This is a genomic window from Tractidigestivibacter sp. (assembly GCF_050946515.1).
Classification (GTDB): Bacteria; Actinomycetota; Coriobacteriia; order Coriobacteriales; family Atopobiaceae; genus Tractidigestivibacter.
In genome coordinates, this window is sequence record NZ_JBMNUX010000001.1 from 230177 (window position 1) to 287847 (window position 57671).

Sequence of the window (57671 nt, forward strand, 5' to 3'; positions counted from 1 at the left end):
GTGGTGTGGTAAGTTCGTCTTCAGTCTTTGCCATTATGCCTACTCCTGATGGACGCAACCGTTCGCTGCTGTTGATTTTAGCAGCCGTCAGGATGACAGTAGCCGCATGGTGGAATATGGTTCATGTACGTTTTGGTTCCTTACAGATTTCTTACGTTGCGGAGGTTTTCATGGACCGCGGTCTTAACGTGCGCTCCGAGATTGGGGAGCTTCGTGTTGTCATGCTCCATCGGCCTGGCGACGAGCTTCTGAATCTTTCTCCTGACACGCTTGGCCCTTTGCTCTTTGATGACATCCCGTACCTCTCCGTTGCCCAGCAGGAGCATGACAGCTTTGCCGGAATGCTCCGCTCGGAGGGCGTTGAGGTGGTCTACCTCGATAAGCTTGTTGCCGAGGCGCTTGACGCGGAGCCAACGGCTCGCGAGAAGTTCACTGACGACTACCTTGCGCAGTGTGGGGTGGACGGCCTCGGCGTGAAGGCGGCGATCCGCGAGCGTCTCGACTCGATTCCCGACACGCTTGAGTTTGTCCGCAAGACGATCACCGGCGTCCGCGCCGACGAGCTGGACGTCGGGCGTCACGGCGCCATGTCCCTTGCCGACGTCCTCGAGAAGAACGGAGAGGACAACAGCGGCATCGTCGTCGACCCCATCCCCAACATCTACTTCACGCGCGACACGTTCTCGGTTATCGGGAGCGGCGTGAGCATGAACCGCATGAGGTCGGCCACGCGGCGCCGCGAGTCTCTCTACGGCACCTATCTCTTCCGCTACCACCCTGCCTTTAAGGGCGCCCCGCTCTGGTACAGCCCCAAATACCCCTATCACATCGAGGGCGGCGACATCCTGGTCTTGCAGGACGACCTCATTGCGGTCGGCATATCCGAGCGCACGCAGCCTGCGGCCATCGACCTTCTTGCGAAGAACCTCTTGTGGGGCAAGGTGGATTCTGGCATCCGTCGCGTCTATGCATTCTCGATCCCCCACAAGCGTTCGTTCATGCATCTGGATACCGTCTTCACGCAGGTGGACGTTGACAAGTTCACCGTACACCCAGGAATCCTGGGCCGCCTCTCGGTCTTCGAGCTCACGCGCGGCTCACGCGAAGGCGAGACGCGCATCCGCCAGATGGAAGGCTCGCTCGACAAGATTCTCGCGCACGCGCTTGGCCTTCCTGCCGTTCGGCTCATCAAGTGCGGTGGCGACGACCCAATCGCGTCAGCGCGAGAGCAGTGGAACGACGGGTCGAACACGCTCGCCGTGCGTCCGGGCACGGTCTTCGTCTACCAGCGCAATGCCGTGACCAACGACATCCTCTATAAGGAGGGCCTCACGCTGCTCGAGGTTCCCTCGGCCGAGCTCTCGCGCGGCCGTGGCGGCCCCCACTGCATGAGCATGGCGTTCTTGAGAGATGCCGTGGAATGAGCAGCTGCAGGGCGGTCGCGCTTCTCGCTCGGCTAAACTAGCTTTTTGCGACTCTTTCCTCGAGCCGCTCGCTAGACATGCCAAGTGAGAGGATGACCTATGGCCGTTGACCTTTCTGGACGCAACTTCCTGAAGCTTCTCGACTTTACGCCCGACGAGATTCGCTACCTGCTTGACCTCGCCGCCGACCTCAAGGCGAAGAAGCACGCAGGCGAGCCGCATCGCTACCTTGAGGGCAAGAACATCGTGCTTCTCTTTGAGAAGACCTCCACGCGCACGCGCTGCTCGTTTGAGGTTGCCGGCCATGACTTGGGCATGAACGTCACCTACCTTGACCCCAAGAGCTCGCAGATGGGCAAGAAGGAGTCCATCGAGGACACCGCTCGCGTGCTTGGGCGCATGTTCGACGGCATCGAGTATCGCGGATATGGCCAGGACATCGTCCAGACGCTCGCCGACTATGCCGGCGTGCCCGTCTGGAACGGCCTTACCAACGAGTTCCACCCCACGCAGATGCTTGCTGACATCCTGACCATGCGCGAGGAGTTTGGCTCCGACCTCAAGGGTCGCAAGCTCACGTTCTTTGGCGACGCGGGAAACAATGTAGGCAACTCCCTCATGGTCGTGTGCGCCAAGCTCGGCATCGACTTCGCCGCCTGCGGTCCGGCCGAGCAGATGCCCTCCGCAGAGCTCGTCGAGACCTGCCGCAAGATTGCCGACGAGAACGGCTCGACGATCACGCTCACCGAGGACGTCGAGGAGGGGGCCAAGGGCGCGTCGGTCATCTACACCGACATCTGGCTCTCCATGGGCGAGCCCGACGAGCTGTGGGCTAAGCGCATCAAGCTGCTCTCGCCTTATCAGGTGAACGCCGACGTGATGGCCAATGCCGCTCCTGATGCCATCTTCATGCACTGCCTGCCGAGCTTCCACGACCGCCACACCACCATTGGCGAGGACATCTACCAGAAGTTTGGCCTGCCCGAGATGGAGGTCACCAACGAGGTCTTCGAGGGACCGCGCTCGCGCGTCTTCGACGAGGCAGAGAACCGCATGCACACGATCAAGGCTGTCATGTACGCAACCCTGAAGTAGCGCTTGCGCTAGCTGGCTTGGTGCAAAAGCGGCGCCCGCCTTCCCGAGCAAAGTGTGGGAGGGTGGGCGCCGAAGCTTAGGTCAAGAAATTGCGCGAACCATTCCGAATCAGTAGTTGTCTTGCGCCTCGAACGCCTCGTCGAACGACTCGTAGAACACGGGGTAATCGGTCTCCGAGGAAGGGACGAGCTCGCGATTGCCTTCCTCGCCGTCGACCTCAAACTCGAGGACATCGCTCCCGATGACGCCGTCCTCGCCCTGGGCATCCGTTATGTAGATGACGCCGTCCTGCTCGCTCCAGACGACATTCATGGAGCTTTCTACGGCAGCGAGGTCGCTTTCTGTAAGCGGCGTGCCATCGCTATAGGCAAGCCCCATCGTTCCGGTTCCGTCGCTTTCCAAGACAAAGACGTAGCCAAAGTAATCGTCGTAGCGCTCATCCTCGGGAACGTCGGAGCCCGTGTTATCAAAGTGGGCGAGCCCGTAATAGGTGCCCATTGCCGTGCGCTCGCCGCTTTCTGGAAGGGTCGTTGTGCCTTGCGGATAGCCCTCGTTGTCAAAATACTGCTGCTCTTGATTGGTTATCAAGTCGAAGCTGTCATAGCCTCCGAGGCTGCCTGACATCGCCTGTCCGACAATTGTTACGAGAATCGAGTAGATCGAGTAGGCCAAAATGGCCGAAAGAACAATCGCGACGATGCCAAAGATAAGGCCGACGTGCGTGGTATTGGCTCGCGCCAGGGCCTCGGGGACCTTTTTGTAGTCGGGACCCATGTTATGAGGAAACGGCGGAAGCTCCGAGACGTTCTTGAGGGGCTCCTGAGGGCCATGGCTTGCCTGCTCCTCTGCATCTTGCCGATACTCATAGACGACGGGGGCGGGAGCGGTGGCGCTTGGGCTCGCGGAACTTTGGGGACTGCTCGAGCCGTCCTGCGCGCTGAGGTAATGCCCACAGACCGGGCAGCGTGTGCTTCCGTCGGGTAGGGTGGCTCCGCAATTAGGGCACAGCATGGGTCCTCCTTACAATATCTGGACCTTTATGGAGCGAGGCCCCTTCTTGGAGCCTCGCCACGCTCTTCGACGTTACGTGAAAGTTTAATAGACCATGCCCATCGCTTCGCGCACTTCTCCCAAAGTTTGCTGAGCGATGACATTCGCGCGCTCGTTTCCTTGATGAAGGACGTCCCAGATGTAGTCAGGGTCCTGCAAGAGCTCCTCGCGCCGGGCGCGGATTGGGGCAAAGTAGCTGTTCACGGATTCGGTCACATAGCGCTTGAGCTGTCCGGCCCCGCCCATGCCAATCTCGTCTGCAATCTCCTTTGGGTCGCGGCCGGTGCAGATGCCCGCGGTCGTGAGAAGCGCGGACACGCCGGGGCGGTTCTCGGGGTCGAACGTGATGTTGCGCTCGGAGTCGGTCTTTGACTTCTTGATGAGCTTGGCGGTCTCTTCGGCAGTCATCGAAAGCGAGATGGCATTGCCGTAGGACTTGCTCATCTTGCGCCCGTCAAGGCCGGGAAGCAGCGGCGTCGAGGTCAGAAGCCCCGTGACCTCGGGGAACACCGGCGCATAGCGCTCGTTGAAGCGGCGGGCGATCTTCGAGGTTATCTCGATGTGAGGAAGCTGGTCACGGCCTACGGGCACGATGTTGCCCTTGCAGAAGAGGATGTCACATGCCTGATGCACCGGATAGGTCAGAAGAAGCCCGGTCAGCGCATGGCCAGAGGCTTCCTGCTCGGCCTTGACGGTGGGATTGCGCTCCATCTCGGCCTCGGTCACAAGCGAGAGGAAAGGCAGCATGAGCTGGTTCTCTGCAGGGACGGCAGAGTGGGTGAAGATCATGGTCTTCTCGGGGTCAATGCCGCAGGCCATGTAGTCGACGACCATGTTGAAGACGTTGTCGCGGATGTGCTCGGTGGTGTCTCGGTCGGTGATGACCTGGTAGTCTGCAATAACGATGTTCGTCCTTATTCCCATGTCCTGAAGGCGAACGCGCTCGCGCAGCGTGCCAAAGTAGTGGCCAAGATGGAGTCGGCCGGTGGGCCTATCGCCAGTAAGCATGGTGTATTTTTCAGGATGGACGGTAAGGTCCGCCTGGACTGAGTCACTCTTCTTCAGTGCTGCCTCGTAGCTTCCCTCGTTTGGCATATAAAATCTCCTGACTAGCTCATCTTGCAAAGACAACGCTCAATATCTTACGGCAAAAGCTGCCAACATCTGGCGTCTTTGAAGGTTACTTGGTGTCATCTTGGCTGCTCTGTGAATTTTTGGTCCAGTATGGCCTACAGTATCAATAGTTGACACAGAGGGGAGGACGTATGGCCAGCTCTACAGGAACTGACGCTGGGAAGACCGCCCTCCGTGCCGAGTATGCGCAGCTCCGTCAGGCAATCGCAAACGCTCGTAAACTCTCTGCCTATGCCAACGACTCACGGGGGAAGACTGCGAAAGCGCAGGTCAGCGCTGACGCTCAGATCTTGGCAAACCTTTGCTCGATGGATGTGTGGAAGCGCGCCCAGCTCGTTCTCACCTATGTGTCTCACAACGGTGAAGTCGACACGCACGCCATAATGAGAAGGGCGTGGGGAGAGGGAAAGCGCGTGGCCGTCCCTTGGTACAGCCCCAAGCTGCGGACTATCCAGTTCTTTTGCGTGAAGTCATTCGACGAGCTTGGCCCCGGCTTCCATGGGCATCTTGAGCCCCTGTATCACGGCACGGCACCTCTTGGCCCAGTGCAGCTCGTAGGGTCAATTTGCCTCGTTCCGGGCCTTGTCTTTGATGGCTATGGAAACAGGATTGGGGACGGTGGGGGAGTGTACGACGGCTTCCTCGCCTTCTACCCCGGCCATAAGGTGGGGCTTGCCCATTCGATGCAGATCTCGTGCAACGTGCTCCCGCATGACAGTCAAGACATTCCCGTTGACTTCTTGGTCAGCGATGCCGGCGTCTGGACCTGCGGCCTGGACCATTGACCGCAAGACCTCAGCTATTGAGACAACGATGAAGGCGGGATGCCCCGGAAGTCGTCGCTGCCCGCGGGGCAACTGTCTTGCCAAGCCATTGAAGGCGTCCGTGACGGGGCCTTCTTAGTCAGCGGCGCCCTTCTCGGCGTTTGACGAGTGCTCCTCCAGATAGTCCCAGAGGTCGCGAATTGCGCAGCGATAGCCGTCAAGGCCCTTCCCGATCTCGGTTTTGAAGCAGGCTGCGCGGATGTAGGAGACCTGCCTGAACTCCTCTCGCTCGTCCACCTTTGAGATGTGGACCTCTACGCAAGGAAGCGCCACGGCCTTCACGGCGTCGAGGATGGCGACAGAGGTGTGCGTGTAGGCAGCCGGGTTTATCACGATCCCGTCGAAGTCCTCGTAGGCAGACTGTATCGCGTCGACAAGATCGCCCTCATGATTCGACTGAAAGCAGCGGCAGTCGGCGAAGCCAACCTCGCGTGCGGTCTCTTTGCAAATCTGGACGAGGTCGTCATAGGTTTTGCGCCCGTAGATGGCGGGCTCGCGGACGCCAAGCATGTTGATGTTGGGTCCATTGATGACCAGAACGCGGCGGCCCCCGTCTCCTTCAACCCTAAAGTCGTCGTCAAAGTCGGGGTCTTCCTCTTCCTCGCTCCTCTCAAGCAGGGAAACGAGGTCGTCGACATCCGACGAATCGCCTTCCGTCGCCTTCTTTGCAGCCCGCTCGTCCGCCTCTTCCGCGCGGCGCTCCATCGCATGCCGCCTGAGCACTGATGGGGTAGGAGCGTGCCCAGAAATCTGCACGCGAATGGGAGAAGAGCTCTCGGAGCTTACGCCCAGGAAGGGGGAGATGTTGGCCTCTATGCCTGTCAGGCTTTCCAGAGACTCATAGACGCTCTTTACAGACCCCGGCCCAAAGACGATTTCGATGCCATTGGTTCCACGGCGGGCATACCCAAGCACCCCTGGAATGCAGTCGATTCGCTCGGTGTCAATCAAACTGGGATGCGCCGTCATGATGCGCAGGCGAGTCATGCAGAGGTCGTTTGCCGTTACGTTGTCCTTTCCGCCGACTGCTTCTAGCACTAGGCGAGCAACTTCTGTATCAGTCATATGCGCGATCCCTTTCCCAGCCGTCGAGAATCGCGAGAAGAAGCCCCGACTTCATTCGTTTTCGGCAGATGCTCAACGATATGGTCTCTTTGCTGTGCAAGTATACGGGCAGCCCGCGCCGCTGCGCCCGATGCCCACCAATGGTTCCGCAGGCGTTTCGAAAAAGAGGTTCTGCGGGTGAATTGCGCTGGTCAACGGTAGCCAGCTAGCCATTGATCAGCGACAGGATGGCCTTCGCGTCGCCCATCGATGAGCCAGTGGTTGGCAAGACGAAATCGGCCCAGCTACGGTAGGCTCCCATGCGTTCCTTTGCAAGCGTCTCGATGCCACGCTTTGCAGAGAGTGGGCGGCCGGCGGGGCTTAGCTCGTCGAGTGGCCTGTCAAGCATGACGATCGTCCCGTTTTGGTGCAAAAGCGGGTAGTTCTCGGGTCGTGTGACGACGCCCCCGCCGCACGCAATCACAAGTCCGGATTGGGCTGCGTAGCTTCCCGTGATGTCCGTTTCTATTGCGCGGAAGGCGTCTTCGCCTTGGGCCATGATGATGTCCGCCGCGCTTGAGCCCATCTTTGCGGCAATGGCGTCGTCGATATCAACGAACGGCCTTCCCATGAGGCGCGCGAGCCGCTTGCCCGTAGAGGTCTTCCCGCTACCGGGCATGCCTATCAGGATGACGTTAGCCGATTCGGCTGCGATGGCGCTCTCAATGGTCTCGACCAAAGACTGGTCGAGCTCCTTGTCTTGGAAAAGCTCGCTCGAGAAGAACGCTTGCGCGACGAGCATTGACAGACCGCTCGCAAAGGGGAGCCCTTGGCGCTCTGCGGCAAGGCAGAGCCCGGTCCTCGTTGGGTTGTAGACGACGTCAAGCACTCCCTTTAGAGAGCGTTGGGCGAGCTTTCCAAGCGTCGAGTCGTCTAGCGGCGAGGCGGGGCAGTTGGGAAACATTCCGACAGGGGTCGCGTTTACCACGAGGACCGCTTCGGCATGGCGTTCGAGCAGATTCTCGTAGGTGTCTGGCCCCTTCCTCGAGATGACCGCCGGGCGGGCGCCGGCGTCCTTGAGGGCGGCGACGACCGCCTTGGACGCGCCCCCGCTTCCTAGCACGAGCGCCTCCTTGCCGGAAAGCAGCGTCGAGGCAGCTTGGCCAAGCTCACGCTGGCAGAAGCGCCCCAGCATCCACGAGAAGCCCAAGACATCGGTGTTGTCAGCCAATATGGTTCCGTCGGCTCGCCTAACCAGAGTGTTTGCTGCCCCCATCCGCTCCACGCGAGAAGTGCGCGCATCAGCCAGGCGTGCTGCATCAAGCTTGTAGGGAATCGTCACGTTGATGCCCTGCCACGAGCCATGGCGGATGAAATTCTCCACGTCTTCGGGCTCTCGCTCGAAAAGCTCGTAGGGGACGCTTCCCAGCATTGTATGGATCTTGGGCGACCAGCTATGCCCAAGAGTCCTGCCGAGCAGCCCATATGGCGCGCACTTCTTGGTCATGCTAGACGGCCTCCGTGTAGCTTCCCAGGTAGCGGTACTCCTCGCATGCGTCGCCTATGCTGGCCATGAGCGTTCGGAACTCAGGTGCCGCCACGGGGCAGTCGATGTCGAAGTAGAACATGAACTCAAAGTCGCGCCCAGGGATGGGGCGGCTTTCCAGCTTGATGATGTTGATGTCGAGCACGTAGAACTTTGAGAGCACGCGATAAAGTGCCCCGGGCTCGTGGTTCACGACGATCATGAGCGACGTGCGGTTGGCGCCAGGGTAGATCTCGAGGTCCTTTGAGATGCATGCGAAGCGCGTGTAGTTGTCATCGCGATCTTGGACGTCGCGCATCAGGACGCTCAAACCGTAGAGCTGAGCGCAGGCGCGGCTGGAAAGGGCGCCGATGTCGGTACGGTCGCTCTGCGCCACGAGCTTTGCGGCCATGGCTGTGTTCTCGCAGACGTGGGTTTTGATCCCCCGCCTTTCCAAGAACTCGGCGCACTGGTTGATTGCCTGCTCGTGGCTGTAGACCTCGCGGATGTCCTCCGCCTTGGCGCCGGGCTTCCCCAGCAGGTTGTGGTCAATCTTGACGCGGGTGGTGCGAACGACGTGAAAGTTATGCTCCATCATGAGGTCGTAGACCTTGTTGACCGAGCCAGCCGTCGAGTTCTCTATAGGCAGCACGCCATAGCGCGAGAAGCCCGTCTCCACGGCGCGGAACACCGCCTCGAACGATTCGAAATAGCTGATGTTGGGATGCTTGAAGATGCGCTCGGCGGCAAACTGCGAGTAGGCGCCCTCGACGCCCTGGCAGGCAACGTAGGCGTCGCGCGGAAAGAGCTCGGGCGTGCTCGCGACCGCCGCGTCGATGGCGGCAAGGTCGCTGGCCCCCTCCTCATTGGGCTGCTTCGCCCCTTGGCGCTCGCGAGAGGCCTCCATCAGAAGCTGGAAGAGCACCTCTGTGTAGGTGCGCAGGTCATCGGGGACGCTCTGGGCGATGTCTGAAAGGTGCTGCCGCTCGCGACCGCGATCAAGGATGGGCAGGTTGTGCGCGGCCTTGTAGGCGCCAACTTTGTCCGCGCATTCCATGCGCTGCTCGAAGAGCTCCACGATACCCTTGTCGATGCTGTCAATCTCTGCCCTGACTGAGCTGAGGTCTTCCATGTTCGTTCCTCCTTGATGCTATTCGGCGGGATAGGTGAGAAGTGCGTCGAGAAGCACGCAGGCGCATACCGCTTCGACGACGGGGACGGCACGCGTGGCGACGCAGGGGTCGTGACGGCCGTGGACGATGAGCTTCGCGTCTGTCTTGTCAACAAGGTCTACGGAGTCCTGCTCCTGAGATATGGACGACGTCGGCTTGAAGGCGCAGCGGACAAGAATCGGGGCTCCCGTGGTGATGCCCCCCAAAATTCCGCCCGCGTTGTTCGTGCGGGGGCAGACGACGCCGTCACGCATCTCGTAGGGGTCGTTGTTCTCGCTTCCCCTCAGCGCAGAGGAGCCAAAGCCCCGTCCGAACTCGACTCCCTTTACCGCGGGGATGCCAAAGAGCGCTCTGGCCATCATGTTCTCGATGCCGTCAAACATGGGGGAGCCCGTGCCTGCCGGCATGCCCGTGGCAACGCATTCCACGACGCCGCCCACGGAGTCGAGCGAGCGCCGCGCGTCGTCAATCTCTGCAAGCATTCGGTCCCCGGCGTCTGCGCTTACTGTGGGGAACTCGCGAGAGCTGGCCAGGGCGTCTAGCTGGCTTGCGAGGTGCGCTTGGGCCTTGGGCGAGTTGTCAAGCGCGTCAAAGGGCTCGTCGGCAACGTTTGCGACAGAGGCAAGATGGGCGCCAATGCGAACGCCGCGATTCTCGAGCGCCTGGAGGGCGATTCCTCCGGCAAGGCAGAGTGGGGCTGTCAGCCTGCCCGAGAAGTGCCCGCCTCCGGGAACGTCCTGGTTACCATGCCACTTTGCCCAAGCCGTATAGTCGGCATGGCCAGGGCGCGGCACTCTGAGGAGGTTGTCATAGTCTGACGAGCGCGTGTTGGTGTTCTCTATCACTGCGGCGAGCGGCGCCCCGCAGGTGGCGCCGCTTGTGTTGAGCCCGCTCACGATGCGCGGGACGTCGGCTTCTTTTCGAGGCGTGGTCCAGCTTCCCTGCCCGGGGGCACGGCGAGCCATGAACTTGGAGAGGCGCTCCATGTCGATGGCAAGGCCGGACGGCAGCCCTTCTACGACGCACCCGATGGCGGGAGAGTGCGACTGCCCGAAGACGGTCACGCGCAGTGTGTTTCCAAAGCTCGAAGGCACCCTAGCCCTCCTTTGCCTGTCCTCCGAGAGACCTGAAGTCCTCGAAGAATCTGGGATATGACTTAGCCACGCATTCGGCGTCGCGAATGGTCGTCGGTCCCGTTGCGTACGCGGCGGCGATAGCAGCCATCATCGCGATGCGATGGTCATTCGCCGCGTCGACCGTTCCGCCTGAGAGGCGTCTGCCGCAGATCACGAGCGAGTCGCTGTCAATGGAGACGTCGGAGCCCATAGCCGAGAGCGCGGCCGTGATGGACTCGAGGCGGTCGGACTCTTTGAGGCGCAGCCTGCCGGCATTCGCGATGCGAGTGGTGCCGCTCGAGTAGGCGGCCACCGCCGCAAGCGGCGCTGCGAGGTCGGGGATTTCGGACACGTCGATCGTGCGGCCGCTGAGCTTGTCGTGCTGCGCCGAGGCCTTGCGCGCACCGCGGCCAACGCGCGCTCCAAGCGCTGCCAGGCAGGCGAGGATAGCGCGGTCGCCCTGCGCGCTTTGGGTGTCAAGTCCCGTTACGACGACGTATCCTCCGATGGCGCCCGAGGCGAGCCAGAAGGCGGCGTTTGACCAGTCGCCCTCGACGCTGACCGTTCCTGGAGAAGCGATTCCGTCGCCAGGCGTCACGGTATACACGGCCGAGTGGATGCCATCAATAGTCTCAGAAGAAACGCCCACGTGAATGCCAAAGGCCTCCAGTGCCTTTACGGTCATGTCGATGTATGAGCGGGACTCCACGGGCTCGCTCACCACAACTTCTATTGGGGAGGAGAGAAGCGGCGCGGCCATCAGCAGCCCACTCGTAAATTGCGAAGAGACGTTTCCGGGGAGCACGAAGCGCCCCGGCCTCAGCCTACCCTCTACGCTCAGTGGGAAGACGCCCTGCTCGCTCAGCTTGGCCCCATGGTCCTCTAGCTGCTCGAAGAGCGGTGATAGGGGGCGCTTTGAGAGCCTCCCATGACCGGTGAGCTTGGCGTCGCAGCCGAGCGCCGCGCAAAGGGGGAGCATGAACCTGAGCGTAGAGCCTGACTCGCCGCAGTCGAGAAGCGCGTGCTTATGCGGCTGGAGGATGTTGTCCGACTCAGAGGTCCCGGGTATGGGGACCACGCGAAAGCCAAGCTTGGTCTTGGCGACGCGCGCGCCGAGCGCCTCCAGGCAGCGGACCGTGGCGTCGATGTCGAGCGACGTTGTGTTGCAGTTGATGTTGGTGATGCCAGGGGAGATGGCTGACAAGATCAAGAGCCGATGCGCCATCGACTTTGAGGCAATGGCGGGAACGACTCCCTCAAGCTTGTGGGGTGTGATGGTGACGTCCATGCGCCCTACCCCCCGCAGCCAAGATCAACCACATGGCGCATCTCGTCGAGGCTCACCTGACGAAGCTCCACAGCGCCTATCCTAATTGGAACAACGAGGTTGACGCTGTCGCTGTGGCGCTTCTTGTCATGCGCTATGTAGCCCATGATGGTGTCGTGAGGCAGGTCGGTGTCGGTAGGGAGTCTGTAGGCGTCGACGCAGCTCACGATGCGGTCCGCCACATCCTGGCTGCACCAGCCAAGCCTAGCTGCGGCGCGGGCGACGCAGCAAAGCCCGCAGGCGACCGAAGAGCCGTGACCGAGCGTGAAGTTGCTGCCCGCCTCGATGGCATGGCCGATGGTATGTCCGAGGTTTAGGGTCTGCCGCACCCCGCTCTCTCGCTCGTCGGCATCAACCACGTCGCGCTTTATCTCGACGTTCCTGGCCACGATGCCCGCAAGCTTGTCTCTGCTGTAGCCCTGCTCCCAGACCGGCCGTTCGCCCAGCGTCTCGAAGAGAGCCTCGTCTGCAAGCACGCCATGCTTGATGAGCTCTCCGCAGGAATCACGAAGCAAGCCTTCGGGAACCGTGTCAAGGCAGTCGACGTCGGCGACGACGAGCGAGGGCTGCAAAAAGGCGCCGCAGAGGTTCTTTCCCGCTTTGAGGTCGACGGCCGTTTTTCCTCCGACTGAAGAGTCGACCATCGCCAACAGCGACGTCGGCACCTGCACAACCTGGATGCCGCGCAGGTACAGTGCGGCCGCAAGCCCGGCCATGTCTCCCGTCACGCCGCCGCCGACGGCGACGACGACGTCATCTCGCGTGAGCCCGGCAGATGCGATTTCCTCAAGGATGTCGCCAAGAGTCGAGAGGTTCTTGTTCCTCTCGCCGGCGGGAAACGTGACCTCGGCGGCCGGGAGGCCGGCGGCCTCGAGCGAGGCGGCAACTTTGGGCGCGTAGAGCGCGGCCACGGTGGAGTCGGAAACCACCGCCGCGCGGCCTGCCTTGGGGCAAACCTCCCTTGTACGGCTTCCGACGCCCGGAAGAAGGTCGCGTCCTACAAGCACCTGGTAGTTTCTTGACGCAGCGTGGACGTCGATAACGTGAGGCATGCTCATCGGCCCTCCGCCTCCCGCTTCAGGCGGTCTCCCTCGGCGAGCAGCTCCTCAAGCCGCCCCGCGTCGCGCGTGTCGATGGCCTCTTTGTAGGCAGCCAAGTTCTTGATGAGGGCTCCCAGCTCCGCGGAAAGATTGTCGGCGTTGTCGAGGAAGAGCTCCGTCCACATGGGTGCGTTCAGGCGCGCCACGCGGGTGAGGTCCTTGTAGGAGCCCGCCGAGAAGCCCTTGTGCTCCTGCGCCGTTGGGCTCTTGACGTACGCATTGGAGACTACGTGCGCGAGCTGCGAAGTGTAGGCGATCATGCGGTCGTGGTTCTCGGCGGTCGTGAGCGTGAAGCTGCCGAATCCGCAGGGTGCAAGCAGCGACTTCAGGCGCTCGAGAAGCTCAACGCGCTCGATGTCGTCATCCATGTCGGGCGGCACCACCACAAGCGGTGCGTTGTGGAACATGTTCGCTCGCGCATGGGCAAAGCCGGAGTACTGAGTGCCGGCCATCGGGTGGCAGCCCACGAACGTCCATGGGTAACCCTCAGCGATTTTGCCGCATTTCTCGCAGATTACGCGCTTGACGCCCACCGTGTCGATCACGATGGCGCCTGGCGAGACAAGCGGTGCCATCTCGGAGAGCCAGTCGATGCTCACCTGCGGGTAGCCTGCCAGGATGATGAGCTCGCAGGTAGGGATGATGTCGTCGGTAAGCTCGCCCTTGATGGTCTCTATCATGGCCATCTCGGTGACGGAGTGGGTGCGGTTCCAGCCATAGACCTCGCGTCCCGCTGACGCGAGCGCCTTCGCGAACGACCCGCCCATAAGGCCAAGTCCCACGATGCCGACGCGACCGGCGACGTAGGTCGGCTGGGCGCCTTCGCCCTTTGTGCCTGCAGGACGTGTATGGCCTGTTGGCTGTGCCATGCTACGCACCCACCTTTGTGACCTTGGTGGTGCCCTCGCCAAGCGTGGTCCCCGAGGTTTCGCCGTCGTTCAGGTCTGCCGTGATTGCCTCGCGGATCAGCGCTATGCGCTTCATGGCATCGGCAAACTGCGAGGGCGTGAGCGCCTGGGCGCCGTCCGACCATGCCTCGGAGGGATGGTCGTGGACCTCAATCTCAAGTCCGTCTGCTCCGGCGGCCGTTGCTGCGTAGGCAGCGGGGCGCACGTAGCGGGTGTAGCCCGTTGCGTGGCTTGGGTCGCCGACAATCGGCAGGTGCGAGAGGTGGTGCACTACGGGGATGGCATTCACGTCAAAGGTGTTTCTCGTGCGCGTCTCGAAGGTGCGTATGCCGCGCTCGCAGAGAATCACGTTGGGGTTGCCCTCGCTCATGATGTACTCAGCGGCCATGAGGAGCTCGTCGATGGTCCCAGACATGCCGCGCTTCAAAAGGACTGGGGTCTTGGTCTTGCCTACCTCCTTAAGAAGCGGGAAGTTTTGCGCGTTTCTCGCGCCAATCTGCATGACGTCGACGCCCTTGTCAAGGAAGAGCTGGACGTCGCGCGGGTCCATGACTTCGGTCACGACGGGCATGTCGAGCTCTCCGCCGGCCTCCATCAGAAGGTCGAGGCCCCTCTCGCCCATGCCCTGGTACGAATAGGGGCTGGTGCGGGGCTTGTAAGCACCGCCACGGAGCATGGTGGCTCCGGCTGCCTTGACGGCGCGGGCGATGCGGAAGAGGTTGTCGCCCTCGACGGAGCAAGGACCGGCCATCACCTGAAAGTTTCCGCCGCCGATCTTTATGCCATGGCCGCAATCGACAACTGTGTCCTCTGGGTGGAACTTGCGGTTTGCCTTCTTGAAGGGCTCGGAGACGCGCTGCACTCGCTCGATGATGTCCATGCTCTCGAGCAAGAACGGGTCGATTTGTGTTGTGTCACCGATGATGCCGACAATGGTCTCGTTGTCGCCCTTTGAGACGTTCGTTTTATAGCCGCGCCCCTCGATCCAACTGATAAAGTGGTCGAGCTGTTCAGGAGTTGCGGATTTCTTGACGACTGCGATCATTGCGGTTCCCCCTTTCATAGCCGCTAGCCATTCGAGCCCGATTCTGGCGAGCCCTAGGACAGCGACCTTGTAGTTGTTGGTCGGATTATGCTATCACTGCTTCCTGATTTGCTCTGGTTGACTTCCAAGGCGTTACACAGAGGTTAACTTTCCTTTCTGGTGGCTAATTGCCCGACTTTGCCTATAATCAAAGTCCCCTGGCCCCGTAGCTCAGTGGATTAGAGCGTTCGCCTCCGGAGCGAAAGGTCGTGGGTTCGAGCCCCACCGGGGTCACCATTCCAACTTGGCAGCAACTCTGCTCCCGCCCTCGCGCATCCTTGCCGCAGGGGCGGGAGCGGGCTTTTATTCCAGCGTCGGCGCGCTCTGTGACATGGCTCCGACAAGTGAAAACTGGATAGTTTGTCCGTCTTTCGAACGTCGCGTGCAATCCGGCTTTCAAGTGGGGAAGACTTACAATCAGACAAAACGCGGCACCCGATTTCGGCGAGAGGGGAGATGGATGTCAGAGGAGATAGAGCGCCCAAGCGGCGCAGGTCCCTCGAAGTCTGATCGCCTTGCAGGCGAGGAGGGCCTAAGCTCCTCTGAGGTCGCTGAGCGCGTCTCTCAGGGCAAGACAAACGCAAACACGGACGTCAAGACCAAGTCGATTTCGCAAATCCTCTCCGAGCACACCTTCACGCTCTTCAACGGAATAAACGTCGGACTTGCTGCGTGCGTGGCCATCACGGGGCAGTGGAGCAACATGCTCTTTATGGTGGTCGTCATCTGCAACCTCGTGGTCGGAGTGGTCCAAGAGATCCGCGCCAAGAGGTCGGTCGACCGGCTCTCCATCTTGACGCAAAAGCTTGTGCGCGTGCGACGTGACGGCAAGACGGTTCAGCTTCCCCCGTCCGAGATCGTGCTGGATGATGTGATCCTTCTGGCGCATGGCGAGCAGATCCCCGCCGACTCCATAGTGCTCTCCGGCACTGCGATGGTCGACGAGTCGCTGCTTACGGGCGAGGCTGACCTCATACCAAAGGCGGTGGGAGACGAGCTCCTGAGCGGCAGCTTTGTTGAGTCCGGCACGCTCGTGGCCCGTGTCGAGCGCGTTGGCGCCGACGGGTTCGCCGCTCGCATCAACGCCCAGGCAAAGACCTTCAAGCCGGTGGAGTCCGAGATCCTCGCGGCGCTCGATATGATCATCCGCGTGGGTACCTACCTGCTGTTTCCCCTTGGCATCTGCCTCTTCTTGCGGACCCTCTTCATGGACGGCTCTACGGTTAACGGCTCGATACTGACGGCCGTCGCCGCGGTTGTGGGAATGATTCCTCAGGGCTTGGTGCTTCTGACCTCGAGCGTCTTCGCAATTGCGACGACGCGGCTGGCCCATAGGCAGGTGCTCGTCCAGCAGACCTACTGCGTTGAGACCCTCGCGCGCGTCGACACGCTCTGCCTTGACAAGACGGGGACCATCACAACGGGAAAGATGGAGGTCTCTGGCGTCTTGCCGGCACGCGGCGCAACCGATAGCCAGCTCTGCTCCGCGCTTTCCTCCATCGTCCACGCGAACGAGGAGGATGCCAACGAGACGGGCTCGGCGATCCTTTCCTATCTCTCGTCTCAAGGCGTGCCGGCGCCAGATCCGCCTCGGCGCTCGGTCGCTTTCAGCTCTCGCCGCAAGTACTCGGGATGTGTCGACTCCTCTGGTCGCGCGCTCGTCATGGGCGCCGCTTCCTTTGTGCTTGAGGGGGAAGAGCTCGCGCGTGCGCAAGCAATGACGCAAATGCGCGATGGCTGCGAGCGCATCCTTGCCGTCTGCGAGGCTCCTGGCTTTCAAGACGACGGCGCTCTTCTGGGCGGAACTTCAGAGACGCGCCTTCTCGGAGTCGTAGTCATTCGCGACCAGATTCGTCCGACGGCGCCGCAAACCATCAAGTATTTTCTCGAGCAGGGCGTTGACCTGCGCGTTATCTCAGGCGACGACCCCCAAACGGCATCGGCCATCGCCGCCCGCGCGGGAGTCCCGCACGCCGAGGACTACGTTGACGCCTCGACCCTCGACACCCCCGAGAAGCTCTCCCAGGCTGCCAAGGAGTTCCATATCTTTGGTCGCGTGACGCCAGAGCAGAAGCGCGATCTTGTGCATGCCATGCAGGACATGGGGCATACCGTTGCCATGACCGGCGACGGCGTGAATGACGTGCTGGCCCTTCGCGCCGCAGACTGCTCCATCTCAGTGGCGTCCGGCTCCGCGGCCGCGCGAAACATCTCCGAGATCGTCCTTGCCGACGATGACTTCTCCCACATGCCCGAGGTCGTGGCGGAAGGACGCCGCTCCATCAACAACTTGCAGCGCTCCGCCTCGCTTTTCCTTGTGAAGACGGTCTATACGGCCGTGCTGGCGCTCGTGTGCATAGTCGCCCCGCCGTACCCATTCATCCCCATACAGATGTCGCTCATCTCCGCTGCCATCATCGGAGTGCCGTCTTTCGTGCTCGCCCTCGAGCCTAACCACGACCGCGTGAGCGGAGACTTTCTCGCCAACGTCCTTGCGCACTCGTTCCCCGCATCCGCCGCAATCGTGGTGAGCCTCGTTACGGCGCTCGTCGTCGAGCACCTCGGCTTCATGAGCTTTCAACAGACCTCGACGGTCTGCATGCTCTTGGTGACGATCGTGGGTGTCTGCCTCATCTGGCGCATTTCTCAGCCCCTCACGCCGCTTCGCAGGGCGCTTATCGCTGTAGTCATTGGCATTGTTGCCGTTGGGTGTACTGTTCTCTCGGAGCTGTTCATGGTGGCTCCCCTTACCCTTACTATGATTATCTTGATTGTCGTTGTGGGGGCGTTCTCGATCGTCCTCTTTAACAGGCTTTACGACTATTCTTTGCATGAACTTGACAGTGGCCGCCTTGCGCGGCTCGCCTCAAGAGCGGAGGAAGCATATGAGCACAGAAAAGAAGCAAGCCATCGCCGATAAGCTTTCGAGCGATCAGTTTGAGGCTGCCGTGATTTCCGCGCGCACCCCGGTTGAGCTTTCTGCCGGTGGTGTGACAAAGCTTGTCTACGACGTTTCGAAGATTCCTGGCGCGAGCAAGCTTCCGCGCGCTCTCGTGACGCTCCTCGAGAACGTCGTCCGCCGCGCCCCAAGCGATGAAGGGGCTGTCAAGCAGGCGCGAAGCGTTGTTCTGGCCGGACTTTCTGGCGAGCAGGGAGACGAGGTCGAGTTCATGCCCGCCCGCGTGCTCTTCCAGGACTTCACAGGAGTGCCCGTCTTCGTTGACTTTGCGGCCATGCGCGACGCAATCGTCGCGCGCGGCGGCGACCCCTCGCGCGTTAACCCGCACATCCCGTGCACGCTCGTCGTCGACCACTCGGTGATTGCGGACGTTGCGGGTCGCGATGACGCTTGCGAGAAGAACCAGCAGCTTGAGGCCGAGCGCAACCACGAGCGCTTCGCTTTCCTCAAGTGGGCCGGTCAGTCATTTGACAACGTGAACATCGTCGCTCCTGGAGGAGGCATTTGCCACCAGCTCAACATGGAGCGCTTCTGCGAGGTCGTGACAGAAGACGCGCTCGCTTCCCTTGGCAAGCCCGTCGCTTGCTACGACACGCTCGTCGGCACAGACTCCCATACGACCACGGCAAACGGCCTTGGCGTGATGGGCTGGGGCGTTGGCGGCATCGAGGCAGAGGCCGCGGCGCTCGGGCAGCCCATCTCTATGTTGGTGCCTCCGGTGGTCGAGCTTCGCCTTACGGGCGCGCTCAAGGATGGCGTCTCGGGCATGGATTTGGCGCTCACGGTCGCAAAGCTTATGCGCGAGGCCGGCGTCGTCGGCTGCCTTGTCGAGGTCACGGGACCTGGCGTCAAGAGCCTTACCGCCACGCAGCGCGCCTGCGTCGCTAACATGACGCCTGAATACGGCGCCACCACGACGCTCTTCCCGGTTGACGACGAGAGCGTGAGCTACCTTAGGCTTACCGGCCGCGAGGCCTCGAAGATTGCCTTCGCAAAGGCCTACCTTACGCTGCAGGGAACCTACGGCGAGACGAGCGGCCGCACCTATTCGCGCACCGTCGAGCTAGACCTTGCCTCTATCGAGCCTTGCCTGGCCGGCCCCTCCAAGCCTCACAACCAGGTGAGTATCGCAGGCCTTAAGGATCGCTTTGAGACCTCGGCAAAGGAGAGCGGTCGCGATCTCTCTCAGAGCTTCGACGTCCCATGCGCGGACGGCGCCACCCATTCGCTCAGGCACGGCGCCCTGGCCATCGCTGCCATCACCAGCTGCACCACAGCGACCGACCCTGCCATGATGGTCGCCGCCGGGCTTCTCGCCAAAAAGGCCGTCGAGAGGGGGCTTGCTCCCAAGCCTTGGGTCAAGAAGATATTGGCACCTGGCAGCCACGCCACCCAGCTCCTGCTTGAGCGCGCGGGCCTCACCGAGCCTCTGAAGAAACTCGGCTTCTATACCTGCGGCTTTGGCTGCATGTCCTGCATTGGCAACTCTGGCGCCATAGACCCCGCGCTTCGAGAGCGCTCTGACGAGATGGAGCTCACGAGCGTTCTTTCTGGCAACCGCAACTTCGACGGTCGAATTTCTCCCTACGTGAGCCAGAACTACCTCTGCCAGCCCGCCTACGTCGTGGCCTACTCTCTCGTTGGCACCATGGACGTCGACCTTGCGACTGAGCCGGTGGGCATAGGAACCGACGGCAATCCCGTGATGCTCTCGGAGCTTGTTCCGACCAACGCCGAGATCTCTTCGGTGCTCGACGAGGTCCTAACCCCCAACCTCTACGACGAGGGCGCCAAGGCTCTCGATCGGGGATCAAGTGCCTGGCAGGCAATAAAGTCCGAGAAGTCCGGCACCTTCCCATGGGATCCGGGCTCAACCTACGTTCGGCGCGCGCCCTACTTTGACCTCGCGCGCGAGCAGAGCGTCATCGAGGTCAAGGGTGCCCGCGTGCTTGCGCTCCTCGGCGACTTCGTGACGACAGACCACATCTCGCCGGCCGGCGCCATTGCCCCCGACTCTCCTGCGGCTCGCTACCTGACTGAGCGCGGCGTTCAGCCCAAGGACTTCAACACCTATGGCAGCCGCCGCGGAAACCACGAAGTCATGGCTCGTGGCACCTTCGCCAACGTAAAGCTTAGAAACGCGCTGGCGGATGGCAAGGTCGGCGGTTGGACGCGAGACTTCACCGACGGCAAAATCAAGCCCATCTTTGATGCGGCGGAGAGCTATCGAGCCGCAAACGTGCCGCTCGTGGTCGTTGCCGGCAAGCTCTACGGCTCTGGCTCCAGCCGCGACTGGGCAGGCAAGGGTCCGCTTCTGCTGGGAGTTCGCGCCGTCATCGCCGAGAGCTTCGAGCGGATCCATCGCTCCAACCTGGTGCAGATGGGCGTGCTGCCGCTACAGTTTGAGGAGGGGCAAAACGCGGAGTCTTTGGGGCTTAGCGGCTCTGAGGTCTTTGACATTGAGCCCGTGGACTTCTCTGGAGGGCTTCCTTCACCCAGAAAGGTGATGGTTACGGCCACCTCTCAAGACGGAACGAGCAAGCAGTTTGCCTGCGTGGTTCGCGTTGACACCCCCATGGAAGGCCGCTTTATTGCCAAGAGCGGCATTCTGCCCTTTGTTTTGGATGAGCTCATGTAGACTTGTGCTTTCCCGCCCCACGGCTACAATTGCGTCGATAAATGCTCTATCTCTACATGCGAGGCGATGGATTCGCACATGAAATGTCCCAACTGCGGCGCTAGCGTTCCTGAAGGAGCGCTGTGCTGCCCCGTCTGCCACTATGAGTTCGGGCTTACACAGAAGATCCCCGTTGCCAGCGCGCAATGGTGCCCCACGTGCGGGGCGCTCGTTGAGCCTGGCGCGGAGGTCTGTCCAAAATGCGGCTCTCCGCTTAAGGTGAAGCAGCCCGATCCGCCCATATCCAAAAGAATGCGCCACATGAAGGACCTCCCCATGGTGGAGGACGGCGACGACGACCAAGAAGATACCTCAGATACGCAGGTCATCCCGCGAATTGAGAGCGCCATCCCGTCAGAGAGCGGCCAAGACGCCGCAACGGTGAGGCATGACCGCATGCCGAGAACCCGCATGCTCTTGTTCGCTGGGGGAGTCGCGCTTGCCGTGGCGCTCTGCCTGGCCCTTCTCATTACCCATCCCTGGAACCCGAACCTCTACCAGACTCATGCGACGGAAGACGCCGACACGTCCATGTCGGGCTATCCGGGAAAGCTTGACTCCCTCACGGGCCAGGATTCAAGCGCGGCCACGACTGAGGCAGAGGTCCAGGCCGACGAGACCACGGACAGCGCTTACGAGGCCATCTCGTCCGCCTATGAGTCGCTGGGCGAATACGCAACCCAGATCGACGAGAGCTTCTCCCAGTTTGAGTCAGTCGGGTACACGGGCACCTTGCAGGAGCGCGAGGACGGACAGGCAACGGCATATCAGACGGCGACGGACCTTTCCAATCTGATTTCGCAGATCAACGAGCTCTCAGATGGCGATGGCGTCTACACGGATGACATTGCCAATCTTCAGACACTGGGCAACTGGCTGCGGAACCGCTCCGATGCCATCTGCGCCGCATGGGACGAGGCGGTCGAGCGGGGAGACTCCACGAGCTCATCGAGCTCCGTCCCCACGTCGCTCCAGCGCATTGGCTACTCCGATGGCACGGACAGCTACAAGACGCTCTTCGATGAGAACTACGAGAATTGGAAGCCGACGCAGAAAAGCCAATGAACGCTGAAGCGTCTTTGCGTCTGACGAATATGTGTTTGCGCCCTACTGCTGCTAGAATTACTTGGATGCACAGTCTGCGGGACTGAAAGCCCGCATTATAACGTTTGGACTTTTTTAGGAGGGGACATGGGTCTTTTTGGGTCTTTCTCGCTCTACACCCCCAAGTACAAGGTTGTCGGCGATGAGGTCGCTGTCTTTGACACCAGCAAGGGCACCATTCGCGTCAAGCTTGACGGAGAGGGCGCCCCTATCCATGTTGCTAACTTCTGCGAGCTTGCCGAGAAGGGCTTTTACGACGGGCTCACGTTTCACCGCTACGTCCCTGGCTTTGTGATCCAGGGAGGCGACCCTGCGGGCGATGGCACTGGTGGCCCTGGGTACTGCATCCACGAGGAGTTCACCACCAATCCTCGCAATAGCCATGTTGACGGAGCCCTCGCCATGGCGCGAGCCAGCAACCCAAATTCAGCGGGCTCTCAGTTCTACTTCTGCCTCGGTCCGCAGCATGCTCTCGATTCTGGCTATACGGTCTTTGGAACTACCATCGAGGGGATGGACACCATTGCCGCTCTTCGCAAGGGCGACATAATCAATTCGATTACGATTGAGCACACCGCGTAGGGTCTTGTTGGTGTGAGGTCTTTTTTGCTTTACTTGATAACGAGGGGGTCATTGTGAACCAACAAGCATTTGAGGCGGGCAAAGCTGCATACCAGCAAGGAGATTGGCTGGGCGCCGTGAGCAAGCTCTCTGACGCAAAGCTGCCGAGCGAAGTCTCCGGCAAGGTTGACCACATGCTGGGCAACGCCTACATGAAGCTTGGTCAGTACGCCTCTGCCGCGGCCTCCTATCAGTCGGCGCTTCTCGACCAGTCCTACGGCAAGGTCGGCGCGCTTTCGTGCAACCTTGGCCGTGCGCTTTTGGCGTCTGGCAAGCCAAGCGAGGCCATTGCGCCTCTGAACTCTGCGGTTGCCGACCGTACGTATCCCACTCCCTATAAGGCCTATATGGTCATGGGGTCTGCCTACGAGCGCCTCGGCGACGTGCGCAACGCTGGCATCGCCTACAGGAACGCCGCAATCGACGAGTCTAACCCCAACCCCTCGAAGGCGCTCTGCAACCTTGGGAGCTGCTTCATCAGGCTCGGCCGTCCGGTGGACGCTGTGGAGGCATACCGCACCGCGCTTGACTTCTCCACGCCGCTTCAGAACCAGAACCAGGTCTACTGCGACCTTGGTCTTGCCTACGTCGCCGCAAACCGCATGTCCGAGGCCGTCGACGCATTCAACCACGCGACGGCGGATGGCACGTTCCGGCTTTCTCCTGAGGCGCAGGCCTCTTATGACGCCGCTCGCAAGGCCATGGCGCAGATCGCAAGCAAGCGGCCGTCTGACACCGACGCCCTGCTCGCGGCTGCCGGCTACGGCGGCAGCTACGACCCGCTCGACCCAACGGGGGCCTCGGGGGAGCTCATGCCCTCTGCTGACGACACCGGGTTCTTCTCGGTTTCTGAGGAGGACCTCGTCGAGCAGGAGAAGAAGGAGCGCAAGGTTCGCCGCAAGCACAAGCATCGCGGTCTCAAGATCTTCCTGACGATCCTCATCATCCTCGTTATCATTGGCGGAGCCGGCGCATACGCTTACTATCGTGGCTATGGCTGGCCTACCCAGCAGACGGTCGTCGAGGAGCTCTTCAGCGCCAAGACGTCGGGCGGCGACATGTCTGCCTACATCTCTGACTCTGCTGCCGATGCCTCTGCTATCGAGAGCGCCATTCCGTCTTCTGCCAGCGTCACCGTCAATAGCGTTGACCAGAGCATGTCGAGCTCTACGGTCTATGTAACGGCAACGCTGTCCAGCGGCGGCACCCAGGACTTCACGATCACCATGGTCCGTGACGGCATCTCTTGGAAGGTCTCCGCAGTGTCGACGAGCGGCAGCTCTTCCAGCACTACCACGAATAGCTCCACCACCAGCTCAACAACTACGGGATCTACTTCCACTACCACGACGGGCTCGACCTCTGGCAGCACAACTACTGACAGCTCGTCATCAAGCTCCACTGAGGGTTAGAATCTAGCAACAAGACAGCGCTTCTGTCGATTGTTTTGCAGAAGCATGAGGGATAAGGAAGCCATGTCGATCTTCGACTCACTATTTGGCGAATATGGCGGAGACCTTGCCATTGACCTTGGCACGGCCAATACGCTCGTGGCTGTCCGCGGAGAGGGCATCGTCATCAACGAGCCCTCTGTTGTCGCTATCGACAAGAGCGAGAGTCGCGTGCTTGCCGTTGGCGCCGATGCAAAGCGCATGATTGGCCGCACTCCTGGCTCGATCATTGCGGAGCGGCCCTTGAAGGACGGCGTCATTGCTGACTTCGACGTCACCGAGGTCATGCTTCGCTACTTTATCGACAAAGCACGCGAGCGCCGCTACCCTTGGTCGCCCCGTCCACGCGTCGTCGTGTGCGTGCCATCTGGCGTCACGTCCGTCGAGAAGCGCGCCGTCTTCGAGGCCACCATCCAGGCGGGCGCCCGCCAGGCTTACCTGATCGAGGAGCCTATGGCGGCCGCCATTGGCGCTGACCTTCCTATCGAGGACCCGACGGGCTCTATGGTCGTCGATATTGGCGGCGGCACCACCGAGGTCGCTGTCATATCCATGGGCGGCATCGTCGTTTCACAGTCGATCCGCACTGCTGGCGACGAGTTTGACCAGACGATTCTCGAGCATGTGAGAAATGCCTACAACCTTTCCATTGGCGAGAGGACTGCCGAGGACATCAAAATCAAGGTTGGCTCCGCTGCGCCCCTGGCAGAGGAGCTCGACGTTGAGGTCAACGGCCGTGACGTTATGAGCGGCCTTCCCAAGACCGTCCGCATCGAGAGCGAGGAGATTCGCCGGGCGCTCGATCATCCGCTTGATGAGGTTACCAAGGCAGTCAAGGATGCTCTTGACGTCACCCCGCCTGACCTCGCTTCGGACCTGATGTACTACGGAATTCTCCTCACAGGCGGCGGCGGGCTACTCCGCGGTCTTGACCAGCGCCTTCGCGAGGAGACAGGCGTCCCCGTCAACGTCAGCCCAACAGCGCTTGAAAACGTCGTAACCGGATGTGCAAGAGTTCTTGAGGCCAATGCGCTGTCTGGCGGCTTCGTCCAGAGTACGGGTCAATAAGCGTGGCTCTCGGCAGCGGAAGCCGGGGCCAGCTGACTGGCCTTGGAAGCGGCAACAACCAATCTAGCGGCGGCGGGTCCCTTATCGTGTGCCTTGTTGTCTCGGTCGTGCTGTTCACCGTGAGCGTGCGCGGTGGAGACACGGGCATTATGGCGGGGGTTCGCGGCGCTTTTCAGACGGTGACGACGCCCGTTCGCTACATTGGCACCGTCGTGACCATGCCGTTCCAAGGCCTTTCGAACATATTTGCCAACCTGACGGCAGACCAAGCGACGCTCTCTGAGCTTCAGCAGGAGAACGACGAGCTTCGAACGAGAAATGCCGAGCTTGAGGAGGCGGAGCAGACTGCAACCCGCCTTCAGGAGCTTCTTGGCCTTCAGGACACCTACAACCTCCAGTCGACTGCAGCGCGCATCATCTCGGGCTCTACCGACTCGTGGAGCTCCACGGTCACCATCGACAAGGGGACGAGCTCTGGCCTGAGCGTTGGCATGCCAGTCACATCTTCCTCGGGCGTCATTGGGCAGATCATCGAGTGCAGCGCCACGACGTCGACGGTCAGGCTGATAACCGACGAGTCCTCCAGTGTTTCCGCAATGGTTCAGTCAAGCCGTGCGCAGGGGATGCTTAACGGCTCTGCCTCTGGCGAGGTCACGCTTGACCTCATAAGGACCGACCAGACCGTCGAGGTGGGCGACACTGTCGTCACGAGCGGTCTTGGCGGCGTATACCCCAAGGGCCTGCCCCTGGGCAAGGTCACGAGCGTCGAGAAGAACCCTGGGTCGATGTACTACACCATCGTTGTAGACACCTATGCCAGCGTCGAGAATTACGAGGAAGTCCTTGTGATCACGTCTCTTACCGAAGACCAGATATCGACATCAGAAGACGTCGCCGAGGCGGATGCTCAGGAGACGGGGACGTCCACCACCTCAACGGACACGAGCAGCACCGACTCTTCGAGCACCGACAGCTCTACCACCGACAGCTCGAGCACCACGGATTCGACTGACTCCACAAGCTCTACCGACACAACGTCGAGCAGCTCTTCGAGCACCGACTCAACAACCTCGAGCGACCAGTCAACCAGCGAGTAGGGAGGGGAGGAGCATGCAGATTGCCGATAAGAACAAAAGCCGCCATGACATCATCGCGCTTGCCATTATTTGTGGCGTGCTGCAGCTTGCGCTTGCTCCGAACATCGCCCTTGGCAACGGTCGGGCCAACTTTGCGCTGATCTTCACCTGCTGCATTGCGCTTCTCGTTGGCGGCAAGCCGGCCGTGCTTTCTGGCTTCTTTGCGGGGCTCTTCTTTGACCTTTCAACGACGGGACCCGTCGGGCTTATGGCTGGCATACTTTCCGTCGTTGGCTACTTCATGGGCTCAGAGGGAAGAAACCGCATTGTCGGTGACGCTGGCGCCTCGGTTCTGGAGGTCTCTGTCTACACCTTGATAGTCTCTGTTGTCTATCACCTCTTTATGCTCGTGGTGGGCGACGCCTCCTCTTTGCTTGACGTGCTCTTCTTGCGCTCGCTGCCCACGGCTGCGCTCACGATTCTTTTCTTCCTGCCGTTTGCCTGGTACTACTCACGCCAGAGCGCGAGCGGGCCAAGCCTTTCGGCTGGCGGCCGCGGCCGCCATGCGCGCAGAGGCCGTGGTTCTCGGTTCAATACGAAGGGCCTCTCGTAGACCATGAACCTTACTCTTGTCATCATCATCGTGTGCGTGGTCATCGCCATTGCACTCGTTGTCGTTTTTCTCGTCTTTGGGCGCTCCGAGGCCAACTTCACCTTTGATATCGGTGGGGGAGGTCCCAAGGCATCTGGCGGCTCCGACACGTCGAGCGAGACGAACACTCACTCTCGCCTGAAGGGACAGCTTATAGTCTCTGGCGGCGTTTTTGGCGTCCTTATCGCCAAGCTCTTTTCCATGCAGGTCCTCTCGTCTGACGAATATGTTGAGCAGGCGGAGTCTAACCGCACGCGCAGCGTCTCCATCGCCGCTTCGCGTGGCCGCATCCTCGACAGGAACGGCAAGGAAATCGTCACCAATCGCCCGAGCCTGACCGTGGTGGCAGAGGGCGACGTTGCCGACGATGATATCGAGGTTCAGCTTCTAGCCAATCTCATCGGCATGCCGGCCCTTGCCGTCAAGCGCAAGATCGAGGACACTTCGACGGGAGCGCAGAGCCTCCGCTCTGTGTCCGTTGACGTCTCGCGCCGCGTTGTTGCCTACATCGCCGAGCACCCCACGGTTTTCGATGGCGTCGAGGTTGAGGAACTGACGCAGCGCTCCTATCCGTATGGCTCCGTCGCGGCGCACGTCGTCGGCTATACGGGAACCGTGACGGCGGACCAGCTGAACTCACAGAGCGATGACGAGGGTGCGGTCCAGTACAATTCGGGCGACATCGTCGGACAGTCTGGCGTCGAGCTCGAATACGAGAGCGTGCTGCAGGGAATTGACGGCGAGCAGATCGTTTACGTTGACGCTGACGGAAACGTACTCGACTACTCGTCGACGATTGAGCCGAAGAGCGGCTCCGACATCCTGCTGACGCTCGACATCGACGTCCAGCAAGCTGCGGAAGAGTCCATCCAGAAGGTCGTCGAGTACCAGAAGAGCCTCGGCTATCGTGCGGATGGCGCCAGCGCCGTTGCCATCGACTGCACCAATGGCGAGGTCATAGCCATGGCGAGCTATCCCACCTACTCTCCCAACATCTTTGTCGGCGGAATCTCGACAGGCGACTGGGAGAACCTTCAGTCCGAGAGCTCAAACTACCCCTTGATGAACCGCGCCATTGCCGGCCAGTACCCGTCCGGATCCACCATCAAGGCCCTCACGACCCTTGCCGCCCTAAGCTATGGCATCGCCACCGCGAGCTCAAGCTGGTACTGCACCGGCTGGTGGACGGGCTTCGGCGAGGCCTATGGCATGAAGTGCTGGTGGGAGAGCGGCCATGGGTCGGTCAACCTCGTGACGGGCATCACTTACTCCTGCGACGTCGTCTTCTACGAGATTGGCAAAGGCTTCTACTACGCCGACGCTGACAAGCAAGAGGGCATGCAGGAGACGTTCAAGAAGTTTGGCCTCGGCCAGACGGCCGGCATCGACTTGCCAAGCGAGGCCGCAGGCCGCGTCCCTGATGCCGAGTGGAAGTGGAACTACTGGTCAGATGCGGATGATGACGCCAGGACGTGGCAGGGCGGCGACAACTGCAACCTTGCCATCGGCCAGGGCGACCTTCTCGTCACGTGCCTGCAGATGGTCGACGCCTACTGCGGCATCGCCAACCGTGGGACCATCTATCAGCCCCATGTCCTCAAGAGCGTGAAAAGCGCCGAGGGGGATGGCTCGGTCATTGACTACGAGCCAAAGGTGATCTTGACCCCCGAGGAAGACTCTGCGAACTTCGACGTCGTTGACGAGGGCCTTTCTGGCGTCATCTATCAGGAGTCTGACTCGCAGACCATCCACTGGACAAACCTCAACGAGCAGGTGCGCGGCAAGACGGGTACGGCGGAGCAGACGAGCTCCGGCGAGCCCATTGGCTGGTTCATTGCGTTCGTTCCCGCCGAGGATCCCAAGTATGTTGTCGGCGCCAACGTGGACCATGTCCTCTCCGGAGCAACGAGCGCCATGTACGTTGTCCGCGACATCATCGGCGCCATCTATAACGAGCCCGACGACCAAGAGCTCAACTCGACAAACGTGGACCGCTAAGCAAAGAAGGGAGTTGCCATGGCTGGTAGCGCAACAGATGGGCTGCTTGACTCTGCAAGCTCGCACCTGAGAAGTGCGGGGTCGAACGCCAGAACCGTCAAGGCGAAGCGCGCCTTTGGCAACATCTACTTCTCCCAGCTCATCCCAGCGATGCTCTTGATCGTCTATGGAGTCATCGTTATCTGGTCGGCCTCGCTTACCATCTCTGAGGCAAGCTTCCCTCGCCACCTCTTGGGCATTGCTCTGGGTATCGTCTGCTCGGTCGTGGTCTGGCACTACGACTACAGGAACCTCCAGTCAATGACCAGGGCGCTCTTTGTCATTGACTGCATCCTGATGATTTCGCCAAGGATCCCCGGCCTTGGCTACTACGCCAACGGCATTACTGGTTGGGTCAGGATTCCTCTCATCGGAATAACGTTTCAGCCGTCCGAGCTTGCCAAGATCGTGACGATCTATCTGATGGCTGCTCTTACGGCGCAGTACAACGGCAAGATCGACACGCTGCGCGACTACATAAAGCTCTGCTTCATCCTTTGCGTTCCGTTTGCCTTGATCCTGCTCCAGCCTGACCTGGGCACTGGCCTCATCATCCTTGTCTTTGGGGCTGCAATCATCATCTGCGGCGGAGCGAAGAAGAGCTGGGTCTTGATAACGATAGCCATCATTGTGGCGGGGGCAGCGGCCATCATCATCGAGTCGATGATCGACGGCATACCCCACATTCTCAAGACCTACCAGCTCAACCGCCTCATCGTCTTCATCGACCCCTCCGTCGACCCGTCTGGCGACGGCTATAACCTGCAGCAGGCAAAGATTGCCGTCGGCTCCGGCGGGCTGTTTGGCAAGGGGATTGGCAACGCGTCTCAGGCAGGCAGCGGCTTTTTGCCCGAGGCCCACACAGACTTCGTCTTTGCTCTGCTTGCGGAGGAATTTGGCTTTGTCGGGAGCCTCGTGCTTCTCGGGCTGTTCGCATGGATGATATTCTCGACGATAAGCCTTGGCATGCACTGCGAGCTGATGTTTGGCAAGCTGGTGTGCGTTGGCTGCGCGGCTATGTGGACGTTCCAGGTCCTCGAGGAGGTTGGCATGTGCATTGGCATCATGCCAATCACCGGCATCCCTCTTCCGTTCATTAGCTACGGCTCGTCTTCGATGATCGCCCAGATTACTGCCGTGGGGGCCGTTCAGTCGGTCTGGCGCCACAGGCAGAAGTCTGCCTAGTCTCTGCTGCTTTTGGAGGGTTTGATGGCTCAGATATCTTTGAACAAGATTCTTGAGGTGCTTGGTGCTGGCAAGGACGCCCAGGAGAATCGCGCCGAGGGCATACGCCTCTGCGTGCGCGTCGGCTCCGCCGCGCCTCGTCCGCTCGTGCTCGCCGTGAAAGACTTGCTTGTCGCCGACGACCGTGGCGCAGAGGTGGACGTTGCGCTTGCGGGGTCTGGAGCGCCAACCTCTGCAGATGCCGCAATTATTGTCTGCGGCAACGCGGAGGCCGATGCGGCGACCTCTGCGCTTGGGTTTGCTCGCGCAAACGTACCCGTTGCCCTTGTTGCCGAGACGGCCGTCGAGGCGCCGGAGGTTGAGCTTCCCGAGGAGGCAGAGGGTCTCGTGAGCGTGATTGCGTGCGCCGACCCCTCGAAGCTCGGGCCCCTGCTTGCCGACTGGCTTGTCTCTGCGACCCCCAAGGGCATTGCCATGGCCGCCAACTTCCCGTTCTGCCGTGACGCAGAGGTCAAGCAGCTCGTCGTTCGCTGCGCAGCTGAGAACGCCGCCGTTGGAGCCGTGAACCTCATCCCCGGCTCCGACATGCCGGTAATGACGGCAAACCAGTCGAAGCTCGCCCTAGACATCGCGGCCGCCTATGGCAGGGGCCTCGACGCATCGCGTGCAGTCGAGATCGCGGCCATCGTGGCTGCCGGCTTTGCTTGGCGCAGCCTCTCCAGAAACGTCGTGGAGCTCGTTCCCGCTGGCAAATGGGTGCTTAGGGGCGTTCTTGGCTACGTGGGCACCGTTGCGGTCGGCAATGGCCTCAAGCTGCGCTTTGGCATTGAGGACGGCACCGTCGAACTGCCGGACTTTGCATCCCTTGGCAAGTCGTCCAAAGAGGCCTCTGGCGCCCTCGCCGCTCTTCCCCGGCGCGCCCAGGATGCGGCAAAGAAGGCTCACGAAGAGCGCGAGGCGCGCGAGCGCGCTCAGTACGTCATCTTCTCCGCTGACGGCACTGTGAGCCAAGGCGCATAGCATGAAGGCGAAGCGAGAAGACCTTTACTACAAGATTGAGCCGCTCCTTTCGCACGTTGAGCATCCGAGCCGCTACCTCGACCACGAGTGGGGCTCCGTCGAGCAGCAGGATGGGCCGTTCCATGCCTGCCTCATCTATGCGGACGTTTATGAGATTGGCCAGCCTAACCTGGGCCTCTCCATCCTCTATGGCGCCTTGAACGCAGCCGACGGCATCTCGTGCGAGCGCGCGTATCTTCCTTGGACGGACATGTCAGCTCTCATGCGAGAGCGCCACATTCCTCTCCTGTCGCTTGAGTCAAGCTCTCCTGTGGCGTCTTTTGACTTGGTGGGATTTACGCTCGCGCACGAGCTCATCGCGACAAACATCGTCGAGACGCTCGATCTGGCTGGCATTGCGCTGCGTGCCGAGGACCGCGACGAAGACGACCCCATTGTCATCGCGGGAGGTCCTTCGGTTTGGAACTGCGAGCCGATGGCGCCCATGTTCGACGCGATCCTTCTGGGGGACGGCGAGCAGGCCGTCGTCGAGATTGCCCAGTGCGTGCGCAGCTGCCGAGAGCGGGGCTTGTCTCGTTCCCAGATTGCAATCGAGCTCTCGCACATCCAAGGCGTCTATGTGCCCTCGCTCTATCAGCTTGTTGTCGACGACACGTCAACGCGCTGGGGCTACGTCGTGCCCAAGGAGGGCTCAGGGGCGCCGCCAACGGTTCTCAAGCGCTGCATTCCCGACCTCTCTGCCACTCCTGCCTGCGCTCAGCGCGTGGTGCCTTACCTAGGCGTCGTTCAGGACCGGCTTGCGATAGAGGTGCTGCGCGGCTGCGCCCGAGGGTGCCGCTTCTGCCAGGCGGGCATGACGTATCGACCCGTGCGCGAGCGGCCTGCCAATCAGATTGTCGAGTCTGGCATTAAGGGCCTTCGTGAGACCGGCTATGACGAAATCTCGCTGTCTTCTCTCTCGACGACCGACCACTCCCAGTGCGCCCAGATTCTCTCCGAGCTTGACCAACGCCTGGATGGTCGCGGCATCCGCGTGTCCATCCCGTCTCAGCGCCTTGACTCCTTTGGCGTCGACATGGCGACGGCGGTCTCCGGCTCAAAGCGTGGAGGGCTTACCTTTGCGCCCGAGGCCGGCACGCAGCGCCTTCGCGATGTCATCAACAAGAACGTGACGGAGGATGACATCGAGCGCGCGGCGAGGAACGCCTTCGAGAATGGCTGGCGTCGCTGCAAGCTGTACTTCATGATGGGGCTTCCCACCGAGACCGACGAGGACATCGTCGCCATTCCGGCCACGGCCAAGCGGGTTCTGGACATCGGCCGAGAGGTCGTCGGAAGGGGCCGCAAGAGCAAGGTCTCCGTCTCCGTATCCGTTGCCGTCTTTGTCCCCAAGGCCTATACGCCGTTTCAGTGGGCGGGCCAGCTCGACCGCTCGGAGGTCGAGCGCCGCGTCGACCTGCTCGTCACCTCGAACACGGAGCGGGACATCAAGATCTCCTACCACGACTCGACAACCTCGCTCGTCGAGGCCGCGCTCTCCAAGATAGGCCGCGCCGGCTTTGACCTCATCTATGCGGCATGGCGCCATGGCTGCCGCTTCGATGCTTGGACCAGCGAGTTCTCATTTGAGCGCTGGGAAGAGGCCGCCTCTGAGCTTGGCTACAACCTTGAGGAGATAGCCTCCGAGCAATTCCCGACCGACGCGCGACTTCCTTGGGAGCACACCTCTCCCGGCGTCTCAAAGGGCTACCTGCTTCGAGAGTGGAGGCGTGCGGCACAAGGGGTCACAACGCCCGATTGCACCCGCACCTCATGCGTTGGCTGCGGCGTCTGCCCAACATTGGGAGTTGCGAACAAGGTCTGGGGCGATCGCTCATGATGCAGGGACTCTATCGCCTTCGCTTTGAGTATGCCAAGGACGAGCGGCTTGCCTACCTTGGCCACCTCGAGGTGATCAACACGATGCTCCGCTGCATTCGCCGCGCCCAGCTGCCCTTCTCGGTTGGCAACGGGTTTGCTCGCCGCGTTCGCATCCAGTTCTCTCAGGCGCTTCCAGTAGGCGCGTCCTCCTCGAGCGAGTACTTTGACCTCGTGCTGACTGAGCGCATGGGAGAGCAGGACGCGCTCTCGGCGCTCGCGGCCTCAACGCCCCCCGCCCTGGCACCGCGTCGCTGCGGATACGTAGACGGGAGCCTTCCCGCGCTCGAAGCTTGGCTTACGCGATCGCGCTGGAAGCTCGAGGTGCTCGGATCCAATAACGCCGAGGCTCTCCTCGAGGGAGCCATGGAGCTCAAGAAGCAAGGGCAGCTCGTCTATCTGCGTGGAGACAAGGAAAAGCGCGTCGACCTTACAAGCACGCTCGTATCGCTTGATGCAAAGGCCTCTCCTGACAGCGAGTCGATCCTGGCCACAATGGAGACGCGCTCGAGCCCCGAAGGGTCGCTTCGGCCACTCGTATTGATCAGCGCCATCGCGACGGCACACCCTGACGAGCTCTCTGGGATCGACTCCGTTCGCGTTCGCAGGGTGGGGCAGTGGCACGAGACAGAAGATGGTCGTCTTGTGGAGCCTCTATGAAACGTGCACGATAAGGTTTCTGGAGACTAAAATTTCATAGGTTGTGTCGGAAAGCCATCGGTCAGTGGCATCGATTCGTTTCCCTTGCGGTCGCCGCTGGTCAGGGTCAAAATCCGTTGACGGTTTCCGGCTCGGCTAGTACCATAAAGAACTGTTGCACTCAAGCCAGCAATGAAGGGTTACACACATGTACGCAATCGTAGCAACTGGTGGCAAGCAGTATAAGGTTGCCAAGGGCGACGTCATTGACGTCGAGAAGCTCGACGCGCAGCCTGGCGACAAGGTCCAGCTTGCCGTCCTTCTTCTGAATGACGGCACCAAGACGGTCGTTGAGCCTGCCGCTCTCGAGGGTAAGACGGTTACCTGCGAGGTTCTCGAGCAGTTCAAGGGCGAGAAGGTCACCATCTTCAAGCTCAAGAAGCGTAAGCGCTATCACCGCACCAAGGGTCATCGCCAGAACCTCACCAAGCTCCGCGTCACCGAGCTCCCCGGCGAGGGCGAGTAAGTAGTCACACCAGCATAGATAGGCAGGTAGCACCATGGCTCACAAGAAAGGTCTCGGCTCGTCCCGCAACGGCCGCGATTCGCAGGCTCAGCGCCTTGGCGTGAAGATCTATGGCGGTCAGGCAATCAAGACCGGTCAGATCATCGTTCGCCAGCGCGGCACTCACATCACCCCCGGCAAGAACGTTGGTCGCGGCAAGGATGACACCCTGTTCGCGCTTACCGACGGAACCGTTGAGTTCAAGAAGGGCGCAAAGCACGTCGTCAACGTCATTCCGGCTGCTGAGTAGCGATTCATCTCATCCATTTGCGGGGCCCCGCTTCGGCGGGGCCCTTTTTATCGGCTCGATTGCCCTGAGGCAGGCGGCTCTGGGAGGCAAGGCGCGCCGGCGCCGGGCTCGCCTTGCCTTGTCGAGCAATGCTCGCCCGACAAAACCGTTAACCTTTGCTGTTGTGGCTTGAAAACCGCTCGGAACAGCCATGTTGTTCTAGTACCATCTGAGTGTCGCAAGGAGGACACTGTGGTCACATTCACCGACCTATCTCATATCAACGTCAAGGGCGGCGACGGCGGCGCCGGGTGCATGTCGTTCCGTCGCGAGGCGTTCGTACCCAAAGGGGGTCCCGACGGCGGCGACGGCGGCCATGGCGGGGACGTCATCGTTGAGGCAGACCCTCAGCTCTCGTCGCTCATCGACTATCGCTACAAGCATCACTTCAAGGCCGAGCGCGGAACGCACGGCCAGGGCAAGCGCATGCATGGCAAGGACGGCCAGGACCTTATCCTGCGCGTTCCCCTTGGCACCGTCGTTCGCGAGCTTGACCCCGAGACGCAAAAGCCGCTCTATCAGATTGCCGACCTCACGCGCCCCGGCGAGCGCGTCATCGTTGCGCCTGGCGGCGTTGGCGGTCGCGGCAACATTCATTTCGTCACGTCCGTCCGCCGCGCACCGGCGTTTGCCGAGAAGGGCGAGCCAGCGCGCGAGCATTGGATCGAGCTCGAGATGAAGCTCATGGCCGACGCCGCGCTTGTCGGCATGCCTTCCGTCGGCAAGAGCTCCATCATCGCCCGCATCTCTGCGGCACGCCCGAAGATCGCCGACTACCCCTTCACGACGCTCGTTCCCAACCTCGGCGTCGCCCGCGCGTCTGACGGGCGCTCGTTTGTCTGCGCTGACGTGCCCGGTCTTATCGAGGGAGCGAGCGAGGGCAAAGGGCTGGGGCACGAGTTTTTGCGCCACATCGAGCGCACTGCGCTCATCCTGCACGTCGTTGACGTCACCGGCGGCTTCGAGGGCCGCGACCCCGTCGACGACTACCACACGATCAATGCCGAGCTCTCGGCATATGCGGCCGAGCTCGCCGAGAGGCCGCAGATTGTCGTTGCCAACAAGTGCGACATGCCCGACACCGATGACGCCATCGCGCGCCTGAAGGAGGCTGCCGAGAAGGATGGGCGCCGCTTCATGGCGGTCTCGGCCGTCACGGGCAAGGGCCTCGACGACCTCGTGAACGTCACCGCGGCTCAGGTGGCGGAGCTCAGAAGCCAGGTTGAGGTTCCCGAAGGGCCGGCTGACCTCTACAACAAGACGTGGGAGCGCAGCCGCCAAAAGCGCGACCGCGCATTCACCATCTCTCGCGAGGAGGCGCATGTCTGGCGCGTCACCGGCGGCTCGATCGAGCGCATGGTCATCCAGACGGACTTCGAGAACGACGAGGCAATCGCCTACCTGCAGCATCGCTTTGATCGCGCGGGCCTTGACGAGCGTCTTGAGGAAGCAGGCTGCCAGCGCGGAGACGAGGTGCGCATCCTGGGATTTGCGTTCACCTATGAGGGCGGTCCCGTCAACGATGAGTTCGCAGGCCTCGACGAGGATGAGACCCTAGACGGGGGAGACGAGGATTGATGGCATCTACCAAGGGCGCTCGCACTGTCGTCGCAAAGATTGGCTCCTCTACGCTCGTGGACAAGACGGGCGCCATCGACCGCGCGTTCGTCCGCTCGCTCTGCGACCAAATCGCGACGCTCGTGGGGGAGGACACTCGCGTCGTGATGGTGTCTTCGGGCGCCGTGGCCGCCGGTCGCGAAATCTTGGGCTTCCACGAGCGTCCGCGCGAGATTGATGACCTTCAGGCTTGCGCCGCCGCAGGCCAGGCCCTTCTCACGCAGTTCTACTCTCAGGCCCTGGAGCGCCACGACATTCCGTGCGGCCAGGTTCTTCTCTCTCGCCGCGACGTCATCGAGCGAGACTCGTACCTGCACGCGAGAAATACGCTCACGCGCATGTTCGAGCTTGGCGCGGTGCCAGTTGTAAACGAGAACGACACCGTCTCGGTTGCCGAGTTCACGTTCGGCGACAACGACATGCTCGGAGCTATCGTTGCGGGGATGGTCTCTGCCGACCTGTATGTGATTTTGTCGGACGTCGCTGGCCTTTATACGGCCAATCCGCAAGAAGACCCGACAGCAAGCCTCGTCGAGACCGTGCATGAGGTCGACGCCCGCGTCTCTGGCATGGCCGGTGGCTCGGGCACCTCGTTTGGCACTGGCGGCATGTCCTCAAAGGTCCGCGCCGGTCGCGCGATGCTCGCGGCGGGCATCCCGACCGTCATCTGCCTGGGGAGGCGGCCAAACGTGCTTGTCGACGTTGCGCATGGCAAGAGGGTCGGTACGCGCTTTGTGCCCTCTGGCTCTGGCACGCACGATGTGGGCCGCAAGCTCTGGATTGGGCTTTCTGAGATTGTGCACGGTTCGCTTTACCTCGACGAAGGCGCGACGCGCGCCGTCATTGACCGCGGCGCCTCGATCCTTCCCGTTGGCGTTACCAAGACAGAGGGAGAATACCAGGTTGGTGACGTTGTCAACGTGCTCGACCCCGATGGTGCCCTTATCGGCAGGGGGGCGGTGCGCTACTCTTCAGAGGACATGGCTCGCGTGCGCGGGCTGAAGCTCGACGTCATCGAGCGGTTCTTGGGACCCGACCGCGCGCAGCCGGCAATTCATCGCGACGAGCTTCTTGTTTTCTAGGGGAGAGCATGGTTAGCACAGGAAAGGTTGCGCCTTCTGCTATAGACATTGACCTCTTGCACGAGAAGGACCTTCCCGTCTTGGGAACCGACCCTTCTCGCACCTATCGCCTGGGCATCATGGGCGGCACCTTCGACCCCATCCACAACGGCCATTTGGTCGCCGCCGAGCAGGCCTTCGATGACCTGCATCTGGACATCGTCGTCTTCATGCCCGCGGGGCGTCCCGCCTTCAAGCTCGACCGTAACGTGACCTCGGGCGAGGACCGCTACGCGATGACGCTTCTGGCAACGGCCGACAACCCCCACTTCGTCGCCTCTCGCTTTGAGGTGGAGCGGGAGGGCGTCACCTACACTGCCGAGACGCTGCGGCTTCTGCGCGAGCTCTATCCCGACAACGTCGAGTTCTACTTCATCACCGGCGCCGACGCCATCAGCGAGATCGTCAAGTGGCGCGACTCCGCCGACATCGCTCATCTGGCGCATTTGGTCGGGGCAACGCGCCCTGGGTATGACCTTGACCACGCATGGGAGGTCATCGATGAGTCTGGGATTGACTTCGACGTCACGTACCTCTCCGTTCCCGCGCTCGCCATCTCCTCGAGCTACCTGCGCGAGCGCATCAAGGCCGGCCAGAGCCTGCGCTACCTGACGCCCGACTCTGTGACGGGGTATTTGCACAAGCACGGGCTCTACGGCGTCACGCGGAGCCGTTACGGACAGACTACGGAGGCAGCCGACTGATGGCTGGAAAGAACAAGCCCAACTACACAGACGAGCAGCTTTGCACAATCGCAGGAATCGAAGCTGACGTGAAAGAACATCTTGCGGCCAAGCCCCACAGGCTCGGTCATTCGCTGTCGGTAGCCCAGTGCGCCGAGAAGCTCGCCCTAGCCTATGGCGTGGACCCCTATCTTGCGCACGTGGCTGGGCTCTTGCATGACTGGGACAAGGCGCTCTCCAAAGAGCAGGTTATCGAGCGCGCCCGCGAGCTTGGGATAGACCTTGGGGTCGATCTGCGCCTGGTGCAGCCGCTTCTGCACGGCATCGTTGCTGCTCGCGAGCTTCCCTCGCGCTATCCCGATCTTCCTCCGGAGGTCTGGCATGCAATCTCGGTCCACACGACCGCCGCGCCTGAGATGTCGCCGCTTGACGAGGTGCTCTTTGTTGCCGACGGCATCGAGCCCATGCGCCCTGACACTCCGGGCATCCATTCGGTGCGCAAGAAAGTAGGGGAGGTCTCTCTCGACGACCTTTTTTGGGAATCCTTCGTAGGTGGCATAGTTTACGTGCTTGATGGTTCGCGCTACCTCTGGCCGGGTACCATTGATACATACAACAAGATTGCGCAAAGGCGCTCTCATCAGGGCGAATAGCGCACGAGGACAGGAGATTCTATGGCTTTGACCTCTCTCGAGATCGCAAAGGTAGCTGCCGTGGCAGCCGACTCAAAGAAGGCGGAAGACATCGTTCTGCTCGATCTAACCCAGCAGACCGACGTTTGCGATTACTTCTTGATCTGCTCGGCGACTAACACCACACAGATCGACGCCATTGTCGATGAGATTCGCGAGAAGGTCCGCATCAACTGCAACGTTTCGCCCATTTCGACCGAAGGCCGCGAGGGCAAGCACTGGATTCTCCTCGACTACGGAAGCGTCGTCGTGCACGTCTTCATGCCCGAGACGCGTGACTACTATCGTCTTGAGCGACTTTGGGGAGACGCGCCTCGCGTTGAGCTCAACCTCGAGGGTGCGGCGCCGGCGTCCGAGGAGGCCTCTGCCGAGTAGCGCCAGGCCCAAAGGTTCGCCACGCGTTCGGGGCGTGCCCGCCTGGGAGATTCGCTGCAATCCGAGCTCGGGGTCGCAAGCGGCCCTTCTAGTTATTTGCGCGACCGGCTTCAGTCCTTTGGGAGGTCTTTTGGCGCAGTGCCTGTCGTCTTGGACCGAAAGCGCAGGTCACGACCATATTCCACGGCATCGTCCCCAAAGCGTTCCTTGAGCGCGTCGGTAACGCGGGACAGATTCGCGTGATTTCGCGAGCGTTCATTCTCGCTCGCTTGGCCGTCCGGGAAGAGCCTCAGCTGCTCTCCCGCGGGGTCGTCGTCGAAGCTCGAGATGCCAACTCCCACGAGCCTTACGCGTATCCCAGGCTTCCAAAGCTCGTCCAAAAGGCCTACGGCAACGGGCCCAAAGACATGCTCGTCATCAACTCTTGAATCAAGCCTCGTCTGGGCGGTGCGCGACCTCAGCGTATCGTAGCGAAGCTTCAAGGTGACGGTGCGACCCTTGAGCCCCTTCTTGCGAAGCCGCCTGCCAACCATTCCAGCGATATGGAGAATCGCGGCCTCAAGCTCGTCTCGCCCTGTGATGTCCGTCTCAAACGTCCTCTCGTTCGAGACGGACTTGACCTCCTCCTCTGCGTCGGAAAGCTGCACGACGCTTTTCTCTCGACCCGCGGCGCGCTCGCGCATGCGGGGGCCCATGACGCCGAAGCGGACCTCGAGCTCTTTCTCGTCTGCATGCGCAAGCTGCCCGAGCGTCTTGATTCCCATCTCGGCTAGCTTCGACGTTGCCGCAGGGCCTATGCCGCTCATGGCGCTTACGGGAAGCGGTGCCAAAAAGCCCGCTTCAGTACCGGGGAACACGACGGTAAGGCCTCGCGGCTTCTCGCGCTCAGAGGCAATCTTGGCGACGGTCTTGTTTACGCCGATGCCAATGGAGCAGCTTATGCCCAGCCCAAGCACGCGGCGCTGGATTCTTTGGCAGATGTCGACGGGACTCTCTCTCGAGAAGCGACCTGGCGTCACGTCAAAAAACGCTTCGTCGATCGAGACTTGCTCTACGCGCGGGGTCTCGTCTTTGATGATCGACATCACCTTGTCGCTCATCTCGCGGTAGCGCTTGAAGTTGGGGGAAGCCCAGATTGCGTCAGGGCAGAGGCGCTTGGCCGTGGCGGATGCCATGGCCGAGTGGACCCCATAAACGCGAGCCTCATACGAGGCAGTGGAGACGACCCCGCGTTTTTCCGGGGAGCCACCCACGATAACGGGCTTCCCTCGCCATTCGGGATGATCGAGCTGCTCAACCGACGCAAAGAAGGCATCAAGATCGAGCAGCCCCACCGCGGGCCCGTTCCAGGCGATGATGTCAGACCTTGTTTCCATGACTCGATTATACGAGCCAATGCCATCAGGCTTCCGGCTCTCTTGATTGGCTCGCGGCTGGCCATGAGGCTCCTTTGCCGTTGCGGCTCCAGCAGCCGCTCAAGTTGCCAGCGCCAAGCCGCGTGATCCCACCTCAGATGCCACAGACAGGGTGTCAATGCTTTGAAGGAGTGCCATTCCTATACCTGAGGCTTTGCGAAGCCCTTCTCGCTTTGAGCTGCGATGGCGGCGAAAATCCTCACGCAGGAGGACGATTGGATACGACGCTCAGAGAATTCGCAGGTGGAGAGGTTGTGCGAGAGTCGCGCCCGCGAGAAGCGCCCCGCGAGAAGTGCCCCGCGAGAAGCGCGACATCAATTCTTTTCCAGCCTCACACAAGGGGCGGCTGCCAAGTTGCGCGACTTCTGCGGCATCAGAGGTCGCGCAACCTGGCAGGTTCGGCATCAGAAGTCGCGCAAGTTGGCAAAACGGGCATCAGAAGTCGCGGAACCTGGCAGGGGGCGGCATCAGAGGTCGCGCAACCTGGCAGCCGGGGGAGCTGCGCCCAGCATCAGAGGTCGCGCAAGTTGGCAGCGCTCGCGGCGCTTCTACAGCACGACGGTGAACGTGGTGCCGTCCTGAGCCGTGCTTGTCGCAGTAATCGTTCCGCCATGAGCCTCAATGATTCCCTTGCAGATGGCAAGCCCAAGGCCAAACCCGCCCGACTTCTGGCGCTCTCGGGCCTTGTCGGAGCGGTAGAAGCGGTCGAAGAGGTGCGCCAGCTCCTCTGCAGCAATTGGGTCGCCGCCATTGTTGACCGTAAGCTTTGCGCTGGAATGACTCAGCTCAGGCTTCTTGAGCGCCACCTTTACGACCGAGCCCTTGGGCGCATACTTTGTCGCGTTGTCAATCAAGGTGTTCACCGCGCGCGAAAGCTGGTCGTAGTCGCCCTGCACGTGGACGTCCTCATCGATGTCCTTCTCGATTTGGCAGCCACGCTCGAAGGCAATGGCGTCAAACTCAAGGACGCTCCCGTCAACAAGCTCGGAAAAATCAATATCTACCTTGTTGAGGGCGGAGGAGTTGCGGTCGGCAATGGCCTCGTCGGTTCGAGCGAGCGTCAGCAGGTCCTCCACAAGCCCTTGCATGTGATGGGCCTCGTCGAGCGTGCTCGAAACCCACCTGTGCTGCTCTTCGTTGAGGCTATCGTCCGTATTAAGTATGTCTGTATTTGCGATGATCACCGCAAGGGGCGTCTTAAGCTCGTGCGACGCGTCAGAGATGAATCGCTTTTGCGAGTCCCAGTTCTCTTTTATTGGCTTCAGTATCCAAGCGGAGAGGAGCCACACAATCACAAAGAGCGCTCCCAGGGCGATAAGCACCGCCCCTGCGTCCATCAGCGTCATCTTGGCGAGGTTAGCGTCGATTGTGCTGGTGTCTGCGATGGCAATGCGCCAGCCGTCCTCCGTCGCGACCTTCATCCACTCAAAGTGCAGCTCGTTGTTTTTGCCAAGAGTGCTGTCGCTCTCAAGGGCCTCTTCGAGAATCTCTGCAAACACGTCCTCGTCGATGTAATAGGAGCTGCGCGACACGATCGTGCCATCAGCGTTCACGTCGACGACATAAGTGACCAGGTTGGGGCTAACGCTCTCAACGTCGCGGTCAAACTGAGGAGGAGCGTCGACGCTGTTTGAAAGCCCCCTGTGGAGGGCGTCCTCGACAACCTCGGCCTGCGTCGTGTAATTAATGATAAGCGACGACCCGAGAGTAAGTATCAGAACAAGCCCAACGAGAGTCATCGTTATGATGACGAATTCCCTTCGCAGCTTTTTCAGCATGCGCTATGACCCCCAAGACCGGTTCGGTAGTACTGGACCGGCCATTAATTCTCGAAGTACTCCAAGCGATATCCCAGCATTCTCAGAGTTGTGATCTGGACCTTAGAGTTTACATGCTGAAGCTTCTTGCGAAGGAATGAGATGTAGGCCTCGACTGAGTTTTCCGAAGCGTCGGCATCTGCGCCCCACACCTTGGTCAGCAGGTCCTGCTTAGAGACTACGCGCGTATTGGACGTCATGAGCATGTTCATGACCTCAAACTCCTTGCCGGAGAGGTGCACCTTGCGGTCTTTGCAGCTGAGGTCATGGGTCGTGAGGTCAAGCGTAATGTCCTCGAACTTGACCTCGTCGATGACAACCTCGCCCTTGCGGCGGGTCAGCGCGCGGAGGCGGGCGAGAAGCTCATCGGACTCGAAAGGCTTGGTCATATAGTCGTCGGCGCCTGCATCGAGCGCGTCAACCTTGTCTTTGGTCGAAGAGAGCGCGGTCAGCATCAGAATCGGGGTGGACTTTCCTGCCCTTCTCAGCTCGTGCACGATCTCGCGCCCGTCCATGCCGGGAAGCATCACGTCCAGCACGATAGCGTCGTAAGCGTCGGATTGCGCTTTCTCAAGGCCAGACGTTCCATCGTAAGTTGCCTCGGCGTTGTATCCATTGCTGTTAAGGATTTCAACGATCGCGTCGGCCAGGTTCTTCTCGTCCTCAACGACAAGAATGTTCATACGTGCCTCCCTTAATCACTTTAGGTACAAGAATCATAGAGTGAAGCGCTAAAGCTAACCTAAAGAATCCAAAGTTCGCAATTAAAGTCGCAAATACATATTTGACACCTGAAACTTCTTCTCCGAGGTCCCTTCCAGCCATTTTTAAGAACAGACCATTCACAAAATCTGCACCTACAGTCCCTCTTGTTGGCTGTATCATTTATGGCTGCTTTGTGGCTATGCGGTGCAGCCATTCCCATCTACTCAGGCACCGCTTGTTTGGAGGAGTTTTCATTGGCAGTTAAGATTCGCCTGGCCCGTCACGGCGCCAAGAAGCACCCGTACTATCGCGTCGTCGTCGCTGACGGCCGCATGCCTCGCGACGGTCGTTACATCGAGCAGGTTGGTCGCTACAACCCCATGACCAACCCCAAGACCATCGAGATCGACCTCGAGAAGGTCGATGAGTGGGTCTCTAAGGGTGCCCAGCCCACCAATGCCGTCTCTCACCTGATTGACATCGCCCGCACCGGCGCTCCCGCTGCCGAGAAGAAGGCCAAGCTCTCGAAGAAGGCCGCTGCTAAGGCTGCCGAGGCTGCGAAGGCTGCTGCCGAGTCTGCCGCTGAGTAGCGGGTGGTCCCATGGATGAGACCATTGGGATGAGCGAAGAGGAGCCCGACGTCGACGAGATGCCCTCTGACAAGGTTGCGGATCTAGTCGAGTACATAGTCTGCGGTCTCGTTGACGACAAAGACGCTGTTTCCCTTGACGTCACCGACGGAGAGGACGGTTCTCTCATCGAGGTCAATTGCGCGGAGGCCGATGCAGGCCGCGTGATTGGTCGCAAAGGTCGTACGATAAAGGCTATCCGTACCTTGGCCCATGCGTTGGGCCAGCGCGTGGGGACCTCGGTCGAGGTTGAGGTCGTAGGCTAGTCTCGTGCGTCAGCAGTTCAGAATCATAGCCCGTGTGGAAAAGCCGCACGGAAGAAGGGGGGAGGTCGTGACGGTTCCCGTTCACGGCCTTCCCCGTCTTATGCGCGAAGGCCTCAAGGTCTTCGTGGTGCCGCCGCATCTCAAGGGACCCCGCTCGTTTGTCGTATCACGCGTGAGCGAGGGCTCCGGTGCGGGGCAGCTCGTCTCGTTTGAGGGAGTCTCCAGCATTGCCGCAGCCGAGCGACTTGTCGGACGCCAGCTCTTGGCTTGCGAGGACGACCTTCCAAAAGACATCTCGCTTCACGACGCAAGCGCGATTCTTGGCCGCGAGGTCATAGACCCCGCCCTTGGCGAGCTCGGCATCGTCGAAGAGGTCATGGTGGGTCCCGCAAACGACGTCTGGGTCATCGAGGGAAGGCGCGGAGAGCTGCTCCTTCCCGTGATCGATTCCGTCGTATCCGAAGTCCCCAGCAAGGGTGCCATCACCGTCAATGTCCCCGACGGGCTTGGATTTGAGTCCGAGGGAGGGGAGAGCGCATGATCTTCGAGACGCTCTCTGTCTTTCCTGACGTCTTCGAGCCATACCTCTCCGCGTCGATTATGGGTCGCGCCCAGGCGAGGGGCATCTTCTCGTTCGAGGCCTACGACCTCAGGGACTGGACGCACGATCGCCACCGCACCGTTGACGACGCCCCGTTTGGCGGCGGACAAGGCATGCTCATGAAGCCCGCGCCGCTCTTCGAGGCGATTCGCGACATCTCCACTCGCGGTGACGTCTCGCCGCACGTGGTGTTCTTCTCGCCCTGCGGAAGGCGCTATGACGAGTCATGCGCGCGCGAGCTTGCAGGATACGAGCGCATCCTTCTCGTCTGCGGTCGCTACGAGGGGATGGACGAGCGAGCCTACACGCTTGCAGACGAGGTCTTCTCGCTTGGCGACTACGTGCTCACCGGAGGAGAGCTTCCTGCCCTTGTGGTGATCGACTCGGTCGTTAGGCTGCTTCCTGGCGCGCTGGGCGACGAGCGGAGCGCTGAGGACGAGTCTTTCTCTGATGGCCTTCTGGAGTACGCCCAGTACACACGCCCGGCGGACTATGATGGGCTTCGCGTGCCCGACGTGCTCCTCTCGGGAGACCACGCGGCGGTCGATGCATGGCGCAGGGAAAGCGCCATCAAAAGGACCGCTCTGTGGCGGCCCGACCTTCTCCAAGGGGCGGGGCTCTCGGACGAAGAGTGGGAGCTTGCCCGTCGCGTCATGGACGAGGCAAAGAATCGTACGGACGAAGGCTCGGACGCCGACGGAAAGACCAAGGAGGCGCAGCACTGATGGCTTACCAGACTGAAGATCCAAAGACTTCCACTACCGAGAAGGGCGGCAGGAAGCATGGAGCGGGCTTTGACGTCTTTGTCACGATTCTCGTAGCTTTCGTCATCGCAGTCCTTCTGCGCCTCTTTGTCGTCGAAGTCAACGTGGTTCCTACGGCTTCGATGCTTGACACCATCCAGGAGGGCGACCTCATCTTCGGCCTTAGGATTTCGCTTCTCTGGGATGACCCAGACCAGGGGGACGTCGTCACTTTCAAGAGCGTGACCGACTCCGACACGACGCTCGTCAAGCGCGTGATTGCCGTTGGCGGGCAGACCGTTGACCTGCGCGACGGCGTCGTCTATGTGGACGGCGTGGCGCTGGACGAGCCCTATACCGAGGGAAAGCCCTCCTACTCGCTCTCCGACACAGCCGGGTCCGCTGGCATCACCTATCCTTACACCGTTCCTGACGGATACGTTTGGGTCATGGGAGACAACAGGACAAACTCCCTTGATTCTCGCTACTTCGGCCCCGTCCCCGTGAGCTCGGTGACGTCGAAGGTTATTTGCATCTACTGGCCAATCGAGGACATCAAGACCCTCTAGGGAAGGGCTTTGACGCTTTGGGAAGAGGAATCAAATGAGCGAATCCCCGTTGACGTTCCAAGACATGATCCTTGCGCTCGAGCACTATTGGGCCGAGCAGGGCTGCACCGTCATGCAGCCATACGACTCTGAGGTGGGCGCTGGCACCTTCCATACCGCCACGCTTCTGCGCTCGCTGGGGCCTGACGCCTGGCGCACCTGCTACCCGCAGCCATGCCGCCGCCCCGCCGATGGCCGCTATGGCGAGAACCCCAACCGCATGCAGCACTACTACCAGTTCCAAGTGCTCCTGAAGCCCTCTCCTGCCGACTCGCAGGACCTTTACCTGGGGTCTCTCGCGGCAATCGGCCTTGACCCGGCGGACCACGACGTCCGCTTCGTCGAGGATGACTGGGAAAGCCCCACCCTTGGCGCCTGGGGCTTGGGCTGGGAGGTCTGGATGGACGGCATGGAGGTCACGCAGTTCACCTACTTCCAGCAGGTGGGCGGCATCGAGGTAGACCCCGTGCCAGTCGAGATCACCTACGGCCTGGAGCGCATCGCCATGTATGCGCAAGGCAAGAACTCCGTCTATGACATCGTGTGGAGCTACCTGCCCGACGGGACGCCGATGACCTACGGCGACGTCTTCCTCGAGAACGAGCGCGAGTTCTCCGCCTACAACTTCGAGGTCGCAAACGTGGACATGATGCGCCAGAAGTTCGACGACTACGAGGCCGAGTGCCACAGCTGCCTTGACCGCAAGCTGCCGCTGCCCGCTTATGACTGCGTGATGAAGTGCAGCCACGCCTTCAACCTGCTCGACTCCCGCGGCGCCATCTCTGCGACCGAGCGCGCCAACTACATCCTGCGCGTCCGCACGATCGCGAAACTTTGCTGTGAGTCGTACCTAGCAGAGGTCGCAAGCAAGACTGACGACGGAGCCCAGAAGGGGGAGGTGGCCTAGGATGGCCGATACGAGGGATTTTCTGCTTGAGATCGGCACCGAGGAGATGCCGTCTGCCCCGCTCATCAACGCTGCCAAGCAGCTTCCGAAGCTTGTGGAGAAGGGCTTGGACGACGCTGGGCTTTCCCATGGCTCGGTCCGCGTGATTTCCAGCCCGCGCCGGCTTGCGGCTCTGGTCTCTGACGTTGCGATGGCGACCGAGAGCGTCCACGAGGTGAAGCGTGGACCTGCGGCGAGCATCGCCTTTGACGCCGACGGAAATCCAACAAAGGCTGCCATGGGCTTTGCCCGCAAGTTTGGCATCGACGCTGCCGACCTTGCGCGCCGCGTTGACTCCGATGGTCGCGAGTACGTGTTTGCCGAGCGGAACATCCCGTCTCGTCCTGCAATGCCCATTCTCTCAAAGCTCTCGCACGACGTCATCGCCCAAATCGAGTGGCCAAACTACCGCAGCCAGCGCTGGGGGTCTGAGCACGAGACCTTCGTGCGCCCCATCCGTTGGCTCTGCGTCCTTCTTGGCAGCGAGGTCGTGCCCGTCACTTACGCAGACGTGACCTCGTCTAACACCACGCGCGGCCATCGCGTGCTCGCGCCCGGCGACCACGTCGTGAGCGAGCCTGCGGACTACGAGAAGGTCCTGGAGGACGCCTATGTGCTTGACGCCCCCAAGCGCGCCGAGGTCATCCGCCAGCAGGTGGCAAAGATCGAGGCCGAGCGCGGCGGCGCCCGCGTGGACATGCCCAAGCGCACGTTCGACGAGGTCGTGAACCTCTGCGAGTGGCCCACATCGCTCGTCGGCTTCTTTGACGAGGAGTTTCTCAAGGTGCCGCACGAGATCATCTGCGAGTCCATGCTCTCCAACCAGCGCTACTTCCCGATCTACGACGCTGACGGCGAGCTGACCCGCGAGTTCGTCGTTGTCTCAAACGCCAACCCCGCCTGCTCCGCGACTGTGATCGATGGAAACGAGCGCGTCGTGCGCGCCCGTCTCGACGATGCCAAGTTCTTCTACGACGAGGACCTCAAGGTTCCTATGGACGAGTTTGTCGAGCGCCTTGACAAGGTCGTCTTTCAGGAGAAGCTCGGCACCGTGCGCCAGAAGGTCACCCGCATGGAGGCAATCGCTCCTGCCGTGGCCACGGCCGCAGGCGCTGACGCGCAAACGGTAAGCCATGCAACCCACGCGGCGCATCTCGCCAAGGCCGACCTTGTGAGCCAGGCTGTTGTTGAGTTCACCAACCAGCAGGGCGTCATGGGTGGCTACTATGCAAAGGCCGCCGGCGAGCCCGACGACGTCTGCGTGGCCATCCGCGAGCACTATCGCCCGCGCTTCGCTGGCGACGATTTGCCCTCCAACCTCGTCGGCACCTGCGTGGCCATCGCTGACAAGCTTGACACCGTCTGCGGCATCTTTGCCATAGACGAGCCGCCCACTGGCTCTTCCGACCCCTTTGCCGTTCGCCGAGCCGCCATTGGCATCATCAATATGTTGCGTGCACTCCCCACGGTGCACCTTAAGCCCCTCATCGCTCTTGCGCTCGGCTCCTACAAGGAGCAGGGGCTCTCGTTTGACGCCGACAAAGTTGCTGCTTCTGTCGAGAAGTTCTTCCAAGGTCGCCTCGCCGCAATCGCTCGTGACGAGAAGATCGCTCCTGACGTCATCCAGGCCGTGAGCGCCGTGGGCGTGATCGACCCCGACGAGTTCTTGCGCCGTGCCCACGCGCTTGACGCTGCGCGCTCGGAGCGCCCCGAACTGTTCGAAGACCTTGCCACCGCCTACGCCCGCGCCGCACACTTGGCGGACCCAAAGCTGGGCAGCGACGTCGACGAGGCCCTTCTTGGAGACTCCGAGCGGGCACTTCTCGATGCCGTCAAGAAGGGGGAGGCCGACGTGTCCGCCGCCCTTGCCGCTGGCGACTTTGACGCGGCCTGCGCCGCTCTTGCAAACCTGCGCGACCCAATCGACACCTTCTTCACCGACGTTCTCGTGATGGATCCCGATCCTTCCATCAGAGACAACCGTTTGCGGATTCTTAACCGTTTCTCGGGCGTCTTTGGCGATGTCGCCGATATTGGCGCGCTATCGAAGAAGAAATAGGCTATAGAGGTAAAAGTTGCTACACTCATCTCTGAGTGAGATTTGTTAATTCCGCGTCACGGGAGGATTGATCATGAAGCGCCTTGATTTGGACGACGACATCTTCAGCCATGCCGTGCCCGTCATCTACGTCATCTCGGATGCTCGTGGCGAGACGGCTAAGGCAGTGGTTGAAGCGGCGGCGGCTCAGTTTGGCGACGGCTCGGTAGACATTGTCCGGATCTCAAATGTGAACTCCGTCGACCAGGTTCGCGATTACTTTGACAAGAACTTCGACTCCGAGCGTCCTTGCGCCGTGTTCCACACCTTCGCAAACGGACAGCTCCGTCGCGAGATTCGCCGCGAGCTGGATCGCAGGGGCATTCCATCGATTGACCTTCTTGGACCTGCGGTCACCGTCATCTCTACGCTCACCGGAGAGGAGCCGAGCCACGCAATCGGCGCCGTCTACGCTTCGAAGAACGAAGAACAGGACAAGTAAGTGTCGCCAACAGGGGCCGGGCGCAAGTCCGGCCCCTTATTCGTAGCAAATTCGGTGAATATTGTTTGAGACTTGCCATGCGTGATTAGCTTTTTTATTTAGGGGAAGTCTTGACGTCAGACTGTTAGAATTACTGCGTGCTGCGGATGCCCGCAACAGTTTGTGTAAGTGCGCGCTGAAAGGCGCGTTTGGTTCGAATAAGGGTAGGAGTGAAATGGCTGAGAAGCATGTTTACCGTTTCGGCATGGACGAAAACGGCAACAACGTGACCGAAGTCGCCGGCAAGACCGTCGACGAGGCCAAGTGGATCACCGGCGGCAAGGGTGCAAACCTTGCTGAGATGGCTAACATCGGCCTCCCGGTTCCTCCGGGATTCTCGATTACGTGCCAGACCTGCGTTGCGTACTCCAGCGCCGGCAATGTCTGGCCCGAGGGCGTACTTGACGAGATCGACGTCTACCGCAAGGACCTCGAGAAGCGCATGGGCAAGAAGCTCGGCGACAAGGACGACCCGCTGCTGGTCTCCGTCCGTTCCGGCGCTCCGTTCTCCATGCCTGGCATGATGGACACGGTCCTCAACCTTGGCCTTAACGACGATTCCGTCCTGGGTCTTATCAAGAAGACCAACAACGAGCGCTTCGGTTGGGACTCCTACCGCCGCTTCGTCCAGATGTTCTCCGACGTCGTCATGGGCGTCGACGGCCAGCTCTTCGAGGATGCCATCAACGCCAAGAAGGCCGAGAAGGGGGTCAAGCTCGATACCGAGCTCGATGCCGCTGACCTCAAGGACCTCGTGAAGACCTTCAAGCAGATCTTCACCGACAACGTCGACCCCGAGAAGTACCCCGAGGTCGTCGAGAATGGCAAGGCCGTCTTCCCGTCCGATCCTTACCTGCAGCTCCGCCTTGCTGAGCAGGCAGTCTTTGGCTCCTGGAACACCCCGCGCGCCATCCTCTACCGCAAGCAGAACAAGATCCCCGATGACCTCGGCACCGCTGTCAACGTTCAGGTCATGGTCTTCGGCAACATGGGCGACACCTCTGCAACCGGCGTTGCCTTCACGCGCAACCCCGCAGACGGCACCAACGAGCGCTACGGCGACTTTTTGGTCAACGCTCAGGGCGAGGACGTCGTCGCTGGCATCCGCAACACCCAGCCCATCGCCGACCTCCCGAAGACCCCCGGCCTCGAGCAGGCTGGCAAGGACCTCTATCATGTCTTCGAGATCCTCGAGGATCACTACGCTGACATGATGGACCTCGAGTTCACCATCCAGGAGGGCAAGCTCTGGATGCTGCAGACCCGCGTTGGCAAGCGCACCGCGCTCTCGGCGCTCAAGGTCGCCATCGACATGTACAACGAGGGCCGCATCTCCAAGGAAGAGGCCGTCATGCGCGTCGCCCCGGAGCAGCTTGACCAGCTCCTGCACCCGCAGTTCGACCCCTCCGCCAAGTACGAGGTTCTCGCCAAGGGCCTGAACGCCTCTCCTGGCGCTGCAACCGGTGCCGTCGTCTTCTCCTCCGAGGACGCCGAGAAGTTCGCCAAGGACGGCAAGCCCTGCATCCTCGTTCGCTGGGAGACCACTCCTGACGACCTCAAGGGCATGGTTGCCGCTGAGGGCATCCTTACCTCCCACGGCGGCAAGACGTCCCACGCGGCCGTCATCGCCCGTGGCATGGGCGCACCCTGCGTCTGCGGCGTTGAGGCCCTCCAGATCGACGCCCCCAACAAGGTCTGCAAGGTAGCCGGCACCGACGTCGAGCTCCACGAGGGCGACGTCGTCTCCATCGACGGCACCACTGGCGATGTCATCCTGGGCGAGGTGCCCCTGGTTCGCCCGCAGCTTGGCGGCGACCTCGAGACCATCCTCGACTGGGCAGACGAGGTTCGTCTGAACCCCGAGCGCGGTCGCGTCATGGGCGTTCGCGCCAACGCTGATAACCCTGCCGACGCCCAGCTCTCTGCTGACAACGGCGCCGAGGGCATCGGCCTCGACCGTACCGAGCACATGTTCCTGGGCGACCGCAAGCAGCTCATCCAGAGCTTCATCCTTGCTGATGACGAGGCCACCAAGCAGGAGGCCCTCGAGAAGCTTGGCGCTGCCCAGAAGGGCGACTTCCTTGGCATGTTCAAGGCTATGGACGGCAAGACCGTCATCGTCCGTCTTCTCGATCCTCCTCTGCACGAGTTCCTCGACAACCCGCGCGCCCTCGACGTCGAGATCGCGAAGGACGAGGCCGCTGGCAAGGACGTCACCGCAAAGCGCGCTCTCATGGACAAGCTGGACTCCTTCCAGGAGGCCAACCCGATGCTCGGCCTTCGTGGCTGCCGTCTGGGCCTTGTCTACCCTGAGCTCAACGTCATGCAGGTTCGTGCCATCGCGGGCGCTACCGCAGAGCTCAAGAAGCAGGGCTTCAACCCCAAGCCCGAGATCATGGTCCCGCTCGTAGCCTTCGAGGCCGAGATCGAGCAGGTTCGCGCCATCATCGAGGAGAATGTCAAGGCCGTCGCCGAGGAGACCGGCGTTGAGCTCGACATCCCCGTCGGCACCATGATCGAGCTGCCTCGCGCTGCCATCATGAGCGAGGACATCGCCAAGCACGCCGACTTCTTCTCCTTCGGCACCAACGACCTGACCCAGACCTGCCTCGGCTTCTCCCGCGACGACGTCGAGTCTGCGTTCATGCCGCTCTACCTCGAGAAGAAGATCGTCAAGACCAACCCGTTCGCCACTCTTGACGAGGGCGTTGCCAAGCTGGTTGACATGGGCGTCAAGGGCGGACACAAGGGCAACCCGGACATCGTCTGCGGCGTCTGCGGCGAGACCGGTGGCGACCCCGAGTCCATCCACATGTACTACGACCTCGGTCTTGACTACGTCTCCTGCTCGCCGTACCGCGTGCCCATCGCACGCCTTGCTGCGGCTCAGGCGAAGATCGAGTCCAATGGCGGCGCTCAGAAGGTTGCCAAGTAAGTAGCCATCTGGCGTAGCTTTCGCACTGACAGGCGGCTTGGTTGCCGGGTTCACCGGCGCCAGGCCGCCTTTTTCATGGCGCACGACAGCGGCGAGGTCACCATTGTGGGTCCTAAGGCCTCTCTGCCGTGTGTGCCCTTGCCGCATCTGCTAGTATCGGCAGCGTACGCGCACGTAGAAGGGGTGATTGCCCATGAAGATGCTTCTACGAGAAGATCAGATCGAACGCGAGCATCGTACGCTCTGCGAGCTCGCCTGCCAGAGCTCTGACACGCTCGGCCGCGCAAGGCCGGAGGAAGAGGACTCGCTTCGTCCCTGCTTCGAGCGAGACCGCGACCGAATCCTTCACTGCAAGAGCTTCCGCCGGCTGGCGAACAAGACCCAGGTGTTTCTCGCACCAGAGGGAGACCACTATAGGACGCGCCTCACTCATACGCTTGAGGTTGCCCAGATTGCCCGCACCGTCGCTCGCGCGCTTTCCCTGAACGAAGACCTGACCGAGGCCATCGCGCTTGGCCACGACCTGGGGCACACGCCCTTTGGGCACTGCGGAGAGCGCGCCCTTTCGTCTGCCATCGCGCGCTATCGCGGCATTGACGCCACGTCTGACGAGGGGAGGCGACTTTTCCGCCACAACCTCCAGAGCGTCCGCGTTGTAACCCTTCTGGAGAAGGACGGCCGCGGCCTCAACCTTTGCCAGGAGGTGCTTGACGGCATCCAATGCCACACGGGGAGCCAGCGGGCAATGACTCTCGAGGGGAGGATCGTCGCATGCGCCGATAGGATCGCCTATGTATGCCACGACATCGACGATGCCGAACGGGCCGGCCTTCTGACGGAGTCGCTTCTCCCAACCGAGCCCCGCGAAATTCTCGGAGGCAGCTCCTCCGAGCGCATCGACACCATGGTGAGAGACATTTGCGCCTGCTCGGCCGCTCATGGGGACATCGTGATGTCTGACAAGGTTTGGGGAGCGATGATGGACATGCGCCACTTCCTCTTCGAGTCGCTCTACACAAGGGGTGACGCAAAGGTTGAGGAGCCCAAGGCGAGCCGCATGATCGAGCAGCTCTTCGACTATCTCGTCTGCCATTTGGACGAAGTCCCCGACGAGTATCGGCGCCATGACAGCGACCATCCAGACATTCAGGTTGCAGACTACGTCTCTGGAATGACCGATCGCTACGCGGTGCGCGTCTTCGAGGACATCATGGTTCCAAAATCATGGAAGGGGATTGCCGGAAGCCATTCGAGCTCCTGATGAGCGCCACAGGTGGGTCCAGGGCTCGCCAAGGACAGCTTGTCTGGTATATCCTTCATAAGTTGGCTATTTTAGGAGGACGATGAATACAGGCAAGCATTCTCGGAAAAAGTCGCGGGGGACATCTGCGCCCTTGGTTATCGCCGTCATCTTCGTGTGCGCTTGCGCGCTTGTGCTCGTGCTCACGCTCAACGGAACGCTGCAGCCCATCGTTGCCCAGCTCACCGGGCAAGACTCGCAGGAATCCAGCGATCAGCAGACCCAGCAGTCTCAGGAAGAGTCGCCGGTGGAGCCCAAGCAGTTCTCCTACTACACGTGGGACGAGCTCTCGCGCATCTCGTCAGAGATCGCGGCCGCACCTGACGATGACTCTGGCAGGCAGCTTGCCGAATACTACAACCTGGTGGACGAGAACGGCGTTCCCACGGGCTCAACTCGCGAGGTCGTCCTTAGCGACAACACGCTTGCGTACGCCCGCATTGTTGGCATCCGCCATGACCAGCGCTCTGACGGCCAGGGGGTTGCGGGCATTACGCTGATGCTTTCCATGGTCTCCGAGCAGCCCATGAACCAAGAGAACAGCTCGGATGGGGGATGGGAGTCGTCTTGGCTCAGGTCTTGGCTTTCCTCTGATGGCATGTCGCTCCTTCCCGAAGATCTGCAGTCAGTCATCGTCGCTGTTGACAAAGCCACCAACAACGTTGGCGAGACGTCAGACGTCGCGTCGGTTACAACCACCTCCGACACCCTTTGGCTCTTCTCCGCAAAGGAGGTCTGCGGGCGCATCAGCTGGTTCTCAGACGAGTTCGGAACCGAAATCTCCGGCACCGCAGACTATGACGAGGTGCTCAACGCCGAGGGAAGCCAGTACGAGTACTTCTCGGCTAACGGAGTGACGCAGGACTCCTCTGGCACGGGCGTCCTGGCGTTGACGTATCGCGGGTCTGCCCGCACGTGGTGGTACCGCAGCGCCTATCCGCTTAACTACATGGAGCTCAACCCCAACGGCTACTTCTATCGTGCCAGCGAGACGGGCTATCCTTCTTCTGTGGGCACGGCGTCAGAGACGTCGGGCGTCGTGGTCGGGTTCTGCCTGTAGCCTGAGCATCTCGCTCACGTCAGGAGGCTCTTTGCGCGCGGGTCACTTATGTGTTTCTTGTACGCGCGCCATGGCTGGGCTATAATGCGTCCTTGTGTGTAAGCCTATGTGTCGTTCGCTTGGGCGTCGGCACCTCTAGAGATGAGGAAAACTATGGACTACATTCGCGCGATCGAGCGCCAGCAGATCCGTGAGGACATCCCCAGGGTTCTCGTTGGCGACAACGTCAAGGTACACTATCGCATCGTCGAGGGCGACCGCGAGCGTGAGCAGGTCTTCCAGGGAGACGTCATCCGCATGAGCGGCGCTGGCGCGCGCGAGACCTTCACCGTCCGCAAGATCAGCTTCGGCGTTGGCGTCGAGCGTACGTTCCCCCTGTACAGCCCCAAGATCGCTAAGCTCGAGGTCGTGCGCCACGGCGACGTGAATCGCGCGAAGCTCTACTACCTGCGCGACCGCGTGGGCAAGGCTGCCCGCATTCGCGAGAAGCGCAACTAGCTCTTCGTTTGGGCTTGATGAGGACCGTCCGAGAGGGCGGTCCTTTTTGTTAGATGGACTTGACATGAGGGTCTATGCTGGGGATTGTGAGGAGGAGATACGACATGGCTAACAGACCCGTGAGCGCTAGGGAGATTGCCGCAACGCTCGCAGAGGCAAACCAAAAGGAGTTCGCGGCTCTGAAGGCTCGGTATGCGGACGATCCCCGAAAGCAGGTGCAGCGCGCCCTTGCATCAGCCGAGAAGCGCCTTGCTCGAGAAGAGACCGAGCGCGAGCGCGTGCTTGGGATGTATGCGCTCATGCGCAAGATGGGCGGCGACGGAATTGTGCTGGGGGTCGACGAGGTCGGTCGCGGCGCGCTTGCCGGCCCTTTGACCGTCGCGGCCGTTGCGCTTCCCGACGACCCCGTCGTGTGGGGAGTCAATGACTCCAAGCAGCTGACTCCCGAGAGGCGCGAGTCCCTGGCAGCGCGCATCTCGGAGGTGGCCCTTGCCATTGGCATCGCCCACGTCGAGCCTGCCTCCATAGACGCCGTGGGGATGTCAGCCGCTCTTAGGATGGCCATGTCGCGCGCCATCAAGGATGCTGGCGTCGAGCCGGACTGCGTCCTCATCGATGGCAACCCCGTGCACGTTCATCCCAAGGAGAAGACGCTCGTGAAGGGCGACGCTCGCATTGCCTGCATCGCCGCTGCCTCCATCGTCGCCAAGGTCACTCGTGACGCCTTGATGGTTTCCTACGACGAGGTCTATCCTGGCTATCATCTTGCCGAATGCAAGGGCTATGGGTCAGCCGAGCACATTGCTGCCATCCGCGAGAAGGGGCTGACGCCCATCCATCGTGTGTCGTTTTGTGGAAACTTTCTCAACCAGCCAACACTTTTCTGAGGGACCCAGAAATCCTCTTCATAAATTCCTTTCATCATTTGCGTCTGTGCCAGCCGACATCCCTCTTTCCCAACATCTGCCGAAAGACTTCCGATAGGGAGCCGAAAGGCTGCCGCAAGGTTGCCGGAAGACCGCTCTGCCATCATCGCAGTCCCAGCAACTGCGACCGATGGGAGTGGCAATGGCAGAAGACAACAACGAAAGCATCCAGCAGGGCGCAACGTGTCCAGAGGCAGGCTCGGGCTACGTGTTTGGGCATAGCGGAGCCCAAGACCCCAGCCAGACGCCAATTGGGAACGCGCCCGTGGATGGCTTTGCGGCAAGCGAGGGCTTGGAAGAGGAGGGCTCTGGCCGACCCGACTTTGAGAGAGCTGGCGAACTTGGCGAAGAGGGCAACGATTGCGTTCCAAGAAAGCCGCTCTCAGAATGGACCACGCGTGAGGTTGGGGTGGAGGGCGAGCGCATAGCCGCGGAGTACCTAGCCCGCCACAACTACGAGATTCTTGACAGAAACTGGGCCTGCCCCTTTGGCGAGGCCGACATCATCGCGCGCGACACGGAAGAAGATCGCGACGGGGCCATACTCGTCGAGGTGAAGACGCGCGTGGCGCTCGGTCCCGATGCGGACGACATGCCCGAGCTAGCCGTGGATGCCTGCAAAAGGAAGCGCTACCGCAAGATTGCCCTCGCGTATCTCACCGACCACGACGAGCTGCACTTCGTTCGCTTTGACGTGATCGCGATAAACATTGTGGGAGAGCGAAACGCCAAGCTTCGCCACCTCCTTGGCGCGTATGGCTGGGAGGACTGATGGGCTCCGAGTCTGTCTCGGTGCGCACGGCGACCTTGCGTGGCATCGAGGCAATCCCGATATCTGTCGAGGTCAGCGTCTCTGGCGGCATTCCGGGGCTTTCCATCGTCGGCATGCCTGACGCCTCTGTGCTGGAAGCGCGCTCTCGTGTTCGCTGCGCCATCAAGGCCTCGGGCTACAAGATCCCGAGACTTCATGTGACAGTGAACCTCGCGCCTGCGGAAATAAGGAAGTCAGGAACCGGCTTTGACCTTCCCATTGCCGTTGCCGTCCTTGCTGCCACCAACCAGATTCCGACGGCTGACCTTGACGGCTGCGTCTTTGTGGGCGAGCTGGCTCTTGACGGGGCGGTGTGCCCCGTGAGGGGAGCCGTCGCCTACGCCAAGCTTGCAAAAGAGCAGGGTCTCTCGCTCGTGTGCTCCGAGAGAACTTGCCTTTCTGGCTCTACGGATGCAGGGGCGCTGGCGCTCTGCGCCCTCTCGAGGCTTATGGCAGGGGTGAAGACGCTGCCTGCGCTCAGGGAGGGTGCCGCCGACGAGGCGAGCATACCGGCCAGCGGCCCCGACCTTGACTTTGCCGACGTCGTCGACCAGGACTTGGCAAAGCGAGCCATGGTAATCGCCGCCGCCGGCCGGCATGGGATGCTTATGGTGGGGCCTCCGGGCTCGGGAAAGACCATGCTCGCTCGGAGGATGCCGACCATCCTGCCCCCGCTTTCCGACAAGGAGCGCTCTGAGGCGATGCTCATCCACTCGGTGGCCGGCCAGCCCATGGAGCCGCTCGAGCGAGGCGAGCGCCCGTTTCGCGCGCCCCACCATTCCATCTCCGTCGGAGGCCTCGTTGGCGGCGGCCGACCCGTGATGCCAGGGGAAGTGTCTCTCGCGCATGCCGGCGTGCTCTTTTTGGACGAGCTCCCAGAATTTGCCAGCAACGCCCTTCAGTCCTTGCGGCAGCCCCTCGAGGAGCACGAGGTGAGGATCGTCCGCGTTGACGGCGTCTACGTCTTTCCCTGCGACTTCCAGCTTGTTGCTGCAGCGAATCCCTGCCCCTGCGGGTATCTGGGGGACGATCGCCACGAGTGCACCTGCACGCCCGCGCGCATAGCCTCCTACCAGGCTCGCATAGGAGGGCCTCTCATGGACAGGATTGACGTTGTGGTAGACGTCCAACGCCCGCAGACAACCGATGTGATTCGTGGCAGCTCTGGCCTCTCTACCCAAGAGATGCGCTCTCAGGTCATGGGGGCACGCGACTTCTCCCAATGGCGAGAAGCGCGCAGGGGCGGCGAGCGCGACCAGTCTGGAGTCGCGGCAATGGGCTT

At 61.1% G+C, this 57671-nt stretch carries 52 protein-coding genes and 1 tRNA gene (2 of these 53 running past the window's edge); 39 read left to right on the top strand and 14 right to left on the bottom strand.

Annotation, left to right across the window (positions count from 1 at the left end):
* Positions 1-34 carry the 5' end (the start) of a polyphosphate kinase 1 gene (gene ppk1, locus ACOYJL_RS00955; protein WP_433568323.1) on the bottom strand. It extends 2594 nt beyond the left edge of the window, so 34 of the gene's 2628 nt are visible here — the first part of the coding sequence; the start codon lies at positions 32-34; its stop codon lies off the left edge, out of view.
* Between the two features lie 136 nt (positions 35-170).
* Here ppk1 and ACOYJL_RS00960 point away from each other — a divergent pair, with 136 nt between their 5' ends.
* Together ACOYJL_RS00960 and argF are read left to right on the top strand one after the other, a co-directional pair.
* Positions 171-1424, top strand: coding sequence for an arginine deiminase (locus ACOYJL_RS00960; RefSeq protein ID WP_433568324.1), 1254 nt, complete (start codon positions 171-173; stop codon positions 1422-1424).
* 99 nt (positions 1425-1523) lie between these two features.
* Positions 1524-2519: an ornithine carbamoyltransferase gene (gene argF, locus ACOYJL_RS00965; protein ID WP_433568325.1), complete on the top strand. Its 996-nt coding sequence runs from the start codon at positions 1524-1526 to the stop codon at positions 2517-2519.
* A gap of 108 nt (positions 2520-2627) precedes the next feature.
* Here the strand turns inward: argF and ACOYJL_RS00970 are convergent, their stop codons facing one another.
* Both ACOYJL_RS00970 and trpS read right to left on the bottom strand, forming a co-directional pair.
* Entirely contained in the window at positions 2628-3530 is a 903-nt protein-coding gene (locus ACOYJL_RS00970; protein ID WP_433568326.1) for a zinc ribbon domain-containing protein, read from the bottom strand.
* A gap of 84 nt (positions 3531-3614) precedes the next feature.
* Entirely contained in the window at positions 3615-4664 is a 1050-nt protein-coding gene (trpS, locus tag ACOYJL_RS00975) for a tryptophan--tRNA ligase (protein ID WP_433568327.1), read from the bottom strand.
* Between the two features lie 170 nt (positions 4665-4834).
* Between trpS and ACOYJL_RS00980 the strand changes: the two genes are divergently transcribed.
* A complete protein-coding gene (locus tag ACOYJL_RS00980; RefSeq protein ID WP_433568328.1) occupies positions 4835-5488 on the top strand; it encodes a 5-formyltetrahydrofolate cyclo-ligase in 654 nt (217 codons plus the stop codon).
* Positions 5489-5602: 114 nt separating this feature from the next.
* Here ACOYJL_RS00980 and aroQ read toward each other — a convergent pair whose 3' ends face one another.
* The 8 genes from aroQ to aroF all read right to left on the bottom strand — a co-directional run bounded on the left by aroQ (position 5603) and on the right by aroF (position 14763).
* Positions 5603-6592 carry a type II 3-dehydroquinate dehydratase gene (gene aroQ, locus ACOYJL_RS00985; protein WP_433568329.1) on the bottom strand — a complete coding sequence of 330 codons (990 nt, stop codon included), beginning with the start codon at positions 6590-6592 and terminating at the stop codon, positions 5603-5605.
* A 205-nt stretch (positions 6593-6797) separates the two neighbouring features.
* A complete protein-coding gene (locus ACOYJL_RS00990; protein WP_433568330.1) occupies positions 6798-8078 on the bottom strand; it encodes a shikimate kinase in 1281 nt (426 codons plus the stop codon).
* 1 nt (position 8079) lies between these two features.
* Positions 8080-9228, bottom strand: a complete 1149-nt coding sequence (locus ACOYJL_RS00995; protein WP_433568331.1) for a bifunctional chorismate mutase/prephenate dehydratase — start codon at positions 9226-9228, stop codon at positions 8080-8082.
* An 18-nt stretch (positions 9229-9246) separates the two neighbouring features.
* Positions 9247-10362 carry a chorismate synthase gene (gene aroC / locus ACOYJL_RS01000; RefSeq protein WP_433568332.1) on the bottom strand — a complete coding sequence of 372 codons (1116 nt, stop codon included), beginning with the start codon at positions 10360-10362 and terminating at the stop codon, positions 9247-9249.
* 1 nt (position 10363) lies between these two features.
* Positions 10364-11671, bottom strand: a complete 1308-nt coding sequence (gene aroA / locus ACOYJL_RS01005; protein ID WP_433568333.1) for a 3-phosphoshikimate 1-carboxyvinyltransferase — start codon at positions 11669-11671, stop codon at positions 10364-10366.
* Between the two features lie 5 nt (positions 11672-11676).
* Complete coding sequence (gene aroB / locus ACOYJL_RS01010; RefSeq protein ID WP_433568334.1) at positions 11677-12768, bottom strand: 3-dehydroquinate synthase; 1092 nt, start codon at positions 12766-12768, stop codon at positions 11677-11679.
* On the bottom strand, positions 12765-13679 hold the full coding sequence (locus ACOYJL_RS01015) for a prephenate dehydrogenase (RefSeq protein WP_433568335.1): 915 nt from the start codon (positions 13677-13679) through the stop codon (positions 12765-12767). Before ACOYJL_RS01015 ends, aroB begins: the two co-directional genes overlap by 4 nt.
* 1 nt (position 13680) lies before the next feature.
* Positions 13681-14763, bottom strand: a complete 1083-nt coding sequence (gene aroF, locus ACOYJL_RS01020; protein WP_433568336.1) for a 3-deoxy-7-phosphoheptulonate synthase — start codon at positions 14761-14763, stop codon at positions 13681-13683.
* Positions 14764-14962: 199 nt separating this feature from the next.
* Here aroF and ACOYJL_RS01025 point away from each other — a divergent pair.
* The 21 genes from ACOYJL_RS01025 to rsfS all read left to right on the top strand — a co-directional run bounded on the left by ACOYJL_RS01025 (position 14963) and on the right by rsfS (position 38550).
* Positions 14963-15039: transfer RNA gene (locus tag ACOYJL_RS01025), tRNA-Arg, on the top strand.
* A gap of 223 nt (positions 15040-15262) precedes the next feature.
* Positions 15263-17722: an HAD-IC family P-type ATPase gene (locus ACOYJL_RS01030; RefSeq protein WP_433568337.1), complete on the top strand. Its 2460-nt coding sequence runs from the start codon at positions 15263-15265 to the stop codon at positions 17720-17722.
* On the top strand, positions 17688-20399 hold the full coding sequence (gene acnA, locus ACOYJL_RS01035; protein WP_433568338.1) for an aconitate hydratase AcnA: 2712 nt from the start codon (positions 17688-17690) through the stop codon (positions 20397-20399). The genes ACOYJL_RS01030 and acnA overlap by 35 nt, the downstream gene beginning before the upstream one ends.
* Before the next feature lie 78 nt (positions 20400-20477).
* Positions 20478-21503: a zinc ribbon domain-containing protein gene (locus tag ACOYJL_RS01040; RefSeq protein WP_433568339.1), complete on the top strand. Its 1026-nt coding sequence runs from the start codon at positions 20478-20480 to the stop codon at positions 21501-21503.
* Between the two features lie 126 nt (positions 21504-21629).
* Positions 21630-22124 carry a peptidylprolyl isomerase gene (locus tag ACOYJL_RS01045; RefSeq protein ID WP_433568340.1) on the top strand — a complete coding sequence of 165 codons (495 nt, stop codon included), beginning with the start codon at positions 21630-21632 and terminating at the stop codon, positions 22122-22124.
* A 53-nt stretch (positions 22125-22177) separates the two neighbouring features.
* Positions 22178-23575 (top strand): tetratricopeptide repeat protein, encoded by a 1398-nt coding sequence (locus ACOYJL_RS01050; protein WP_433568341.1) that lies wholly within the window; start codon positions 22178-22180, stop codon positions 23573-23575.
* Positions 23576-23638: 63 nt separating this feature from the next.
* Entirely contained in the window at positions 23639-24682 is a 1044-nt protein-coding gene (locus ACOYJL_RS01055; RefSeq protein WP_433568342.1) for a rod shape-determining protein, read from the top strand.
* A gap of 2 nt (positions 24683-24684) precedes the next feature.
* On the top strand, positions 24685-25779 hold the full coding sequence (gene mreC / locus ACOYJL_RS01060; protein WP_433568343.1) for a rod shape-determining protein MreC: 1095 nt from the start codon (positions 24685-24687) through the stop codon (positions 25777-25779).
* Between the two features lie 13 nt (positions 25780-25792).
* Positions 25793-26371, top strand: coding sequence for a rod shape-determining protein MreD (gene mreD / locus ACOYJL_RS01065; RefSeq protein ID WP_433568344.1), 579 nt, complete (start codon positions 25793-25795; stop codon positions 26369-26371).
* 3 nt (positions 26372-26374) lie between these two features.
* On the top strand, positions 26375-28408 hold the full coding sequence (gene mrdA / locus ACOYJL_RS01070; RefSeq protein WP_433568345.1) for a penicillin-binding protein 2: 2034 nt from the start codon (positions 26375-26377) through the stop codon (positions 28406-28408).
* A gap of 18 nt (positions 28409-28426) precedes the next feature.
* A complete protein-coding gene (locus tag ACOYJL_RS01075; protein ID WP_433568346.1) occupies positions 28427-29632 on the top strand; it encodes an FtsW/RodA/SpoVE family cell cycle protein in 1206 nt (401 codons plus the stop codon).
* A 24-nt stretch (positions 29633-29656) separates the two neighbouring features.
* Positions 29657-30652 carry a DUF697 domain-containing protein gene (locus ACOYJL_RS01080; RefSeq protein ID WP_433568347.1) on the top strand — a complete coding sequence of 332 codons (996 nt, stop codon included), beginning with the start codon at positions 29657-29659 and terminating at the stop codon, positions 30650-30652.
* A 1-nt stretch (position 30653) separates the two neighbouring features.
* Positions 30654-32531 (top strand): TIGR03960 family B12-binding radical SAM protein, encoded by a 1878-nt coding sequence (locus ACOYJL_RS01085; RefSeq protein WP_433568348.1) that lies wholly within the window; start codon positions 30654-30656, stop codon positions 32529-32531.
* Positions 32528-33229, top strand: coding sequence for a TIGR03936 family radical SAM-associated protein (locus tag ACOYJL_RS01090; protein ID WP_433568349.1), 702 nt, complete (start codon positions 32528-32530; stop codon positions 33227-33229). Before ACOYJL_RS01085 ends, ACOYJL_RS01090 begins: the two co-directional genes overlap by 4 nt.
* 187 nt (positions 33230-33416) lie before the next feature.
* On the top strand, positions 33417-33734 hold the full coding sequence (rplU, locus tag ACOYJL_RS01095; RefSeq protein ID WP_433568350.1) for a 50S ribosomal protein L21: 318 nt from the start codon (positions 33417-33419) through the stop codon (positions 33732-33734).
* Positions 33735-33768: 34 nt separating this feature from the next.
* Positions 33769-34023, top strand: a complete 255-nt coding sequence (rpmA, locus tag ACOYJL_RS01100) for a 50S ribosomal protein L27 (protein ID WP_433568351.1) — start codon at positions 33769-33771, stop codon at positions 34021-34023.
* 231 nt (positions 34024-34254) lie between these two features.
* Complete coding sequence (gene obgE, locus ACOYJL_RS01105) at positions 34255-35640, top strand: GTPase ObgE (protein WP_433568352.1); 1386 nt, start codon at positions 34255-34257, stop codon at positions 35638-35640.
* Entirely contained in the window at positions 35640-36761 is a 1122-nt protein-coding gene (proB, locus tag ACOYJL_RS01110; RefSeq protein ID WP_433568353.1) for a glutamate 5-kinase, read from the top strand. Before obgE ends, proB begins: the two co-directional genes overlap by 1 nt.
* Positions 36762-36769: 8 nt before the next feature.
* Entirely contained in the window at positions 36770-37504 is a 735-nt protein-coding gene (gene nadD, locus ACOYJL_RS01115) for a nicotinate-nucleotide adenylyltransferase (RefSeq protein WP_433568354.1), read from the top strand.
* Positions 37504-38136, top strand: coding sequence for a bis(5'-nucleosyl)-tetraphosphatase (symmetrical) YqeK (yqeK, locus tag ACOYJL_RS01120; protein ID WP_433568355.1), 633 nt, complete (start codon positions 37504-37506; stop codon positions 38134-38136). Before nadD ends, yqeK begins: the two co-directional genes overlap by 1 nt.
* Positions 38137-38157: 21 nt before the next feature.
* Positions 38158-38550, top strand: coding sequence for a ribosome silencing factor (rsfS, locus tag ACOYJL_RS01125; RefSeq protein WP_433568356.1), 393 nt, complete (start codon positions 38158-38160; stop codon positions 38548-38550).
* Between the two features lie 110 nt (positions 38551-38660).
* Here rsfS and dinB read toward each other — a convergent pair whose 3' ends face one another.
* The 3 genes from dinB to ACOYJL_RS01140 form a co-directional block, all read right to left on the bottom strand.
* Complete coding sequence (gene dinB, locus ACOYJL_RS01130) at positions 38661-39926, bottom strand: DNA polymerase IV (protein ID WP_433568357.1); 1266 nt, start codon at positions 39924-39926, stop codon at positions 38661-38663.
* Positions 39927-40513: 587 nt separating this feature from the next.
* Positions 40514-41743 (bottom strand): sensor histidine kinase, encoded by a 1230-nt coding sequence (locus tag ACOYJL_RS01135; protein WP_433568358.1) that lies wholly within the window; start codon positions 41741-41743, stop codon positions 40514-40516.
* Positions 41744-41787: 44 nt separating this feature from the next.
* Positions 41788-42465 carry a response regulator transcription factor gene (locus tag ACOYJL_RS01140; protein ID WP_433568359.1) on the bottom strand — a complete coding sequence of 226 codons (678 nt, stop codon included), beginning with the start codon at positions 42463-42465 and terminating at the stop codon, positions 41788-41790.
* 276 nt (positions 42466-42741) lie between these two features.
* Here ACOYJL_RS01140 and rpsP point away from each other — a divergent pair, with 276 nt between their 5' ends.
* The 15 genes from rpsP to ACOYJL_RS01215 all read left to right on the top strand — a co-directional run.
* Positions 42742-43077 (top strand): 30S ribosomal protein S16, encoded by a 336-nt coding sequence (rpsP, locus tag ACOYJL_RS01145; RefSeq protein ID WP_433568360.1) that lies wholly within the window; start codon positions 42742-42744, stop codon positions 43075-43077.
* A gap of 11 nt (positions 43078-43088) precedes the next feature.
* Entirely contained in the window at positions 43089-43382 is a 294-nt protein-coding gene (locus ACOYJL_RS01150; RefSeq protein WP_433568361.1) for a KH domain-containing protein, read from the top strand.
* Between the two features lie 34 nt (positions 43383-43416).
* Positions 43417-43923 (top strand): ribosome maturation factor RimM, encoded by a 507-nt coding sequence (locus ACOYJL_RS01155; RefSeq protein ID WP_433568396.1) that lies wholly within the window; start codon positions 43417-43419, stop codon positions 43921-43923.
* Positions 43920-44708: a tRNA (guanosine(37)-N1)-methyltransferase TrmD gene (trmD, locus tag ACOYJL_RS01160; protein WP_433568362.1), complete on the top strand. Its 789-nt coding sequence runs from the start codon at positions 43920-43922 to the stop codon at positions 44706-44708. Before ACOYJL_RS01155 ends, trmD begins: the two co-directional genes overlap by 4 nt.
* Positions 44708-45295, top strand: coding sequence for a signal peptidase I (gene lepB, locus ACOYJL_RS01165; protein WP_433568363.1), 588 nt, complete (start codon positions 44708-44710; stop codon positions 45293-45295). The genes trmD and lepB overlap by 1 nt, the downstream gene beginning before the upstream one ends.
* Before the next feature lie 34 nt (positions 45296-45329).
* A complete protein-coding gene (locus tag ACOYJL_RS01170; protein WP_433568364.1) occupies positions 45330-46241 on the top strand; it encodes a glycine--tRNA ligase subunit alpha in 912 nt (303 codons plus the stop codon).
* 1 nt (position 46242) lies between these two features.
* A complete protein-coding gene (gene glyS / locus ACOYJL_RS01175; protein WP_433568365.1) occupies positions 46243-48339 on the top strand; it encodes a glycine--tRNA ligase subunit beta in 2097 nt (698 codons plus the stop codon).
* Positions 48340-48412: 73 nt separating this feature from the next.
* Positions 48413-48820, top strand: a complete 408-nt coding sequence (locus ACOYJL_RS01180) for a kinase/pyrophosphorylase (RefSeq protein ID WP_433568366.1) — start codon at positions 48413-48415, stop codon at positions 48818-48820.
* Between the two features lie 214 nt (positions 48821-49034).
* Entirely contained in the window at positions 49035-51794 is a 2760-nt protein-coding gene (ppdK, locus tag ACOYJL_RS01185) for a pyruvate, phosphate dikinase (protein WP_433568367.1), read from the top strand.
* Positions 51795-51987: 193 nt separating this feature from the next.
* Positions 51988-53055, top strand: coding sequence for a deoxyguanosinetriphosphate triphosphohydrolase (locus tag ACOYJL_RS01190; RefSeq protein ID WP_433568368.1), 1068 nt, complete (start codon positions 51988-51990; stop codon positions 53053-53055).
* A gap of 82 nt (positions 53056-53137) precedes the next feature.
* A complete protein-coding gene (locus tag ACOYJL_RS01195; RefSeq protein WP_433568369.1) occupies positions 53138-54154 on the top strand; it encodes a DUF6273 domain-containing protein in 1017 nt (338 codons plus the stop codon).
* Positions 54155-54307: 153 nt separating this feature from the next.
* Positions 54308-54652: a 50S ribosomal protein L19 gene (gene rplS, locus ACOYJL_RS01200; RefSeq protein ID WP_433568370.1), complete on the top strand. Its 345-nt coding sequence runs from the start codon at positions 54308-54310 to the stop codon at positions 54650-54652.
* A 104-nt stretch (positions 54653-54756) separates the two neighbouring features.
* Positions 54757-55539 (top strand): ribonuclease HII, encoded by a 783-nt coding sequence (locus ACOYJL_RS01205; protein ID WP_433568371.1) that lies wholly within the window; start codon positions 54757-54759, stop codon positions 55537-55539.
* 181 nt (positions 55540-55720) lie between these two features.
* Positions 55721-56350, top strand: a complete 630-nt coding sequence (locus ACOYJL_RS01210; RefSeq protein ID WP_433568372.1) for a YraN family protein — start codon at positions 55721-55723, stop codon at positions 56348-56350.
* On the top strand, positions 56350-57671 hold the 5' portion of the coding sequence (locus tag ACOYJL_RS01215) for a YifB family Mg chelatase-like AAA ATPase (protein WP_433568373.1). Its footprint extends 178 nt past the window's final position; the window shows 1322 of its 1500 coding nt (coding positions 1-1322); the start codon lies at positions 56350-56352; its stop codon lies beyond the right edge, outside the window. The genes ACOYJL_RS01210 and ACOYJL_RS01215 overlap by 1 nt, the downstream gene beginning before the upstream one ends.

What these genes read in the sequence shown, in the direction of transcription:
- mrdA (WP_433568345.1), top strand. Translation starts at nt 26,375, where the DNA reads ATGAACCTTACTCTTGTCATCATCATCGTGTGCGTGGTCATCGCCATT.
- ACOYJL_RS01180 (WP_433568366.1), top strand. Translation starts at nt 48,413, where the DNA reads ATGAAGCGCCTTGATTTGGACGACGACATCTTCAGCCATGCCGTGCCC.
- ACOYJL_RS01080 (WP_433568347.1), top strand. Translation starts at nt 29,657, where the DNA reads ATGGCTCAGATATCTTTGAACAAGATTCTTGAGGTGCTTGGTGCTGGC.
- argF (WP_433568325.1), top strand. Translation starts at nt 1,524, where the DNA reads ATGGCCGTTGACCTTTCTGGACGCAACTTCCTGAAGCTTCTCGACTTT.
- ACOYJL_RS01205 (WP_433568371.1), top strand. Translation starts at nt 54,757, where the DNA reads ATGGCTAACAGACCCGTGAGCGCTAGGGAGATTGCCGCAACGCTCGCA.
- aroF (WP_433568336.1), bottom strand. Translation starts at nt 14,763, where the DNA reads ATGATCGCAGTCGTCAAGAAATCCGCAACTCCTGAACAGCTCGACCAC.
- dinB (WP_433568357.1), bottom strand. Translation starts at nt 39,926, where the DNA reads ATGGAAACAAGGTCTGACATCATCGCCTGGAACGGGCCCGCGGTGGGG.
- ACOYJL_RS01195 (WP_433568369.1), top strand. Translation starts at nt 53,138, where the DNA reads ATGAATACAGGCAAGCATTCTCGGAAAAAGTCGCGGGGGACATCTGCG.
- ACOYJL_RS01135 (WP_433568358.1), bottom strand. Translation starts at nt 41,743, where the DNA reads ATGCTGAAAAAGCTGCGAAGGGAATTCGTCATCATAACGATGACTCTC.
- ppdK (WP_433568367.1), top strand. Translation starts at nt 49,035, where the DNA reads ATGGCTGAGAAGCATGTTTACCGTTTCGGCATGGACGAAAACGGCAAC.
- rsfS (WP_433568356.1), top strand. Translation starts at nt 38,158, where the DNA reads ATGGCTTTGACCTCTCTCGAGATCGCAAAGGTAGCTGCCGTGGCAGCC.
- ACOYJL_RS01075 (WP_433568346.1), top strand. Translation starts at nt 28,427, where the DNA reads ATGGCTGGTAGCGCAACAGATGGGCTGCTTGACTCTGCAAGCTCGCAC.
- ACOYJL_RS00980 (WP_433568328.1), top strand. Translation starts at nt 4,835, where the DNA reads ATGGCCAGCTCTACAGGAACTGACGCTGGGAAGACCGCCCTCCGTGCC.
- ACOYJL_RS01140 (WP_433568359.1), bottom strand. Translation starts at nt 42,465, where the DNA reads ATGAACATTCTTGTCGTTGAGGACGAGAAGAACCTGGCCGACGCGATC.
- ACOYJL_RS01085 (WP_433568348.1), top strand. Translation starts at nt 30,654, where the DNA reads ATGAAGGCGAAGCGAGAAGACCTTTACTACAAGATTGAGCCGCTCCTT.
- glyS (WP_433568365.1), top strand. Translation starts at nt 46,243, where the DNA reads ATGGCCGATACGAGGGATTTTCTGCTTGAGATCGGCACCGAGGAGATG.
- ACOYJL_RS00970 (WP_433568326.1), bottom strand. Translation starts at nt 3,530, where the DNA reads ATGCTGTGCCCTAATTGCGGAGCCACCCTACCCGACGGAAGCACACGC.
- ACOYJL_RS01040 (WP_433568339.1), top strand. Translation starts at nt 20,478, where the DNA reads ATGAAATGTCCCAACTGCGGCGCTAGCGTTCCTGAAGGAGCGCTGTGC.
- ACOYJL_RS01055 (WP_433568342.1), top strand. Translation starts at nt 23,639, where the DNA reads ATGTCGATCTTCGACTCACTATTTGGCGAATATGGCGGAGACCTTGCC.
- yqeK (WP_433568355.1), top strand. Translation starts at nt 37,504, where the DNA reads ATGGCTGGAAAGAACAAGCCCAACTACACAGACGAGCAGCTTTGCACA.
- lepB (WP_433568363.1), top strand. Translation starts at nt 44,708, where the DNA reads ATGGCTTACCAGACTGAAGATCCAAAGACTTCCACTACCGAGAAGGGC.
- ACOYJL_RS01150 (WP_433568361.1), top strand. Translation starts at nt 43,089, where the DNA reads ATGGATGAGACCATTGGGATGAGCGAAGAGGAGCCCGACGTCGACGAG.
- ACOYJL_RS01170 (WP_433568364.1), top strand. Translation starts at nt 45,330, where the DNA reads ATGAGCGAATCCCCGTTGACGTTCCAAGACATGATCCTTGCGCTCGAG.
- aroB (WP_433568334.1), bottom strand. Translation starts at nt 12,768, where the DNA reads ATGAGCATGCCTCACGTTATCGACGTCCACGCTGCGTCAAGAAACTAC.
- trmD (WP_433568362.1), top strand. Translation starts at nt 43,920, where the DNA reads ATGATCTTCGAGACGCTCTCTGTCTTTCCTGACGTCTTCGAGCCATAC.
- ACOYJL_RS01030 (WP_433568337.1), top strand. Translation starts at nt 15,263, where the DNA reads ATGTCAGAGGAGATAGAGCGCCCAAGCGGCGCAGGTCCCTCGAAGTCT.
- proB (WP_433568353.1), top strand. Translation starts at nt 35,640, where the DNA reads ATGGCATCTACCAAGGGCGCTCGCACTGTCGTCGCAAAGATTGGCTCC.
- nadD (WP_433568354.1), top strand. Translation starts at nt 36,770, where the DNA reads ATGGTTAGCACAGGAAAGGTTGCGCCTTCTGCTATAGACATTGACCTC.
- ACOYJL_RS01090 (WP_433568349.1), top strand. Translation starts at nt 32,528, where the DNA reads ATGATGCAGGGACTCTATCGCCTTCGCTTTGAGTATGCCAAGGACGAG.
- acnA (WP_433568338.1), top strand. Translation starts at nt 17,688, where the DNA reads ATGAGCACAGAAAAGAAGCAAGCCATCGCCGATAAGCTTTCGAGCGAT.
- ACOYJL_RS00960 (WP_433568324.1), top strand. Translation starts at nt 171, where the DNA reads ATGGACCGCGGTCTTAACGTGCGCTCCGAGATTGGGGAGCTTCGTGTT.
- trpS (WP_433568327.1), bottom strand. Translation starts at nt 4,664, where the DNA reads ATGCCAAACGAGGGAAGCTACGAGGCAGCACTGAAGAAGAGTGACTCA.
- ACOYJL_RS01015 (WP_433568335.1), bottom strand. Translation starts at nt 13,679, where the DNA reads ATGGCACAGCCAACAGGCCATACACGTCCTGCAGGCACAAAGGGCGAA.
- aroA (WP_433568333.1), bottom strand. Translation starts at nt 11,671, where the DNA reads ATGGACGTCACCATCACACCCCACAAGCTTGAGGGAGTCGTTCCCGCC.
- ACOYJL_RS01210 (WP_433568372.1), top strand. Translation starts at nt 55,721, where the DNA reads ATGGCAGAAGACAACAACGAAAGCATCCAGCAGGGCGCAACGTGTCCA.
- mreD (WP_433568344.1), top strand. Translation starts at nt 25,793, where the DNA reads ATGCAGATTGCCGATAAGAACAAAAGCCGCCATGACATCATCGCGCTT.
- ACOYJL_RS00990 (WP_433568330.1), bottom strand. Translation starts at nt 8,078, where the DNA reads ATGACCAAGAAGTGCGCGCCATATGGGCTGCTCGGCAGGACTCTTGGG.
- ACOYJL_RS01045 (WP_433568340.1), top strand. Translation starts at nt 21,630, where the DNA reads ATGGGTCTTTTTGGGTCTTTCTCGCTCTACACCCCCAAGTACAAGGTT.
- rplU (WP_433568350.1), top strand. Translation starts at nt 33,417, where the DNA reads ATGTACGCAATCGTAGCAACTGGTGGCAAGCAGTATAAGGTTGCCAAG.
- ACOYJL_RS01190 (WP_433568368.1), top strand. Translation starts at nt 51,988, where the DNA reads ATGAAGATGCTTCTACGAGAAGATCAGATCGAACGCGAGCATCGTACG.
- aroQ (WP_433568329.1), bottom strand. Translation starts at nt 6,592, where the DNA reads ATGACTGATACAGAAGTTGCTCGCCTAGTGCTAGAAGCAGTCGGCGGA.
- ACOYJL_RS00995 (WP_433568331.1), bottom strand. Translation starts at nt 9,228, where the DNA reads ATGGAAGACCTCAGCTCAGTCAGGGCAGAGATTGACAGCATCGACAAG.
- rplS (WP_433568370.1), top strand. Translation starts at nt 54,308, where the DNA reads ATGGACTACATTCGCGCGATCGAGCGCCAGCAGATCCGTGAGGACATC.
- rpmA (WP_433568351.1), top strand. Translation starts at nt 33,769, where the DNA reads ATGGCTCACAAGAAAGGTCTCGGCTCGTCCCGCAACGGCCGCGATTCG.